The following is a 51,397-nucleotide window of genomic DNA, read 5'->3' as shown; positions in this document are numbered from 1 at the left end:
CATGTGTGCGGTTTTTTGTATGCCTTAACGCGTAATTACACGTAAACGTTATTGCGTAAAGGTTACAGAAAAAGTAACAGGCACCGTAGTGGTGATGCTTTTAAGGCCTGCTATTTCTTGAAGAGCTGCAACACCATCTGCAAGGCCAAATGACTCTGCTTTAATAAGTGTAGGAGATGTTGTTGAAACAGTTAGTGTGTCTTCACTTACTTTACTTGCCTTCACTGCGAAAGTGGTAGGAACCGCTTTACCGTGCAAGGTCAATGTACCTTCCACACTTCCCGTTACCATATCGCCCACGGCAAGGTTTGTCATACTCTCGTCGAGCTTTGCTTCAAAGGTTGCTTCGGCAAACTGACTCACATTGAAAAGCATTTTTTTCATTCGCTCGTTGCGAATATCAATGGCCGTATTTACTGATGCAAGGGAAACCGTTACAGCCAATTTTCCGTCGTCTGACAAACTTCCGCCAAAACTGTCAAACTGATGAACTTCGGTAACTTGTGCATTCTTGGTAGTCAGAAAATGCAGCTCACTTGTATCGTTGTCCATCGTCCATTGTGCAGCCGCTGGAAATGCTAGACCGCCTGCGAGCAACGCTGCAGACAAGCTTCGAATACGTTTTGCCATCATAGGTTTACTCCTTTTAGCGTTTGGGTTCCATCTTTGGTGATGTTGATATTTCATAAGCGCAACTAACAGTGGGAAATATTTTTTCCCACATTTACTTATTCATTACGCGTCAATCGAGATGAGGGTTTACAAAATCATCATACTGGATAACGTCTTGCCAAGGCACGCGTTGATCGCCCATTACCACAAAATCTGGGTTCTCTAACGAATGACGCTGGTTATATGTCAAAGGTTCGAAGTTAGCAGCAGCAATACTGCCTCCTGCTTCTGAAACAATACACTGTGATGCACCTGTATCCCATTCTCCGGTTATGCCTATACGCATAAATACGTCAGCTTTGCCCTCGGCAATAAAACACGCTTTCAAAGAACAGCTACCCAACGGAAGAGTTTGGTAAACCCTTCTCGCACACATGCGACTTAGCACTTTTTCTCTAGATTGACGACGACTAATGGCAATCATGACAACGCTTTTTTTCGGGTCGTCTAGTTTGCGCACTTTGATGGGGTGATCGCCATCTGGCGATGATTTAAATGCACCTTTACCCTTTTGAGCGTAATACAGACTTTGTCCCGGTGGCCAGAAGATCACCCCGATTGCGGGTTGATTATTCTCGATAAGTGCAATATTGACGGCAAAATCACCACTTCGCGCAATAAATTCTTGGGTACCATCGATAGGATCAATTAACCAATAACGGGGCCAGTGTTTTCGCTCTGCTAAACTTGCGTGTTTGTTTTCTTCAGAAAGAATGGGTATGTCTGGAGTGGCTTCTTTTAAGCGCTTATTGATAATGTCATTTGCCAAGTAGTCAGCGCTGGTGACAGGAGACTCATCGTCTTTTTGGTAAGCGTCAAACTCACCTTTGTCATACACTTCTAGTACAGCTTCGCCAGCTTCAACGGCAATTTTTTTTGCAAGTTCTAATAGATCGGGGTGGGCGTCATCGGGCATTGTTTATTGTTCCTTAAACCACTTTTGAGCCAAAAACAGTGCTGCAATACAGCGGGCTTCAATAAAGTCTTCTCGTGCAAGTAAAGCATCAGCTTCGTCTAAAGGCCAGTGAATGACCTCAAGAGGTTCAGGCTCATCACCTTCTAAATGCTTCGGGTATAAGTCTCGAGCGAGTACAATGGTCATATTGGCGTTAAAGAATGTGGGGGCCATACTTACTTTGTGCAGTTCGATTAACTCGTTTGCAGCAAACCCTGCCTCTTCTTGAAGCTCGCGGTTCGCGGCTTCTATGGCAGTTTCGCCAGGGTCGATAAGCCCTTTGGGAAAACCGAGTTGATATGAGTGTGTACCTGCAGCATATTCGCGAATCAGCACCATAGTGTTTTCATCAAGCATAGGTACAATCATAACAGCACCGCGATTCCCACCTGCCATACGCTCGAATTCACGTGTGGCGCCATTAGAAAACTCAAGATCGAGGCGCTCTACCCTGAATAGTTTGCTTTGCGCAACAATTTCACGAGAATGAATTTGTGGTAACGGTTTGTTCGGGTCAATTTTTGGCATGTGTCTCGCTACAACTTTGTTATCATACTTGTATACAGGTTATCGTTAATTCTAGCTTACTTCATTATAAGGAAAATCGCTTGCCCTTTCTGCCCTGGAATGAAATAGACACTGTCCTTCTTGATATGGACGGCACGCTTTTGGACTTACACTATGACAATCAGTTTTGGTTGCATCACTTGCCTAAGCGATTAGCTGAACTACGCGGTATTTCAGAGGCACAAAGCCAAGCTGAAATGACAGCGCGATACAACGCGGTATTTGGTCAGATTCAATGGTATTGCTTAGACTATTGGGCCGAGTCTTTAGAAATGGATTTAGAAAATGAGTTTATGCCACTAAAACGTGAGCTTGCGCATTTACTTGAGCTTAGAGATGACACCATTCCATTTTTAAAGGCGTTACATGAGTCAGGTCGAGAAGTCGTGCTTGTTACCAATGCTCATCCTAACAGCTTGGCATTAAAGTTAGAGCATACTCAGCTTGACGACCATATCGACAATCTTATTTCTACCCATGAATTCGGCGTAACTAAAGAATCTCAGCTATTGTGGGAGCGTTTGCAAGCAAGGGTAAAATTTGATGTGAACCGCACGCTCTTTGTCGATGATTCACTCCCTATTCTGGAAGCTGCGCGTACGTATGGCATCAAGCATTTACTTGCTGTTGATAATCCAGACAGCCAATTGCCTAACCGGAATATTACCGAGTTTGCTGCAGTGCGAGACTATCGATTGATGATAGATGACATAATGGCTAACCCTGTTTCGCATACCTAGAAAGGACGCTCAGCAATGATCTCAGATACAATTTATGTGGGTTCTAAAAACCCAGTAAAAATAAACGCAGCACTAAATACCCTTTCAGACGCCCTTGAACACGACTTTGACGCGCAAGGTTTGTCAGTGCCAAGTGGTGTGCCTGATCAGCCTATGAACGAAGATGAAACTCGATTAGGAGCAATTAATCGTATAAAAGCCATGTTAGCCCACCACCAAGGCGGTTTAACTGACGCTTGGTATGTAGCTATAGAAGGCGGCGTAGATGTTTTTGAAGATGGCCCTGCAACCTTTGCCTATGTTGCTATTTATCACGAAGGGCATTGGTCGGTAACACGCAGTGCGAGTTTGCCACTACCTGTAAGTGTGTATCAGGCATTGCAACGCGGTGAAGAATTAGGCCCGGTGATGGATAAGTTATTTGATACCGTTAATGTAAAACAAAAAGGTGGTGCGATTGGGCTACTGACATTAAACCACGCTACTCGACAAAGTGTGTATGAAGTCGCGTTAACACTGGCAATGGCGAAATTTCACTTTCCCGACCTTTATACAGACTAAAGCTTTACTACAAGGGGCTGAATGTTATAGCGACAGCCCCAGGTTTCGGAGAAGTTAAAGTTTGATTGGAATATACCCATCGGCATCAGGCGTACCAAAGAAACGAGACGCTTGATGCACTTCATTAGGCAAGCTATCGTCGGGCTTAAACTTACCGTTTACCTTCACATTTTTCATGTTTGTGGCAATGACTGCGTCCATCGATAACCCCAATAAGTTAGGCTCACTTACGGTAACGCCAATGTCATCACCTTCACAGCGTAATTTCGCAGAATAAGTGCCGAAATCAATAGGGCCTTGTGTTCCTGCTACGGTGGCATTAAGCCAATCTCCTGTGCCTGAAAGTGCTCTGCATGTCGGGCCAAAATCCAGTTCGTTTAAGTTTACTTTGAAGCGACCGCCTGCATTTACCGGTAACGGTAGTCGGACCTTGGCGAGCACTCTATCTACAGGTAAGTAGACAGTGAAGTTTTTTGTTTTAACGCGCTCTTGACTGAATAGCCCTGTGGTTATTGGACCTTCAAAAGCAATGTCATTTTTGTCGCGCACATTGCCTGCTTTTACGTCTAAATGGATTTTACCTAAAAAGATATACAATGGGTTAAGCTGCCATTTAACGTTGTTGATTGGCAGTCCATTGGCAACAACAGTTTGTGCTTTACCATTAAACAAAGTGCCACTGATGCCACTGAGTGAAACGTTACTGGGAAGGTTGACTCTTCCTATAACCTGCACAGCGGGCATATTTGCTATGGCGAATAGTAAAAAGGCAACGATCCCGCCTAATATCCAACTTACTTTTGACTTCATGCTTTACCTAATTGTAATCGGCGAATTTTGATGTGACCTTTCACATCGGCTTCTGCAATGTCGGCTTGAAGGATCACTACGCCCATACTTTCCATTGCTTTTAACCATGCCAATACGTTGTTAAACGGGGCTTGATCAACCCACACTTGTAACTCTTCACCTTGAGGTTGCATACGTGAAATAGCAATATCGTGTTGGCTGGTTGTGCGGTTGACCGCTTGTGGCAAAGAGCCAGAAAAAGTTTGCTTTCCGCCTGTGCTACGGCGAAGCTGTTGGGCTCTAGCTGCACTGTCTTTCACCCACACAAGAAGTGATTGTTGGTTGTCGAGTAGCTTGTGCTCTCTGTCTAATGCCGCGTTAAGCGGAGCCCAAATAATGAAGTAAAATAGCGCAACCAACACCATTATTGCGGATGCAATAACGAGTTTTTGCTCACGCTCTGTTAGCGCTTTGTATTTCTCTAAAAGTGCCTTCATGACGTGCTCCTGATTGACACGGTTCCCACCACGCCATTATCGCGATTGTTAATTGCACCTTGCTCAACAATGAAACCTGCGTTTTCAGCGCTGCGTTTAAATTGTTCCAGTGCCTCAAAGTTTTTGCCCTGCGCCTGAATTCTGAGTTCTGTACGCGACGCGTCAAAACGCAAGGTTTGTGGCTTAACCTCTGTGGCTGCGAAAGCGGGGGTTAACTGATCTAGCATAACCAGAATGGAGGCACTCCCTCCACCTTGTTCAAGCTTGGCGAGTTCACTTTCAAGCTTAAGGCGCACATTGCGATAGGTGCCAATATTCGGAAAGCCTGCTTTTACTGAATCATTGATTTCTTTACTTAAGGTCTCGTTTTGAGACTTTAGCTGATACAAAGTTGCTGTTTTATCGATAAGGCTAGTGGAAAGTGCTAATACAGCCAATACTGCGGCTACGCGCCACTGGGAAAGCACACCTCTACTTTTTCTTTTTACCTTATAGTCCCCTTGGCACAAGTTAAAGCTGCTGCTCATGGCTTCTTTAGCAAGTACTTGCATGGGTAACTCAAGAGGCGCTTGGGCTTCTTCTATGTTGGGTAATGCGCTTAAGTCGATACCTGCATAATTTGTAATGTTAACAGTACCTTCGTGCTGCGCAGTGAAATGAGCAAGGGTTGGAAGCAGCCAGGTTTGTTCGCCTTGAACACCTTTAAACACATCTTGACGTACGAGAAGTTGCTCTCCGATAGTTAGTACAGACCAACCATTAGGCGTAGCGGGTACAGCCAACACATCAGGAATGATAGTACTGCAAAACAGGTTTGCATCGGCCAACCATTGCTGCCACTGCTGCATCTTTTCGTGGCTAACTACAGCAACTGCTTGTTGATCGCCCTGTTTTGGCCCAATCGCAAAAAATTGTTTGCTGATGTCTGTTGCCAATTCATCTTCAAGCATAAACGGAATTGCCGCTAAGACTTTTCTACTTGCTCTTGGCGGCAGTGTTACCCACTTAAGTAAAATCTCACTGCTTGGGGCAAGTGCGACAATTGACCGTTGTCCCGCTCGTTCAGAAAGCGTAGACAATGCGTCTGCATTTGGCAGTTCACCAGAGGCGATAATTTCGTTCTCTGTTTGCGAGTACACTAACCAGTTGATTGGATCGCTCTGGTTAGCGCCTAATCGCACTAAAAGTTGTTCCATTAATAGGTTCCCCCAAACTCGCGATTCACAACACTTACGCCATTGTCGGCGGTGGCGTGAAACACGGTGGAAAGCTTAAACGTTGCTTTGTTATATTGTGTTTTTGTGTGCAGCTTAAAATATTCAGTCTTTACCACAAACCACGCTTGTCGCGAACTCGATAAATTGAGTGCGGTAATAGCTGGGTCGTTCAAAAAGTCATCCTTGTTATCCCAGCCGTCTTTAGGACGACTCCCTATCAGACTTTGTGCTTGGCGAAGATCAAGGCCAGTTAACCCAGCAAGTAACGGCGCATCATCGTCTTCTAACGTGTTTACATTCACATTTAACTCATTGTTGCCAGGTATAACACACACCAATTTAAATAAATCCGGTAACCATTGAGGTGATACCCCATTTATAATACGCAATTCGCTTTTCGATGCCAGTGGTCCATTCGCCGCAAGATAGGGAAACTCACGGGACTCGTATTCGCTGTCTTCAGCACCATAGCTACGGGGAAAGTCATCGTCATCCACCCAATCAGCAAGACTATCTCTTAATGTATTGGCTGTGTAGCTATCGAGCTCATCTATACTCATCGCTATCAACATAGCGTGAAAAGCGTCCATGGCTTCAGTGGTATTGGCGGAACTGTTACTCGTATCTGTGCTTGCGCTACCAGAGGTTATTGCATTCAAATTAAAGCAGGCTTGTAAGTCTTCCAAATGTGCCGTTAAGCCGCCATTTTCTAGCGGGTAATTAAATTCTTGAGCCCAAGGCTGATCTAAGGAAATAACATCGGGGCTTTCGGTAACCAGGGTTAAAATAGATTTACGAGCAAAGGCTTCAGCACCCATGGCATACCAGTATGCTTGGTTACTGTCTTTTAAGTTCATGGTGCGCTGAACCTGTAGCTGCAACCGCGTTCCCATTTCTGTAGCAAGCACAGCAACAAATGCAACTATCATTAGTACAATCATCAGCGCCACACCTTTTTGCTTACTGGGCGGTTTGGATTGCATTGGCTTGCGAGATGGACGATAACGTTTCATGTTCATTGCACACTCGTCGTTAAAGTAAATTCACGGCGAATTGTGCCAAAGTCGCGGCTGACAAACTCAACGGCAACGGCGAGGGGTAATACGGAGCCCTGATAGCTTTCATTCCATTTGGCTTCTGCTTCGTTTTTACTGCCCTGACTAGTTTTAAATTCGACTTTAAAGCCGTCAATATCCTCTAAAAGCACTCTTATCTTGGGCTCATAGCCAATTACATTGTCGACATAGGTGCTGTATAAACGTTCGAGTTTATTGTCACGCAGGCGATAGGCTACATACTGCAATGTACTGCGTGGAAGCATTTGTTGTGGGTTATGCCATCCCCCTCGAACAAAGCCAATGCCATCATCATCACTGCCATCAACTTTTCCGCCAGCCATAACTGCTTCGCGTTTTTCTCCATCAACACGAATGGAACGTGCAACCGCTTGCTGTAAGTCACGCTCTATTGTGGTCACAGCACGTTGCAGCGCTTGAAGCTTGTGAAATCGTTCTTCAGAAATATCATTACTGTCGATGACTGTAGTGAGTAACCCAGTAGAAGCAAGGCCAATTAACGTGAAAATCGCCATGGCAATAAGTATTTCGATAAGTGTGAAGCCGCGTTGCATACCAGTCCTTTAATTCTTCGACGTTGGTTTTGCAACAAACGTGGTGACTGATGTAACAGAGCTGGCGTACTCTTTATCTTCGCCAACATAGATGGTGACAGCGCGTAAGTCATCGTCATTGGTTTTGGTAACACTTTGTCGCCAGTACCAAGTGCGATCAGCCATTTCCATATTGCCTTTGACGTTGTTTTTGGGTGGCCATGTTGTGTCTAACTGTAATTGGCTTAATCGGTTGCTGGCGACCCAATTGGCAAAGGTAACCGCTTCAACTTGTCCAACACTTGATAGATGGTCACCCGCCGCTTTCAATATGGCGGTGCCTGTCATTGCGAAAATAAGTAACGCAACCATGACTTCTAATAGTGTCATGCCTCGTTGTGTTTTTGGTGTTGATAAAGGTGCGTTCACAGAGGGCGCTCCAATGGCCCTTCTAACGCTAAGGGGGGCAAATCTTGATTTTGTAAACTGAAGTAAACGGGCATTTCTCCCCGCTCACCTTCGTAGTTAAAGGACAAAGTAAAAGGCGTAATTTCACCGCTGGACATGATCAAAATTTGAGGTGGTGGTAATTGCTCTTCTTCCTCGTTACCAATTTCAACCCCGTCTTCTGACACACTCAGGTTCTCGTCAAACAGCTCTCTATCAAACAGCCTGTCTTCCACATCCCATGGCAAGTCGTCTAAATTCAAAGACATGCTGAACTGTTCCGGTAACGTATGGGTTGCATAGATATTTTCGTCTTCTACACGTTGCCATTTGTCATTTTCATCAAGGTAAACGAAGTAATACGCGTTGTCGTTTTCCTCGATGCGAACACCTAACTGTTGCTGATTGAGCACAGCATAATCACTGGCCATATCAACGATGACCTGCATGCGTTGCGCTTGATCTTTTAATAGGTCTGACTGGCTAGCGCCAAATGCATTGAACATAACATAGCCTGCCGACAGACCAATGAGCAGCAGTACAAGCATGACTTCTAATAGTGTAAAGCCTGCTGATGAATGTTGTGTACAGCTGCGCCCGTGCATAGCTTAGTTTAAGTATTCGTTAATGTTCCAGTTACCAATGTCATCATCAGTACCTGGCTCACCATCTGGACCGTTAGAAAAGATATCGACTACACCGAGTTCCCCTGGGCTAATTAGTGCGTAAGGGTTACCCCACGGATCTTCAGGCAAGCGCTTGATAAAGCCGCCTTCAGGATAATTGCGTGGAATAGGGTCGATAGTTGGTGCGGTAACCAATGCATCCAAACCCTGTTCAGTGGTAGGAAAACGGTTGTTGCGAAGCTTGTACATCTCAAGGGCACTTTCCATTTGCTGAATATCAACAGCTGCCTTTTTCAACTGCGCTTCTTCTTGGTTGCCTAAAATTTGAGGGGCTACCATAGACGCCATAATGCCAATGATAAGAAGTACTACCATGACTTCGATTAAACTGAAACCAGTACTGCGATTTAACGTTTTCATTAAATATTCACCATGTTGTTCAATGCTAAAATTGGCTGCAATATTGCCATTACGATAAACAGAACTATGCCTGCCATCGATACAATGAGTAAGGGTTCAAACACCTTAAGTGAGACACCAACAAGCGCTTCAAATTCCCTGTCTTGATTGTCTGCCGCGCGCGCTAGCATTTGTTGCAGCTCGCCCGACTTTTCACCCGACGCAATCATGTGCATCATCATGGGTGGAAACATTTTTGTATTTTCCAGTGCTGCACGAAGGCTGCTTCCTTCTTTTACGTTCACAGCGGCATCGGCAACTTGATTCTTAATATGTTGATTTTCAAGTACGTCGCCTGAAATTCGCATAGCTTCAAGTAGAGGGACTGCACTGGCGCTTAGTATACTTAAGGTACGTGCGAAGCGCGCTGTGTTAAGCCCGCGTGATACTTTGCCAAGAAGTGGCAACGTTAGTAATACTTTGTGGTAGCGCAATTTCATGTGCTTTTGACGAAGCACTCGCTGAATAATGACAATCAACACGCCAATAACAACTAGCATATACAGACCGTAATCTTGTAGCCAAGTGCTCAACGAAATTAAAAATTGCGTAATAGCCGGTAAATCTTGACCCATATGATCAAATTGCCCGACGATTTTTGGGACTACCACGGTAAGTAAAAGTAAAACGATACCCATCGCGAAGAACAACATCAAAAACGGGTAAACCATGGCTTGGGTAATTTGACTACGAGTTTGTTGTCTACGCTCGGTATAGTCGGCTAGTCGATTTAATACGGTGTCTAAATGCCCAGATTTTTCACCGGCGGCAACCATTGCACGGTAAAGTTCGTCGAATACGCTAGGAAACTCAGCCAATGCATCAGCTAAACCATGGCCTTCCACCACTTTACTGCGCACGGCCATCATCATATTTTTCTGACGTGCTTTTTCACACTGTTCCGCAACGGCAAGTAACGCCTCTTCCACAGGTAGCGCCGATTCGACCAAGGTGGCCAATTGTCGTGTAATAAGTGCTAAATCTGAAGCTGATATGCGCGGTCTAAAGAGCGAAAAAGAAAATCCTTTACTGTCGCTTTGTTTGCGCTCAGCAACTTGTTCCACTTCTAAAGGTATAAGCCCTTTTTCGCGCAGTTGCTGGCGTACTTGTCTTGCATTATCTCCTTCAAGAACCCCTTGTGTGTTCTTGCCGCGGGCATTAACCGCTTTATAAGCGAACGCCGCCATTTAGTCTTCCCTCGTTACTCGAAGTACTTCTTCAAGTGAAGTTGCACCAGAAAGCACTTTTCGGCAACCATCTTCGCGAATGCTCGGTGTAGTCTTTCTGATATAGCGCTCAATAGCTTGTTCACCGACACCTTCGTGCATCATTTCTCGCACTTTTTCGTCTACTAGCAGCAACTCATGAATGCCGGTACGACCGCGGTATCCTGTTTGATTACAGGCTGCGCAACCATGAGGAGAATAAATTACCGTGTCGCTGGTGGCCGATGAACCTAAAATTTCAAGTTGAGATGCATCTGGCGTGTGGGGTTTCTTGCAATCTGGGCACAAGGTTCGCACTAAGCGCTGAGACAAAACAGCCAATAAACTTGAAGATAGAAGGAAGGGTTCTATGCCCATGTCTTCTAAACGGGTTATGGCACCCGCGGCGGTGTTGGTGTGAAGTGTCGATAACACCAAGTGGCCCGTTAAACTGGCTTGAACGGCAATCTGCGCTGTTTCGATATCACGAATTTCACCCACCATCACCACGTCTGGATCTTGACGAAGAATAGCCCGTAGACCACGGGCGAAGGTCATATCTACACGAGGATTAACCTGTGTTTGCCCAATGCCAGGTAAATCAAATTCTATTGGATCTTCAACCGTCAGAATGTTTCTGTCACGGGAATTTATTTCGGTAAGGCCTGCATACAAGGTGGTACTTTTACCTGAACCTGTCGGACCAGTGACCAAAATAATACCGTGAGGCTTTCTGATAAGCGTAGAAAAGTGATTGCGGTTTTGCTGAGTCATACCTAAATCTTCAAGATTCAGGCGAGCGTTGTTTTTGTCAAGTAAACGCAATACTACGCGCTCACCATGACTAGAAGGCATGGTTGATACACGTACGTCAACCGCTCGTCCGGCAATACGCAAGGTAATACGTCCGTCTTGAGGTACGCGCTTTTCCGCAATATCCAGTTTCGCCATAACCTTAATACGCGACACCAGCATAGAAGAGAGTTTTCGGTTTGGCCTTAAGATTTCCCGCAGTACGCCGTCTACACGAAAACGCACAACCAACTGGTTCTCGAAAGTTTCGATATGAATATCAGAGGCGCCTTCTTTGATTGCCTCACCCAACATCGCGTTAATTAACTTGATAATGGGAGCATCGTCTTCGCTGTCGAGCAAGTCCTCTGTGTCAGGCAAGTCTTCAGCCAGAGCAAATAAATCGCTCTCGTTACCTAAGTCTTCCATCAATTGCTTTGCCGCCGAGCTATCCCTTTGGAACGCGCTAGTTAGCAAGCTTTCAAATTCATCGGCTGGAATGGTCTTCGGTACGAAGGGTTCGCCATAAAAGCGGCGTACTTCTGCAAACACGTCAAATGGCGTATTTTCTGTGAAATACAAAATAGCAGGGGTTTCATTGGTTTCTAATAGCACTTGATTGCGCTTGGCAAAACTAAATGATAGCTGCTTAGGGCCTGCTTCCTCTTCTGGCAAACCCTCTTCTTCACCCATTGCTTCTAGCGCCTCTTCTTGGGCTTCTAGTGCTTGAGTAAGTTGTTCGTCCTGCCCTGACATACTAGTCGTTACCTTCTTTCTGTTTGTCTTTTTCAGATAAATATTCTTCAAATGAAGGAGGCAGTGACAAAGCGTCATCCCATTGCGGCATACTTGGCGTTTCAGCACTTGGCATTAGTGAAACACCATCTTGCTGTCGCTTAAGCTGTAAGGCGCGAATGTAGTTGTATTTGCGATGACTTATTGCATTCATTGTAGCGCCATCACGCACAATAGTGGGCTTCAAGAACACCATAAGGTTACGTTTGCGCTTACTGGTAGACGTGGTTTTGAACAAATGCCCAAGAATTGGAATATCGCCGAGCAGTGGCACTTTAGACACACTTTCTTGTACGTCTTCATCAATTAATCCGCCAAGTACAATTGTGCCGCCGTCATCTACAATAACCGTAGTCTTGATTTCACGCTTGTTAATTGAAATATCAACAGACGTTGCACCACTCACACTTGACACTTCTTGTTCAATAAGTAGTTGTACTGCGCTGCCTTCATTGATTTGCGGCGTGACTTTTAACTTAATACCCACTTCTTGACGGTCAACGGTCTGGAAGGGGTTCGAATTGTTCGCACCGGTTGTTGTACCTGTGATAATAGGCACTTCTTGACCAACAATAAAGAAGGCCTCTTCGTTATCCATTGTGGTTAAGTGCGGCGTCGCAAGAATATTCGAATTGGTGTCAGTGCTTACCGCTTGTACTACAGCGCCCCAACCATCTTCAATAATGCCTGCGATCATACCGTTGGCACTACCTAACAAGCTTGCCAATGCGGTAAAGTCACCTTCAATAGTCTCTTTGGTTTCTACCGGTACACCGTTAGCTGATGTGGTAGAGCGGGTTACTTCTCTGTCTTCTGCTTGACGCAATGCCACAGCGAGAGAACCTACTGGAATAACACCGTTATTAAACTGCGTACCACCGCCTTCTTCAGATACCCACTGCACACCAAGTGTTGCGCCATCGCCTTCAAAGACTTCAACAATAATAGCTTCAACTTGTACTTGTGCCCGTCGAACATCAAGTTGTCTTACTACTTCTTCTAGTGAGCGCATCATGTCTGGCTCAGCAGTAATAACAATGGCGTTAGAGTCTTCATGAGCATCAATGCTCACTTCACGGCTTGAACTGCCGCGGCCTGGGCTATTGGCGCTGCCGTTTTGACCTTCGGCCTGAATACTGGCCGACACACCTTGTAGCACTTGTACTAAATCTTCTGCTTTTGCGTAGTTCAAGAACAACACGCGGGTATTACCGTTTGTTTCTAGTTCTTGGTCCATACGTTGGATAAGGTTAATTAAACGCTGACGTGCTTTTATATCACCACTAACAATAACTGAGTTGGTTCTGTCGTCAGCCACCACGCGTGGATCTGATTTTGCCCCTGTGTTTGCCTTACCTTGTGATTTATTGATGCTTTCAATAATACGCACCATTTCTGATGCAGAGGCATAGCGCAGTTTAACGATTTCAACTTCTTCGTCACCGGCGCGGTCTACCCTTTCGATAATTTCGACTAAACGGTTCACCACTGCTGCGCGACCTGTAAGCATCATTACGTTTGATGGGTCGTGACTTACCACGTTACCACCGCCCGCTTGGTCGTTAAGCTGACGTAATATAGGCGCAAGCTCTCTTACGGGTACGTTGTAAACAGGTACCACACGAGTGATCATTTCATCACCGTCGCGGTTTGCACCTTCAACTACGGGAATATTAGATGTTTTAGCATCTTTTGAACGCACGACTTTCAATATACCGCTAGGCATTTCAACCACAGCAAAATCATACACTTGCAGTACGTTTAAGAAGAACTGATAGTACTGGTCTTCATTGAGCATGTCGTAGCTGCGTACGCTGATCTTTCCCCTAACGTTGGGGTCGACGATAATCGTGCGCTCTAAGTTCTTACCTACGATATTGATGAATTCGTTGATGTCAGTATCTTTGAAGTTAGGCATGTACTCTGCTGCGGTTACCGAAAAACACAGAAGTGCTGTACACATTGCAGTGCCTAAGCGAGATAATAGTGGTTGGCCAGTACGCCTTTTCATTCTAACTTCCTTCATTTCATAATCTGTCGATGGTGCAATGTTTGTTTATTACTCTGCGCTTGAGTGTTTCAAGGCGCTTTTTGTTATTTTACGACTCAGGCAAATCTAAATAGAGCGTCGTCAAACTACCATCTCTAATAATCGTCAATTCTAGTGTTTGCGCATTGCGAAGCTCGTTTAGGGCTTCTTTCGACTGCTGCATATCGGTCAAATCAAGACCATTGATTTGAGAAATAACATCGCCGGCTTGTAAACCAGCAGATTTAAACAATTCTGGCTCTTTACCAGGGCTCACTTGATAACCAATTAGTTGGCCGTCTTCCACCTTGGGTGAAATGGAAATAAAGTCGGTAAAATTGGCAGGGCGTTCGCGCAGTTCAGCGGTGGCTTCTAGTGCTTCGTCGCTCAGTGCTCGTGGAGACATCCTATCTCTTTGGTCAACTTGAGGTCGCTGGAGCGCTTGTTGTTCGCGACGGCGATTCGCTTCTTCGTAATCGATGCCATCTAGCATGAGCGTTTCGTCGCGACTGCCATTGCGGATAATTACCCTGTCGTTGAACACTTTTTGCAGTGTTGCATTCGTGCCTTCAATTTTTTCACCTAAACCGTAAACCGCTTGGCTACCGCGATTTTCAATAATCGCTGTACCTGCTTCCTTTTCTGAACTCGCAACCACTCCGGTTAAGGTGAGATTCAAACGTGTTTCTGGAGCATCGGTGACAGTAGCAACTGGTGCGACTACGGGCGCAGCTGCGATATCACCAAACAAGTTTAGTTGTTGTATTTTTTGTATATCGACCCCACTTTGATTCGACGATGAAGACAAAGTAGGACGTTGCGCTACAGTAGGTGTCGAAGATAACTGAGGTTCAGGTATAATTCGCCACATAAGTTTTGCTGCGAACGCAATTAAATACAGACTAAGCAGAACCACCGCAAGGGTATGTAGCTGTTTTTGGTGCTGGTTCACATAAACAACCAGAGAATGTGGGTTGGGTTTGTTGAATGTCATGCTGCCACTGATGGTACTGCTTTTTATAATTAAGTGAATTTTTGGTTAACCGCGCTTTAGCGAACCCATGATAGCCTAGTAAAGGTGGGGGTCACAACTCTAAAGCTACACCATTACGAAATTATTACATGAGCCAAACGGATAGCAACAATACAACACAAAATGTCAGGCTGGACAAGTGGCTATGGGCCGCAAGGTTTTTCAAAACCCGAGCTATTGCGCGCGATATGGTGCAGTCGGGCAAGGTCCAATACAACGGACAACGTGCCAAACCTGGTAAGCACGTAGAGTTGGGTGCAAGCATAAAAGTTCCGTCTGGATGGGATTTAAAGGAAATAATCGTTCTCGGCATTAGCGACAAGCGATTGAGCGCACCCTTGGCACAAGCCCTTTTTGAAGAGACGGCTGAAAGTGTAACAAAACGTGAAGAGAACCAAGTGGCGCGAAAGATGAACGCGTTTCACAGTCCGAAGCCCGAGCATCGTCCAGACAAGAAACAACGAAGACAGATCATTAAATTTAAGCAGCAATAGAGAGCTGCGCGACAGGATAACCTATGAGTGATTTCGACAAATTACACCGCTTTATGTTCAACCAAGCCAACGTGCGCGGTGAACTTGTACGTTTAGATGAAAGTTTAAATCAAATTGTGCATAGCTACGAATACCCAGTGCAAATTCAGACGCTATTGGGCGAGATGGCTGCCGCTACTTCATTACTTACTGCAACATTGAAATTCAAAGGTGAAATTTCATTACAAATTCAAAGCAAAGGCCCGGTAAGCTACGCGGTGTTAAATGCAACGCACGAGCAAACGTTGCGCGGTGTAGCGCGTTGGGACGAAACGTTGAGCGAGTTGCCAGAAAGCTTTTCTGACTTACTTTCACAAGCAGTGCTTGTGATCACTATCACACCAGATGAAGGTGAACGTTATCAAGGTGTTGTGGCACTCGATAAGCCAAGCCTTGCCCAATGTATTGAAGAGTATTTCGGTCAATCGGAACAGCTTGCTACGCGCGTTCATTTGATGACTGATTTGGATGATCCGAAAAACGCTAAGGCGTCGGGCATATTACTACAAGTATTACCCACTGATTCTAGTGCCACGGATGTGTCACAAGCCAATGAGTTCGCACATATCTCAACGTTAACTGAAACATTGACCAAAGAAGAAATGTTCACATTGTCGGTGGAAGAAATTCTTCACCGCTTGTATCACCAAGAAGAAGTTGAACTGTTCCCGGCTAAAGCGGTGTCGTTTGCATGCACATGTTCAAAAGAACGCAGTGCCGAAGCGCTACGTCATGTCGATAAGTCTGAGTTGCTTGCCATTATTGAAGAAGAAGGAGCAATCAAGATGAATTGTCAGTATTGTCATACAGAGTATCGCTTTGACAGTATTGATGTAGAAGCCATTCACAATGGTAATGTAAGCGCCCCATCATCTAATCAGTAGTTTGCTACCACTTTAGAACGCACTCTCATCTTAGCGTGGAGCGAGTGCGTTCTAGGTATTCATAAGCCAAACATACTCTTCATTATTGTTCTAAACCTCCGTTAACTGCTGGTCAAAAATTGCTCATTGGTTATGGTTGGTCATGCGGATAGTGCAATGCCAACAATACTAGTAATCTAATTTCTATAATTTTCATTTTTGTTGTGATTTTTTTATTTAAGAAAACAATCGATCATTCTTGTCATATCTAAAGTGAATTTTGCCAATTATTGAAGGTAAAACCCTTACCCTGTAATTAAATTACAATATTTGTGAAAGTTAATGGTGCTGAATGATGACTATGGGTAGAATAAATGCTTGTTGTCGCTTGTTTACTTTACACTCACAGCAGTGATACTTTTTTGAAAGTGCTTTTGAAAAATTACATATAGGGTAACAGCCATGACCGCAGCAGCCTCACTTCAAACGGATTTGAAAGTAACTCCACTTACCGACCTGCCAAATGCAGAATTAATTGAGCGCGCCGTAAAGCGCGGCGAAGGTGTACTAGATAAAAATGGTGCACTTGTTGTTGAAACGGGTAAGCGTACGGGCCGTTCACCGAACGATCGCTTCATAGTAAAAGAAGCATCCACAGAGAATGATATCGATTGGGGTAAGGTCAACAAGCCTTTCGATGCTGACAAGTTCGACGCGTTGTGGGATCGAGTAGAGGCTTATCTGTCGACCCAAGAACACTTTCTTTCTCACCTACAAGTTGGTTCGGATCCAGAGCATGCGTTGTCACTAGAAGTAAGAACGCAAACCGCATGGCAGCATGTATTTGCACGTAACTTATTCATTATTCCAGAAACGTGGAATGAAAAAGGTGATCAACCTTGGCAAATTATGAATGTACCGGGCTTTACTTGTGAACCTGAGCGCGACGGTACGAATAGCGATGGCACAGTAATTATCAACTTCGCTAAAAAGCGCGTACTAATTGCTGGAATGCGTTATGCCGGTGAAATGAAAAAAGCCATGTTTTCGGTTCAAAACTTCCTGTTACCTGCGAAAGATGTATTGCCAATGCACTGTTCAGCGAATGTTGGCGAAGACGGCGATGTTACTTTGTTCTTTGGTCTTTCAGGCACAGGTAAAACAACCCTTTCTGCTGATCCTAAGCGCTTCTTAATTGGTGATGATGAGCACGGTTGGGCGCCAGGTAGCGTGTTTAATATTGAAGGTGGGTGTTACGCTAAATGTATCGACCTATCAGAAAAAAACGAGCCTGTAATTTGGAACGCAATTAAGTTCGGTACCATTTTGGAAAATGTTGTACTTGATGAAACGCGTACGCCTGATTACACAGACACAAGTCTTACTCAGAACTCACGTGCAGCTTACCCGTTAAGCCATATTGAAAAACGTGTGGCAGAGAATCGCGGTGGTGAGCCACGCTCAGTGGTATTCTTAACTTGTGATGTAAGCGGTGTATTACCTCCAGTTTCAGTGCTAAGCGAAGAAGCTGCGGCATACCACTTCTTAAGCGGTTACACAGCGAAAGTAGGTTCAACAGAAATTGGTTCTACCAGTGACATTGAATCAACATTCTCTACTTGTTTTGGCGCACCTTTCTTCCCGCGTCCAGCCGGTGTTTATGCTGAGCTATTAATTAAACGAGTTAAGGCGTTTGGCGCAAAAGTTTACTTGGTAAATACAGGTTGGACTGGCGGCCCATACGGTACTGGAAGTCGTTTCGATATTCCAACGACACGCGCGATCATCGATGCCATTGTTTCAGGTGAATTAGCAGGTGTTGAAACACAGCACATTGATGCGCTAAACCTTGATGTACCTGTTGCTATTCCTGGTGTTGATAGCAATTTGTTGGTACCACAGAACACATGGGCTGATAAAGCTAAGTACGATGAGTTTGCCGCCAACTTGGTTAATGACTTTAAGCAGAACTTTGAAAAATACAATGTGAGTGACGCTATTGTTAAGGCTGGCCCAGGCAACTAACAGCCAACCTATTAACATTAGGAGTTACTATAGTTTACCCCTTCCCAACGTTCATCACACTCAACGTGATTGATGTTTTGCCCGCACCGTGTTGCGGGCTTTTTTTACCCAAACGTTAACAAAATTAACATAATGAATACGTATGTTTATTTAAGTTGGCTCCCCCACTGGTTATTATTCAACAACTACTCGTGAAGGTTCAGTAAGCGCTTAGGTTGTCGCTGTGCTGAAGCAATTAAAAGGTTTTAGCATGATTAAATGGCAAAAGCACACCGCGTTAACATCGACCAGTCTCATACCTAAGTGGCCTCTACTTAAATCGTGCGCATATCTATCGTCCTTAGCAATTACTAGCGTATTTGTCTCTTCTGTTGCTTTGGCGGAGGTAGAGCAATTTAGCTTGAGCGACAATACCCTTTCAGTAAAAACCACCACGAATGATTTCACGGTAACAGTATTAGGTCATAACAGCTTTCAGGTCACTTACACAACAGATGACAACGGCGCTGTTTATAATAACTTGCCCTCCATGGCGCTACCTACCGAACAATTAAATAGCCATGTAATCACGCCTAAAGTACATGAGTTAAACGATTCAATTGTTATAAGTTCGGGAAGTATTGAAGCTGCCATAAACAAGCAAACTCATGTGATCACCTATAAGGTAAATGGCAATGTGGTTGCTAAGGAAAAAAATGGCCTTGGTATCACCAATGAAGGCGTTACGCTGTCTATGACACTAGACGAGAATGAAAAGCTCTATGGTGGTGGTCAGCGAATTTTGGGCATGGATCGTCGTGGTCATCGTATGCCTTTATACAATAAGGCCCACTACGGCTATACCACATCGTCAAACCAAATGTACTATGGGTTGTCTGCTGTGATGTCTTCAAAACACTACAGTGTGTTGTTTGATAACACTGCATCGGGCGAATTGGATATAGGTAGTAGCAACGCCAAAGAGTTGTTATTCAGCGCCAAAGGTGGTCGCGCAAGCTACATAGTTGTATTGGGAGATAATTTAGAAAACACCATTGAGTCTACGGTAGCGGTAACGGGGAAACAGCCGTTACCTCCTCGCTGGCTATTTGGCAATTTTGCCTCTCGCTTTGGCTATAAATCGCAGCAAGATGTGGAAAATGTCGTAACGGCGTTCAACAATCAAGACATCCCTGTTGATGCCGTGGTACTGGATTTGTACTGGTTTGGTAAAGACGTAAAAGGGCATATGGGGAATTTGCAGTGGGATGCTAACGCATTTCCTGAACCCGAAAGCATGATCACAAAGCTGCGGCAGCAAGATGTTAAAACAGTACTGATTACTGAGCCTTTTATTCTGACTACTTCAAAGCAATGGGAAAGTGCTGTAAGTGGTGATGCACTAGCGACAACCGAAAACGGTAGCCCCTACACATTCGATTTTTACTTTGGCAATACAGGCTTAGTTGATGTGTTTAGTGAGGCTGGTCAGCAATGGTTTTGGCAATTTTACCAAAAATTGGCTGCCCAAGGTGTTGCAGGTTGGTGGGGTGATTTAGGTGAGCCTGAAGTACACCCTGATGACATTCAGCACTTATGGCATTCCAGCAAAGTTAGTGGTGCAGATGTTCACAATGGTTATGGCCATCAGTGGGCAAAAATGGTGTATACCAACCTGCGCGAATTGCAGCCTAATACGCGCCCTTTCATTCTCATGCGTTCAGGTTTTTTGGGGAGTCAGCGTTACGGTATGGTGCCGTGGACAGGCGATGTTAGCCGTAGTTGGGACGGATTAAAACCTCAAGTGGAACTTGCCTTGCAAATGAGCGCATTCGGTTTGGCCTATACCCACTCAGACTTAGGTGGTTTTGCTGGTGGGGAGGATTTCGACCCTGAGCTTTATACGCGTTGGCTTCAGTTTGGTACTTTTACACCGGTATTTCGACCTCATGCGCAAGATAATATCGCCCCAGAGCCGGTTTTCCATGATAACCCTGTAAAATCCATTGCGCGAGACTTTATCAAGTTGCGCTACGCCATGCTGCCTTATAATTACTCGTTGGCGTTTGAAAACGCCATAAATGGCACGCCGCTTATGCGCCCATTGGCAATGTCATTTGACCAAAGCCAATGGTTTGAAGAAACCAACAGTTACCTGTGGGGCGATAGCTTCTTGGTGTCTCCTGTGACCGAGCCCAACCAAGACAAATGGCAAGTTGCTTTACCTGAAGGCGTTTGGTTCGACTTTTTCTCTGATACTCGCTATGTAGGCAGCCAAAGCGTAGACTATCCCCTTACACAAGAAACTCTACCTGTATGGGTGAAGGCCGGTAGTTTTGTTCCTATGTCGGAAGCTATTTCACGTACAGAACATTACGACCCAAGCGCGTTAACCATTCACTATTGGCACGACAAAGCAGTATCTAAAGCAAGCTATACCATGTTTGAAGACGATGGTCACAACCCGAACGCTATTGATAAAGAGCTTTATACGAAGCTCGTAATGTCGGCATCAACAGTGGCGAAAGACGGGCTTACGCTAAACCTAACCAGCCAAGGCAGCTATGTTGGTATGCCTCAACAACGAAATATTACTTGGGTTATACATGGTCTGGCTGAGTCACCAAATGCCGTTTTAGTTGATGGAAAGCGTGTTTCGAGCCAATGGAATGAAAAAGGGAAAACGCTTTCACTTGCAATTTCCTGCGACTACCAGCAATCTGTAGAGATTAAAATTCTGTAAGCTTATCTTCTGTCATGAAACGAAAGAGGGCGCATTTTAAGCGCCCTCTTTCGTTTTATATGTTTGTTTAGATAAAAACTCTTTTCGGAGCCTCAATGAGCCGCGTACCTGCCACTATAGTTATTTTTGCTGGTTTCTTTCTAATTGGTAAGTTGTTTATCTTGTGGGGTATTTTGCTTCCCGACATTGCCGACGATCTTGCCATGTCTGAGGTGATTAGTGGTGCGCTGTTTTCACTTTTCTCGGTGGGCATGATGTTAGGTGCCGTTATTGGAGGGAAATATGCGAGCAGATACGAATATATGCCTTTGCTTGCGAGTCTTTTCGCAATGAATACGGTGCTGCTATTTCTTGTATCGCTATTGTCTTCCTGGCAATGGTTCTTGGTACTCGCGGTACTTATTGGTGTGGTCAGCTCTACTATTTTCACCATTGGACATACATTGATTGCGCGCATGTATGCCGAGAAGCGTTTCATGATGATGGGGCTTATGGATTTTATGTTTAGCCTAGGTACATTTGCGGCGTCATTTTTTGTAACCCTGCTTTACTTGATTGAAGAAAGCTGGCGTATTCCTATTCAAGTACTTGCAGGTGTGATGATAGTACTGTCTTGCTATGCTTTTATTGCCGCAAGATCACAAGCAAAAATTACCAAAGGCCAACCCAGCGAGCCGAAGAAAACACTTACATTTGGGGCTATTATTAAACAACCTATTTTTATATTTTTAGGGCTGTTGACCTTTGGTTATGGTGCAGTTGAATTTGGTAACGCCAACTGGTTTGTCAGCTATGCTCAAAATGGCTTAGGGTTTAGTGGTGAGCAATCTAGAAACCTCTTAGCTTGCTTTACACTAGGCATGGTAATCAGTCGCTTAACGTTTCCGTTTTTGTTGCGTTTTGTTTCAGTGCATCGCCTTATGGTAATAATGGCAACGGCGTCACTTGTGGGTGTGTTTGCCCTTAAATTGATGCCAACACTTTACGGTATTGGTGCAGGAAACTTCTTGTTGGGCTTGGGGTTAGGCGGGCTTTTCCCACTTGCGCTCTCGGCAGCCATGAATATTGATAGTGATAACGGTCCTGTACTATCGGGTATTTGTATTATTGGGAATTCTACTGGCGTTCAGGTAGCGTCTTTTTCTACCGGTTTATGGGCGAATTTTGTGCCGTTAACGACTGCGTTTTGGGTCATTCCACTGGGAGGCTGTATTTTGTGGCTAGCAACCGTTGGCTATAGCCGAAAAGTGAAGTATCACTGAACTTAATTTATACGAGCTAAAATTATACAAGCATAAAGTATACGTGCTTAAGTTGTAGGTGCATCACGAACCAATCGACTGACATTAAGTCTGCATTATTATCAGTGCTGTTTGTTAATAAGTGTTTAGTCTTTAAAGGTAGAATACGGCAGGTAAAACTCTGCCACTAAGCCTTGTTGAGGGTGGTTGCGAAGTGTAACTTCGCCATCATGTGCTTCAATAATACGCCTAATAATAGCAAGGCCTAAGCCAGAGCCCGATGAGTTTCTGGCTTTATCGCCTTGTGCAAAAGGCATAAATACATTTTCAATTTCGCCTTCGGGAATACCCGGCCCGAAGTCACGCACTTTGCAGTACACACGTTTCTCGTGACGGTTGTAATAGCTGCTGATAGCAATATCATCTGAGCCATACTTAAAGGCATTTTCAATCAAATTATCAATGACTCGTTTCATGGCAATACGGCGCAATGATAACGGCGGAATGGCATTTAATTTCAGTTCGATGTGATGCTTTTCATCAAAATGGCGAGCTTGCACAAGTTCTGCAATAACTGCATTTAGGTCGGTTTCTTGGGTAACTTCCTCTGTATCATAACGGGCATAGTCTATGAACTGATCGATAATGGCATTCATATCTTCTATATCGTTAACAATGCCCTCTTTTATCCAGTCTTGATCTTCAGGCAGCATTTCTGAAGCCAAGCGAATCCGCGTTAGCGGCGTACGTAAATCATGAGAAATGCCCGCTGTCATGACGTTTCGGTCGTTCTCAAGTTGCTTTATTCCTTGATTCATTCGATTAAACGCACGGGTTACCTGGATCATCTCTGTGCTGCCTTGCTCGCGAAGTGGTGCAGGATGCTCCCCTTTACCTACCGCAATTGCCGCTTTTTGCAAGGCGAGTAACGGCCGTGTCATGCGTCTGACAAATAGCCACCCGCCGGCAACACTCAATATACCAATTACCATTAGGTACATGGTTAACGGCGAGATATTGGCTTCGTTTAGGCCTGATATTGGAATTGAAATCCACGTGTCTGGGTAGCGAGTCAGGGAAATCCACACAATATAGGGGGCCTGGTTATCACTGGCCTGTGTGGTAGTACTAATGCGCACATCTGCCAATTGATTCAGCTGTTGGCTAACTTGTGATGACATAAAACCATAATAAACAGCGCTGGCAAGGCCGTTTTTACGTGCCACGCTTTCATCAAGTACCATCACCTGTGTTTTCTTGTAATAGTCGTCGCGGGTTTGTTGATTTGTGACCAAAAGGTCATTGGCCAACACCGCTTTCACTTGCGTGGCAAGTAAACTATTGATTTGCTGATAGCTTGGTTGAATAAAATAGTAAGTAACAGAAATATAAGAGACGATTTGGTTAATAAGCAATAATACGCCTATTAACATTACGGTTTGGCCAAACGCACTTTTAGGGATGAGGCGCATAACCAACCCTATATGGTAAATGGCTGTGCAACGGTGTGCACAGCGAACTGCAATGTACTATTTTCATTGTAAATGATGCTGCAAGACTACGCTTGCTCACCATCGGGTACGAAGACGTAACCTAAACCCCATACCGTTTGAATATAACGGGGATTGGCTGGGTCGGCTTCAAGCATTCTGCGCAAGCGAGACACTTGTACGTCGATACTGCGTTCTAGTGCGCTGTAATCACGCCCTCTTGCCAAGTTCATTAATTTATCGCGTGATAAAGGCTCACGAGGGTGCGTAACTAAAGATTTGAGTACGGCAAATTCACCGCTGGTTAATGTAAGGGGTTTGTCCCCTGCAGACATTTCACGGGTGGCTAGGTTGAGCTTGTAGTCACCAAATTCAATAATTTGTACGTCTTTAGAAGGTGCTCCCGGCGCTTCACTACTACGTCTACGTAACACGGCTTTCGCACGCGCTAAAAGTTCACGCGGGTTGAACGGCTTCGGCAAATAGTCATCTGCGCCCATTTCTAAGCCAATGATGCGGTCAACTTCATCGCCTTTCGCAGTAAGCATAATAATGGGCATGTCGTTCTTAGATTGGCGCAGGCGACGGCATATGGATAAACCGTCTTCGCCAGGTAACATCAAATCAAGCACCATTAGGTGGAAATTCTCACGCTCAAGCAGTCTGTCCATTTGTTCTGCATTGGCGGCACTTCGCACTTGATAACCTTGCTCTAGCAAATAGCGCTCAAGCAAGCTGCGAAGACGCATGTCATCATCAACAACGAGAATTTTGGAGGTTTCCTGACCCATACTGTTACCTTTAACCTACTTTTTTCTTCACTATAACCACAAGGCGCCAAATACAAAAGTAAGAAAACGTAAAAGCAGGGGTGTGTTTGTTACAAATAGTGTCTAACTACTCTAATAGCGTAGGTACAATACTCTCGATACCTTCAGCTTGTTCTGGTAGAAGGTACTTACTTGCTATCTTTGTAAAAACGCCTTTTACATAAAGTTGTCGTAAAGCATTGTTTAAACTTATCATGAAAGCTTGGTTTTCCTCGTTCTTATTGCACATTACGTGGCCAAACCTATATGGTTTTTCTCCTTTGAGATCTCGTTCGACAATGTCATGATCAACAGAATTCATGTATTCATGCATAACTTCTGGGTAGGTTACAATGAACTGGACTCGTTTGGACAAAAATAAATGGATAAAGTCTTCGAACGGATCTTTTGATTCAAAAACATAGAGTTGGCTTTCATCAACTTTTGAAATTTCTTCGTCTAAAACATCTCCATATGAATAATTCGCTATAATTGCGAAAATGTCATGCTTGAAACGACTTACAAAGTTATGCAGCGCAACAGGTTGTTCGGCGCTATCACTTAGTGTTTCTAAGTACAAATCATTCTTTTTATGCGCGTATAACTTTAAGCCCGAATAAACATCAATGGCATGACTAAACAGGTATTTGCTTTTTCGCTCTGTCGTTTTTAGTCTATTAGTAGTGCAAAACGCTTCATCGGAGTTAAGTAAGCGTTCAATGCGTTTGTGCGACAAAACTTGCATATTGCTGATTGAACTTTCTATTTGTGGATAAACTAAGCTTAGTAGCTCTTCACTCATTATTTTGGGGGAAGACTTTGACACCAGGACATCAACGGTTTGTTGAGAGTCTAAGAGTAACGTTGTCGCATTTACACGTGAAAATGCGACAAGTAGTAAAGATACGAAAATGAGTCTTATCATATTTGCTATAACAGTAAATATAGTCGCCCTATATAATCAGTAAACAACTTAAAACTCAATTTATTTTCAGTTAATTAAAACTCAATTTGTTTAAGGCTTTTGTGTCAGCTTTTCCTTCTAACGTAGCTAGATATGTTTCTATTATGGCATCTGTCCCACAACAATCATGCTGGTAAAATTTGCCGTCAATCTTTTGCGCAAACCTTTGCCATGCTTGAGCATACTTGGCCAAGAAAGCACTGTGCCCCCACTCAGATTGACGCAGTTTTACACGGGCGGGTGCAAAAAAGATCTCGGCATCTAATACTTTGGGGTTGGGTTTATGTTCTGCTTTCCAATCAGTTGCACCAATGAGGGTGACTTTACTTAACTTGTCGTGCAGTACGTCGGTGAGGTTATTAATTAACGTGCCGTTGGCCGCGAAATCGAGTAACCAATAATTCGACTCAGGACTTAACTGTGCTAGGTCATCGTAACCAACAACGCTGTCATAACAGCCGGTTGCTTTAACCATGTCTACATTTGAAGCAGACGTTAACCCAATAACGTTGTAGGTTGCATTGCGCGCTTGTTTTTGGTCTTTTAGTAGCTGTGCTGTGCCTAATGCGGTTTTACTGGAGGCGCTTGAAAGCAGCAACGATTCGCCTTTTGATAGTTCTGCCACATAATCATCTAATACAAACGACGTCATATAAAGTGGGCGAAAGCTCAATTGCCATGCTTCGCGTTGTGGGTTGTACCCCGGGTCAGTTGCACAGCGTAGGTATTGGTCGTAAACCGGGCTAATACTTTTGCGTTTTTCGTGAATATCGGAAAAGCCGTGTGGCGCTTCTCTGCCTGCTTTAATTACCCAATGGCTGGCCATCGGCAAATAACCAAATACTTTTTCACCCACTTGAATGTTGGGGTGGCTAGAGGCCTTTACTGTGGCAAACCCCCAAACAGGGACGATACCAAAACCTTCCTTTTCGGTAGGAAAAAAGCCCCAATACCCCATTTTAAAACCCAGTGCCGCGTAGGTAATATTATTGGCAGAAAAGCCGAAACTGTCGGTTTCAAGCAAGACTTCGTCAGTTTCTAAGTTTGAGGTATTAATATCACGATGGACTATTTGAGTTTCATTTAATGCGTTTTGATTAACCCAAATTTGTTGGCTAATAATTGTTGTCATAAGGTTTGCTATTTGTCAGTTTAGTTTTCCTAGACTGACTCAGGTTTTAGGCAATTGCGACTTTCAGTTGTAAATATATTGTTATAGAGACGGTGTATAGAAGGAGCGAGCGTGTTGATTAGTGACAGATGTAGACAAGGTTGATTGTCAGTATCTTGGTCAAAGTCTCCAGTAACATTTGCAGAGGTCGCTCTAAGGGCACTTTTAATATTAGCATTCAGGTCTGCTATGCAGCCCATGGCAACTTCTTGAGTTAATCTGCATAAAGGGCTATCTTCACCCCATCCTCTATCAAAGCGTTCAACCAGCAGTGCTTTTGGGTTCCCGAATGTGTGTATATCAGCTCTATCGCCAAGCACATTTTGCCAAATAAGATACTTTTGCGTGACACAAATGCGCCGTCTAACAAATGCAGGGCGTTAATTAGAATTCTTCTTTATTTAGTGGGCGGTCTATCATTTCGCTTACAAAAAACATGGAAAGTACTTTCCACTGGCCATTAATTTTGGCTAGCTGCACACTATCCAAACCCTTGCGCGGTGTTTTGGTTTTTTTGTATCGCTAATTTGATACACAATAAAGGCATGCGCCATATTGCCGTAAACCTTTATATCTGATGATACAACCTCCTCTAGAAAGTCGCGCTTCAGCAGAATTTCTGCATAGGCTTGGGCTTCTTCAACAGGGCTAGTACGGTCGACTCCGCCCGAACGGTTTTCAAACCACTGTACGCCATTTTTGTGATAATAAGAGGCAAGCTGGTCCCCCGTTGGTGCTACGCCCACAGGTCCACTTTGAGTCGCAAAATAATCGCTGATAGTGTTTAAAATGGCATTTGAGTCATCTTGCGAACTTTGCTCTACTGGATTGATGTTATCCGCTGCTAGCGCTAACTGGCAAATAGCAGATAGCGTAAGCCCTGTAGCAAGTGTCCATGTTTTGATTAGTGACAAAGCAAATCCCCTAGTACGTGTTTATTTAAAGTGAAAAATTTTTGAAGCAACCATCAGAGCGTGTTGACCTTTTCGGTACACTTTGCTGCAAAAACGTACCGCAAAGGTCAACATGTTCTAGCAAACTCAAAATCAATGTTTACAAAGACGTTATCTCCACGTTATTGAGCAACATAAATCCGCTTTTCGGCTATTTGGGTTCTTGGCTTGAGAGAGTTTTTATTGACAATGCTAGATTAAGATAAAGCAAATAAAGAAATAAAATTAAACGAACTATACAAATTGCTTATCGCATCGTATTTTTGTTGGGAGCAACGAAAGCGTCGTTGTGCATTTAAGGCGTGCGACTACAATAGCGCCTTTCGTGTTGATGCAATGTAATGCCCAATATTTTGGAGCCTACACATTCATGGTTAATCAGATTATTTTAAAAAAATATCCATTAATATTCGATATTTGGAATAGTATTAGTTTTAAATGAACTGTGCTTCGCTTAGAACTGGAGTTGACATTAGTTACTCGCAGGGTGTTATCTAGAGCGTCAGTGTGCTTTACTGCTCTGCGTTGAGCCAGTCCATTTGATGGCCTGCTCGGCGCTTTTTGTTGAGTATATCTTCAAGAAGTGGCGTTAAGATCAGCTCCATCGCCAAGCCCATTTTACCACCTGGTACTACCAAGGTGTTTATGCGTGACATAAATGCGCCGTCAATCATCTGAAGTAAATAAGGATAATCGACGGTTTTCATTTCGCGCCTGAAGCGCACTACTACAAAGCTTTCGTCTTGTGTGGGAATTTCGCGTGCACTAAATGGGTTTGACGTATCAACCGTGGGGACGCGCTGGAAGTTAACGTGGGTACGAGAAAACTGCGGCGTAATATAATGGAAGTAGTCATCAAGGCCGCGAACAATGCTGCTCATTACCGCTTCACGAGAGTGGCCGCGGTCGGTGGTGTCGCGTACTATTTTTTGGATCCACTCCAAGTTTACGATAGGCACCATGCCTACCAGCAAATCAACGTGTTTGGCTACATCGTTTTCTTCGGTTTTTACACCGCCATGTAGCCCTTCATAAAACAATAAATCGGTGTTTTGTGGTAAATCCTGCCATGGCGTGAAGGTACCTGGCATTTGGTTAAAAGGCACAGCTTCGTCAAATGTGTGTAGGTATTGTCTAAACTGCCCAGAACCTGAACTACCGTATTCCCTAAACAAAGTTTCAAGTAATTCGAAATCGTTGGCTTTGGGGCCAAAATAGCTAATATGTCTGCCTTGTTCCTGTGCTTTACGAATTTCAACTTCCATTTCTGGTCGGGTAAAACGGTGGAAACTGTCGCCCCCTACAATGGCCGCATTAACACTCAGGTTTCTAAAGATATGACGAATGGCATTGGTGGTGGTAGTGGTACCTGCACCAGAAGAACCTGTTATAGCGATAATAGGGTGTTTGACAGACATAGGGTTACTTTTAGGAAATGACGGGTATTAGTTATAAGCTGATGTGGAGCAAGAATCAAGGGGAAGCCCTCAGTCTAGTCGTCAATATTGGTATGGTGATGCTGCAATAAACGCATGATGAGTCGCGCTTCTTCTTCATCGAGATCCAGTAATTCCCGTACCTTGGACAAATGGTTTATGTCATGTTCACTCAATTTTCCATCGTCCAATACAATGCGAACAGAATCTTTAAATCTGTCACGTTTTAACTGCATTTGCGCCGTGTAACTAGATGACAAAATACCCGCAGGAAGGGCGTAAAAGCAAATTCCCATTACGGTGATGATGCCGCCAAATATTTTCCCCATTGGCGTAATAGGTACAGCATCGCCATAGCCGACGGTTGTCAAAGTTACCAATGCCCACCAAAGTGATGCAGGTATGCTGCTAAAGACATCTGGCTGTGCAGTGTGTTCAATGTAGTAAATGCATGTGGCTGCAATGACGGTAAATAATAGAAGCACGCTGAGTGCTGCCAGTAAACTGTGGGCTTCGTTTCTGATCACGGTCACAAGAGTTTGAATAGAACGAGAGTAGCGCCCGAGTTTTAATATACGCATAACGCGAAAAACACGCAGAATACGCAAATCGAAGGCGACAAACATGCTCAAATAAAACGGCAGAATCGCCATTAAATCAATAATGGCCATAGGGCTTTTGATGTAGTACCAGCGTTTTTGCCAAGTGGTAACTTGTACCTTGCTATGATTGTTTCTTTTAGGATCTGCTGCGCTGCAATAAACACGAAGTATGTATTCAATAGTGAAAAGGACAACCGAAACCCTTTCAATTAAATGTAATTCAAAAGACCAAACACTTGCCACTTCTGGTACCGTCTCTAACATCATTGCGACCACATTTACCACTACCAATGTAATGAGAAATAGGTCGAATACCTTGCTCTTTAATTTGTGTTCACGTGCTTCACTGGAAGCGGTAAGAATATTGAAGCAAGTGGTCTGAAGTGACATAAAAATTTGGCGTATCAAAGACGGTTTTATTACTCTACCAATAAACACAGAGCAAGCCAAAGCCGAAGCTTGAATTAAAGGAATTAAGATGAAAATGAAACTGGCACTAAGTGCTATTACGCTTTGTAGTAGCGTAGCAGCAACAGCTGATGAGGCCATGTATACAGAGCGTTCACCTGTAATAGATGGCATTGCCGACGATATTACATGGCGGCAAGGGCAATGGTATGACATGCATGCGCTTATGTTAGGCGAACAGCCTACACCTGAAGATTTTTCAGGCCGCTATACATTGCGTTGGGACCAGAATTTCCTGTATTTATTAGCTGAAATTCAAGATGATCATTTATCAGACACTTATGCCGACCCTTTAGAACGTTATTGGGACGACGACTGTTTAGAAATTTTCATTGATGCAGACAAATCGGGTGGCGATCACTTAAATAATTACAATGCGTTTGCTTATCATGTGGCGCTAGACAATCAAGTGGTCGATATTGGTCCATTAAGCAGTGACGAAAAGGGAAATGAAAACGGCGAATCTAAACCCAGACTGTTTAATGATCACGTTGTAAGTGCGTGGAGAAGACAAGCTGAACAACCTCACAAAATAATGTGGGAAACGGCAATAAAGGTTTATGGCGATGATTTCCAATACCAGGGTGACAATATGCCGATGGTATTGAAAGCGAATATGAAGTTAGGCTTTATGTTGGCGTATTGTGATGCAGATGGCGGTGACAGAGAGCACTTTGTGGGTTCTCATGAAATTACACCGGTTAATGGTGATAAAAATCGCGGCTATATTGATGCTTCGGTTTTTGGTGAGTTAACACTTATTGGTGAGCCTTCAAAGTAAAAGTACAAAAAACGCGGCTTTAAAAGCCGCGTTCTATTCTACGAGTATTCGTTTAAATACTCAGGAGTGTTTCCGTTAGCTTACTTCGCTTCTGCTTCGCGAGCGATTGCGCGGTAAGCAATATCATTGCGATAGTAAACGTCTTTGAATTGAATGGTTTTAAGTAGCTCATACGCTTTTTGCTGCGCTTCAGTCACATTGTTACCTAGCGCCGTTGCGCAAAGCACGCGGCCGCCCGCAGTGACAACTTTACCATCTTGCAATGCAGTACCCGCGTGAAAAACTTTACCATCAAGTTCTGCAGCTGCCTCAAACCCTGTGATCTCGTCACCTTTTGCATAACTGCCTGGGTAACCGCCCGCGGCAAGCACAACGCCAACTGCGGCGCGCTCATCAAACTCGATAGTTTCACCCGCAAGCTCGCCTTTACAAGCTGCTTGGCAAAGTGGAACGATATCTGATTTTAAGCGAAGCATAATAGGTTGTGTTTCTGGGTCGCCAAAACGGCAGTTATACTCGATAACTTTAGGCGTGCCATCTGCCATAATCATCAAACCTGCATATAAGAAGCCTACGTAGTCGTTGCCTTCTGCAGCCATGCCATTAACTGTTGGCATGATCACTTCGTCCATAATGCGATTGTGAATATCTTGTGTTACCACTGGTGCTGGTGAATAGGCACCCATACCACCGGTATTTGGGCCTTTGTCTCCGTCTGCCGCACGTTTGTGATCTTGGCTAGTAGCAAAAGGCAGTACGTTCTTGCCATCAACCATAACAATGAAAGACGCTTCTTCACCGTCTAAGAATTCTTCGATAACTACGCGACTACCTGCTTCACCAAAAGCATTGCCTGCTAGCATGTCGCGAATAGCGTCTTCTGCTTCTTGCAGTGTCATGGCAACAATAACGCCTTTACCGGCAGCTAAACCGTCAGCTTTAACTACGATAGGCGCGCCCTTTTCACGGACATAAGCAATAGCTGGGTCTATTTCAGTGAAGTTTTGATATTCCGCTGTAGGAATATTGTGGCGAGCTAAAAAGTCTTTTGTGAAGGCTTTTGAACCTTCAAGCTGCGCGGCAGCCTGAGTGGGTCCAAAAATCATTAGGCCTTCGTTTGTGAACGCATCAACAACACCTGCAACTAGCGGCGCTTCTGGACCTACAATCGTTAGTTCAACGTTATTGCCTTTGGCAAAAGAAACCAGTGCTGAAATATCGTTGACGTCAATAGCAACGTTTTCAAGCTTGGGCTCAATAGCCGTACCGGCATTACCCGGTGCAACATATACGGTTGAAACATCAGAAGACTGCGCTGCTTTAAACGCTAGCGCATGTTCGCGGCCACCGCCGCCAATTACAAGTACGTTCATTAACTGTTCCGTTCTCTATTATGAGTTTTACTAATTTGGTTTTTTGAATTTTAACGTCATGCGATTACTCTCGCCAATGGCAAGGTATTTATCGCGGTCTTGATCATCCAAGGCTAGGCGAGGCGGTAAGGTCCATACACCTTTAGGGTGATCGGCGCTATCCATCGGGTTTGCATTGATGTCACTACTGGCTTCTAGTGTAAAGCCTGCTTTCTCAGCGGCTGCAACAATGTAAGAGCGCTTCATGTAACCACTCTTTTTCATTGCTTCATCACTAGCACTTTCTGGTAGTTCATGTTCTACCACACCTAAAACACCACCTGGCTTAAGTGCTTTGAAGAATGCGCCAAACGCATTGTCGATACCTTCGTCACCATGACGCATATACCAGTTGTGTACGTTGCGGAATGTCAGCACCATATCAGCACTGCCCGCTTTCGCTACATCTAGCGCTTTTACTGGGTCAAAGGCAGTAAGTTCAGCACCTTCGTATTTCATGCCCGGCTTCATTTTTTCTTTGAAACCTTCCACCGACTTTTTGTAATAGTCGTTTGTGGATTCGTCTACAAAGAAATGTGCAGCTACGTATTTGCCTTCTTCTTTTACCACTGAATAAAGAATGTCAGCGTACCAACCGCCACCGGGAGAAATCTCAACTACTGTCATGTCTGGTTTAAGACCAAAGAAGCGCAGCGTTTGTTGAGGATTGCGGTATTCGTCGCGCACCTTCGCTTGTGCTGAGCGAATATCGCTCATGGCCGCATCAGAGATCGCATCAGCGCTTGCGTACGTAGCACTCATACCAAGGGTAGCGGCTAACACATATTGGGCTAACTTTTTCATTATTATTTCCTTATCTGTCGAGAGTAATAGCGATAAACCTACTATGTTCTATTAACATTGTTACTACAAGTTAGTAGTGGTTAGATCAAGCGTATCAGCTAACCCTTACTTGCACTTACGCTTTAGCAGATTAATTCGCAACTCTGTCGCTAAGGTTTTGTGTTGAGGGTCCGAGGTTAGGAACGCTTTCATACCTCAACCTCGGACGCTTTCACAATTAAATGATGAAAGGTATTAATGACGGAAGTGGCGCATTCCTGTGAACACCATGGCAATGCCGTGCTCATCAGCTGCGTCTATCACTTCTTGGTCTCGCATAGAGCCACCTGGCTGGATCACAGCTTTAATACCCGCTTCAGCTGCGGCGTCGATGCCATCGCGGAATGGGAAGAAAGCATCAGATGCCATTACTGAGCCTGCTACTTCTAGGTTCTCGTCAGCCGCTTTAATGCCGGCAATCTTCGCAGAATAAACACGGCTCATTTGGCCTGCACCAACACCAACAGTCATGCCGTCTTTGCAGTAAACAATGGCGTTAGACTTCACGTATTTCGCTACTTTCCAGCAGAACATAAGGTCACGCAGCTCGTCTTCACTTGGCTTGCGCTTAGTAACAACTTCTAGGTCTTCCATTTCAACCATGCCGAAGTCGCGCTCTTGTACTAACAAACCACCGTTAACGCGCTTGAAATCATACCCCTCTGTAAGCTGACCTGCCCAGTCGCCACATGCTAAAAGACGTACGTTCTTCTTCGCACTAACCACTTCTTTGGCTTCGTCACTCACTGTTGGTGCAATGATCACTTCAACAAACTGGCGGTCAACAATAGCTTGTGCTGTTTTGGCGTCTAGTTCGCGGTTAAATGCGATAATGCCGCCAAACGCAGACGTTGGGTCGGTTTTAAATGCACGGTCGTAGGCACTAAGAATATCTTCACCAATAGCAACACCACATGGGTTGGCGTGTTTGACAATAACACAAGCTGGTTGGTCAAATTCTTTCACGCATTCAAGCGCAGCATCGGTATCAGCAATGTTGTTAAACGAGAGCTCTTTACCCTGAAGCTGCGTTGCTGTGGCAACAGATGCTTCTTGAATGTTGTTTTCAACATAAAAAGCTGCTTCTTGGTGGCTGTTCTCACCGTAACGAAGATCTTGCTTCTTGGTAAGTTGCATATTGTACGTACGAGGGAATTCGCTGTGCTGGTGGTCGCAATCTGCTTCACAACCTGTGCTATCTAAACGCGCACCGAAATAGTTAGCGATCATGCCGTCGTATTCAGCTGTGTGTTCGAAAGCTTTTATAGCTAGGTCAAAGCGCGTGTTATACGTTAGTGAGCCAGCATTGTCGTTCATTTCTGCAAGTACACGACCATAATCTGCCGCATTAACCACAATGGTAACGTCTTTGTGGTTCTTCGCTGCTGCACGCACCATTGTTGGGCCACCGATATCGATATTTTCGATAGCATCTTCAAGTGTGCAATCTTCATTGGCAACGGTCGCAGCAAATGGATAAAGGTTAACGACGACCAAGTCGATGGCTGCAATATTGTTTTCTTCCATTACCGCTTCATCCACACCGCGACGAGCTAGAATACCGCCGTGAATTTTAGGGTGAAGGGTTTTAACACGGCCAGCCATAATTTCTGGGTGACCTGTATGATCTGACACTTCTTTTACCGGAAGACCAGCTTCTGCTAGAAGCTTTGCAGTACCACCCGTCGACAGAAGCTCAACTCCAGCGTTATGCAGCGCTTGAGCGAATTCGAGGATACCAGTTTTGTCAGAGACACTAAGAAGAGCACGTTTAATAGGTTTTGGAGTTTGCATAAATTATAAGTTTCTAAAGTTGTAGTGTTGAAACAAAAAGAGCACCTGTTGGTGCTCTTTAGAGGGCAAAGCCCTTGGAATCTTAGTTCATGCCGTATTGCTTAAGCTTCTTGCGAAGTGTGCCACGGTTGATGCCCATCATGATGGCCGCGCGGGTTTGGTTGCCGCGTGTGTAAGTCATGACTTCTTCTAGCAGCGGGGCTTCTACTTCAGCCAGTACCATTTCGTACAGGTTATCGATGTTTGCGTTGTCCAATTGCTTAAGGTACTTGTTAACCGCTTGCTTTACAGAGTCACGCAAAGGCTTTTGTGCTTGCGTTTGTGAAGGCGTAGTTACTGTAGTAGTAAAAGGTGAAGTCACGTTTTGATCGAACATAATACTGTGTTGCTCTTAAGTTAGTCATCACTATGCTGCGGGAGAAATCTGTCGGGTTTCTCGTGTCTGCAGCGCTTGAAAATATGCATTTAGTGCTTCGAGTTGCGCATTTGCATCATCGATAGCGTTAAACGTTTTACGAAACTGACGATCCGTATCATGCTCCGAGAGATACCAGCCCACGTGCTTTCGGGCGATCCTTACACCAGCGATGTCACCGTAAAAATCTTGTACATTCGTTACGTGCTCGTACAAAATTTCATACTGTTGTGACAATGGTGGTGGCGCTAGGTTCTCGCCAGTTTCAAGATAATGTTGAATTTGATTAAAAATCCAAGGCTTACCTTGTGCTCCGCGACCTACCATCACACCATCTGCACCGGTGTAATCCAGTACCTCTTGTGCTTTTTCTGGAGAAGTAATATCACCATTGGCAATCACAGGAATTGAAATTGCCGCCTTTATCTGGCGTATGGTGCTGTATTCAGCTTCCCCTTTGTACATACAAGCTCGCGTTCTACCGTGAACTGCCAGCGACTGTATGCCGTTTTGCTCTGCAATGCGGGCAATCTCTACCCCATTGCGATTTTCTGGGTTCCAGCCTGTGCGAATTTTCAGTGTAACGGGAACATCTACAGCATTAACTACTGCTTTGATGATCGATTCCACCGTATCTGGGTATTGAAGCAATGCAGAACCTGCAAGCTTCTTATTGACCTTTTTAGCTGGGCAACCCATGTTGATGTCGATGATTTGTGCACCATTTTCAACATTAAATTGCGCAGCTTGAGCCATAAGCTCAGGGTCTGCCCCAGCTATCTGTACAGAGCGAATGCCTTCTTCGCCTTCATGGTTCATACGCGCTTGCGATTTAGCGGTATTCCATACCTTCGGATTGCTTGAAAGCATTTCCGATACTACAAGCCCAGCGCCTAAACGCTTGCACAACTGACGAAACGGACGATCTGTCACGCCAGCCATGGGAGCTAACATCAAATTGTTATCTAACTCGTAAGGTCCAATTCGTATTGTTTGTCGCATGTATGTCGAATAGCTCGCCAACTAAAACTGCACAGAAAATATACACCCGGCTGAAACGGGGCGCTAAGTGTACGCGTTTTCGCAATACTTGAAAAGGCTAAAAATCACACAAAATTTCACTATGTGCTCTTGACAGTGAAAAAAAACTGTCACATTAATGAGCTATCGCACATTTGTTGTATGAAAATCGTACCAAAGTCTTACAGCCCTTGAATTTTAAGGGCTGTATTGTGAAAAAAATTAACAATTTTCTAGCGTTCGTTAGCCTTTTCTGTTTGTTTTTACAGCGGTCTGCATGACATCTAGACAAGACAGAAATTTGAATATCAACAGGCTTTAACGTTTTGAGCCTGATACGCGTGCCCATTCACCATCAATTGCGCTGGGCTCAAGAGCGAGTTCGCGAGAATATGCGTGCTCTATATTATTAACTTGTTCGGCCAAAATACCAGACAGCACGACAAGGCCGTCAGATTTACAGTAACCCGTAATAATGTCTTGAAGTTCAAGGAGGGGGCCAGAAAGAATATTAGCCATGACCACATCGGCTTCAAGAGCAGGTTGATTTTCAGGAAGGTATACTTGCAAGCGATCTTCCACACCGTTGCGGCGCGCATTTTCTTCGGTGGCTTGTAATGCTTGTGGGTCGATATCTATACCAATGACTTGCTTGGCGCCTAGTTTTAATGCTGCAAGTGCTAAAATGCCAGAGCCACAGCCAAAATCAACAACGGTTTTATCGGTCATATCGATACCGTCTAGCCAGCGCAAGCACAACGCTGTGGTTGGGTGTGTACCCGTACCAAAAGCAAGGCCGGGGTCAAGCATAACGTTAACCGCGTTAGGGTCAGGTACATCTCGCCAGCTGGGGCAAATCCACAGACGTTCGCCAAATTGCATTGGATGGAAATTGTCCATCCACTCTCTTTCCCAGTCTTTATCTTCAAGAGGCTCTAACTTGTACTTAAAGTCTGTGCCCAATATTTTCGCTTTGCCTAAGCGTTTGAGGATGCCATTCATGTCAGCGTCGGCTTCAAACAAGCCTACAACTTGTGTATCTGGCCACAGCATAACTTCGCCTGGTTTGGGTTCGTACATAGGCGTGTCTTTCGCATCGACATAAGTAACCGCTTGTGAACCATTTGCCGTTAGCATATTGCCAATAATTTCTGCGTTTTCAGATGTAGTATTAATTCGTAACTGTAGCCAAGCCATAGTATTCATTTACCGTCTAAATTTGTGCTGTATTGTACCTGTGCTTGGTGCTAAACAGAACGCCATTGCGCTAATTTGTATTTACTTCGAGCAAAGCTCCTAAAATTAATATTTCAAAAAGAGTCGCTATTCTCGATAGTGTGCTGTCACCAATAAGGTATAACTGCGATTTGCGCATAGCTATTATCTATATAATAGTATAGACATAGTCGGTCTCTGTTTAAAAAGAAGCCCAATCTTCATGCGTGCTATTGTAATTGTCTTGTACTCAATGTTGTTGACTGCCGCAACCAAAGCGGAAAGTCTCGATGTTGTCGTTGGGTGGGATAAGCCCCCTTATGTTATCGCAGCAGATCATTCAGGATTTGAGCTAGATTTAGTCCGAGCGATTCTAGCTGAGGCAGGCCATGATATGTCACCCATTTACGTTCCTTTCGGTAGAACAGCACGACTTCTTAAAGACGACGCGGTGGATATGGGACTTACCTTACTGCCAACCCATAATGTCGCTTCTGATATTTTGTCTGACCCTTATATTACCTATCAAAATGTGGCAGTCACCAGAGCTGACAGAAAGCTAAATATTGATTCGATTGCCGATTTAAAAGGAAAAAGTGTTATTGCATTTCAGACTGCACAAACCGTGTTAGGCAGTGATTTCGGAGAGGTCATGTCAGCGCAGCCCTCTTATATAGAAATGGCTATGCAGGAGCGTCAAGTCGATATGCTCATGCTCGGTAGTGTCGATGTTATTGTATTAGACAGGAACATCTTCAATTACTTTAAAGGACGCAAGGAAAAATATGCTGAAGATAAAACTGTCTTCCACGAATTGTTTCCATCAACGTCATATCGCGCAGCGATTCCAGACCCAAATTTGCGTATGGAATTTAACAAAGCATTGCGGGCATTCATTCAAGATGGTCGTTATCAAGTATTATTAGACAGTTACAATTTGGAAAATTTGCACTTTGCCACCTCACAGTGAATGGTTTCTATAATATCCTGTGAAAAAGCAAACCAACTCGAAAAACAAATGGATTAACACGACGTTACTCCCTTTAAGGATGAAAACGATGTTTAAGCAGTGGTGTCTACTTTTTTTAATTTCTTTGTGTTCAGCGTGCGGGTCAACCACAGCATCTAATACTACTACCGCTACTAATATTGAAATGAACCCTTGGCTCGATATACCAGCGCATATGCAAGTGAATGCAATCAAGTCAGGTGACGTTAGCTCTCAATCATTGGTAAAGGCATACCTTAACCGCATCCAATTACTCGACAAGCAAGTCAACAGCGTACTTGCGCTTAACCCGAGGGCAATAGAAGAAGCTGTTGCAATCGACAAGCGCATTGCGTCGGGCGATGACGTGGGGCCGCTAGCTGGAATTCCTATACTGCTAAAAGACAACATTGAGTCTAGTGAGTTACCTACAACAGCAGGCTCTATGGCATTGCTGAATAATTTTACTCAACGAGATGCTCCAATTGTTGCCAAATTAAAGCAAGCAGGTGCCATTATATTAGGAAAAACCCAATCTCTCTGAGTGGGCTAATTTTCGTTCAGAGTCGTCAATTAGCGGCTGGAGCGCGGTGGGGGGATTAACCCGAAATCCTCATATTCTTTCTCGTAGTGCGTGTGGTTCTTCTTCTGGTTCGGGGGCTGCAATGGCACTTCGCTTAGCGTCGCTGGCAGTGGGCACTGAAACTAACGGTTCTATTATATGCCCAGCGTCTATGAACGGAGTGGTGGGGTTCAAACCTACTGTTGGATTGCTATCGCGTACCCATATTGTACCCATATCATTCAGCCAAGATACCGCAGGCCCTATGACAACCAACGTACAGGATGCATGGTTAATGACATCGCTAATGGCAGGTCATGATGGTCTAGATTTAGTAACTCAAGAAGCCGATAGCTATATTCCGATATTGCCACGACAAGGCATGGCTGAGAAAGATTTAAAAGGTGTACGCATTGGCGTGGTGAGGTATCGACAAGGTGATAACCCTCAAGTGATCAGTAAGTACAATCAGGCCCTTAAACAGCTGAGCGAGTTGGGGGCTACACTTGTTGATATTCGTGAGTTTGAGCAACCAGAGCACTTTTGGTCTGATTCTTATTCTGTTTTACTTAGTGAATTCCATACTTCTATTAATCACTACCTTTCGACCACGCCAGCCAGTTTACCTGTGAATGATCTTGCTAGCCTCATCGCTTTTAATAGCAACAATCCGAGAGAAATGGCGTTGTTCAATCAAGATATTTTTCAAAAATCATTGCTTGCTGAGCCTATTGAAAGTGAAAGTTATCTTACCGCTAGGCAATTGGTGCAAAGTGCCGCGGGAAAAGAGGGTATTGATAAACTGATGGCACAACGCAATGTAGATATTCTTGTTGCGCCATCAAACAGTCCCGCTTTTCTCATAGACGGTGTATACGGCGATCACTCACCCGTCGGGTTTATTGGTATTGGTTACCTAGCGGCTGTTGCGGGTTACCCTCATCTTACTTTACCCATTGGCGCAATAAAGAATCTGCCCGTGGGTTTAAGTTTTATCGGTGGGAAATGGCAAGACGAAGACGTTTTGCGAATTGGGCAAATATTTGAAGCTAAACACGAGTTTACTATTAGGCCGAACTTACTGCCTACAGCGTTTGATGCCTCAGAATTAAAGGCTGTCCTGCAAGGCATTCAGTAAATGGGATGTAGAAAAGGTCTGTCTAGAGCGTGTTGACCTTTGCGGTACGTTTTTTTTGCAGCATAAATTTTGGTCTATATAAAAAAGCCCGAATGTTGTTACATACATTCAGGCTTTCAGGGTAGCTATTGCTCAAGCGCTTTCTCTAGCAAGGCAATAACCTTCGTTGTGGCTAACTTGGCTTAACCAGGTTTTTTCACCCATGCACTACACCAACCATCTGCGCTAACAAGCTTACCTGGGAAGATATTACAAGGACGGTGTTGCTCACCATCGGTACCTTGTACATACATGCAGTTCGCGCAATTTGCACCATCAACGGTTGAGTTAGGTGTATATTTAAGGGCTTTTGCTGTTGCGTCGTCTGCACTTAATTGCTCTTGCGCCTGCGCTTTTAACACAGTGCTTCCCAATGTTAAGCCAATAACGGTTGAGCCAGATAACTTCAAAAAGTCACGGCGATTAACAGATTTCATAACACTCTCCTTAAGAGATAAAAACGATAATGATTCTTTTTTATCCATCGCTTTAAACGCAAAAACCTGCCAAGAAGGCAGGTTTTTTTTCATAGATAGATACTATCGCTTTTTGAAAAAAGATCGAATAGAAAATGCCTAACTCGTTTGATCTGAATTAAATAAATGTCATGTGTGTAGGTTAACCGTTATTCAAACAGCGAGTTTCCACTACAAAACGACTTCTTTATATCATTTTATCGTTAGAGCAATGGTTCAGTGTTTAGTTCATTTTCTACGAGGCTTGAGGTTTGGCTTCGCGTATTCAAATTGCGCTAAACGCGTAGTTGAGTGATAACTATCGAGCCCTGAAATACATGCACTCATTGAGGCTTCTATATCCAGATAACCATCACTTGCTACGTGCTTTTGATCCACATGCAGCTCTAGAATCTCGCCAATAACCATTTCGGTATCATTAATTAGGGTGAAGTGCTGAGCAACCTTCATTCCTATTCTTATGTTACTTTCTTCTACAAAAGGAGCAGGGAAACTACTTGTTATGAGTGGTGTAAGACCAACAGCAACAAACTCACTCTCATCAGACGCATAGCGTGCAGATGTTTGATGCGCTTTGTCTATCCAATCGGTATGCACGTGATTAAGCGTGTAAAAACCGCTTTTCTTAATATTGCCCAGAGAGTCCCGTTGTACCGAGTGTGGTCGCATTATCATGCCCAATAACGGTGGATTTGCTCCGATATGCACTACAGAACTCACAATGGCAAGGTTATGTGTGTGGCCGTCAGTAGTACCAAGTAGCACAGCAGGTTTAAAGCCAGACAAACTATTGATGAGATTGGCGCGATAGCGCTGCTCCATATTATTGATATCATCTCGCGACAACGTACTAGTCATTTTCTCGTATCGCCTCTAGTTCGAGTTCATCGCTATGCTGATAGACTGTGAGTTCAATAGGCTGGCAACATACTTGACAATCAAGTACCTGCACTTGCCCGACATCGTTAATTTCATCAATTTCTACATCATTAGAAGCCATGCAATACGGGCATGAAAACCCCATGGCGCGCGTTAAGCTCATAGTTACCACCGTAATTTTAGAAGTTACTCTTATTTACGTAACCGAACGTAGCAGTGATCATATTGAGGCACATTTTAGTATCTTAATGACTCTATTTTTAGTGCTTTTAGATGCTTCTTGTGACAGAACGAGTGGGAACGTGCCCGTGTTGTCAGCGTGTGAAAATTTAACACAGACACGAGTGGTTGTTTATTTTGCTGTATAAATATACACTATTTGTGGTATTGAACCTGAATTGTTGACCATGCGAAAAGACTTACCGCCGCGTTATTATTTGGCACACTTTTACGAATTTTTGCACTTTTTCGAAGGCGCAAGCGCAGCGCTTTTAAGCGAAGAGGCCACGCGCTTTATCAGTCGCTTTAAAGCGCTGGACGAAAATAAGCAGTGTATTGTTGTGCGCGCGGCCAATCGTAAATATGCAGTAATAGACCGTAAGCAATTTAATTATGCGGAAATAGATACACCACAGTATCAAATTGATTGGCTTATTCAAGAAGGGTGGTTTGGTGATTTATCTAACGCGTCGATGAATGACATTGCCGGTGTACTCACCAAAGACGCATTACTCGCACTTCTAAATGAATATGGAAGTATCAGCGGTCTTTCATCGCTTTCTAAGCCCAAACTCGTAACGCTTTTACGGCATGAAGTTGAGTTAAAAGGTTGGCCGGCTAACTTCTCCACTAATGACTACCTTGTGTGTCTTTTCGATGACGCGCTTCGTTTTTTATTGTTTTTGTATTTCGGTAACACGAAAAGTCGTTTAAACCAGTTTTCGATGCGTGACTTAGGTGTTATGAGGACTCGTTCGGACTCAGTCAATGATGTGGCCCGATTTGAAACCAAAGTAGACACAGAAGCAGCGTGGTTCTATGCCGATCACATTACTCAATTGCCCTTCCTTGATGAAGCAGCCCTTTTATCACTGTCAAAGGAAGTGTTTCCATCAACTCATGGTGTGTCAGCCTGCTTTTATCGCGATCAGTTTCTTTATTTATTGGGGCTTAAATTACTTGATATAGAGCGCGAAGCGGGTTTGCACGTGTTGGGAATGGCCGATAGCGATAAAGCCAAAGAGAAGTGGCTGCGAGAAAGCTACAAAGACGGTGTGCTTGAAGAGGTAAAAGCTGCGCTTGAAGAGATTATTGATAACCCTGCCTCAGATACTTTACTAGCCTTTGCAGAAGATTTTTACGCAAGAAAATTTCATAAAAAGCGCACGAGTTCTGTTACAGACATGTTGCGCAGCGCAAGCCGTACATTAGCCATTGATGTCAGTCAAAATCAGCAAGTAGAAAGAGGTGTATTGGCTCACTATGCAAGGCATGGTATTCAAGGGTGGCGAACAGAAAATAGATTATGGCGTAGCTTATTTGGCCTCACATTTTGGAAGCAACTTTACGAAGAGGATGCTTTGGTTACAGAGTTTGATAGACGACCTTTGTCACTCAAGCAAAATAACTTTTACGCTAAATTCGAAGACAGCATTGAGTCGCTTCTAGCAAGGCTTGATAGCAAAGATAAGCTGCGATTTCACATTCAAAAAATGGCTACCCAGCACTACGGCAAAGTAAATAGCTTATTCATGTGGTCAAGCGGATTGTTAACGCCAATTGAGGCGTTGATTGATTATGGCAACCTAGAGGCTATACATACGATGCTGCGTATGATGAGCAAAGATTTTGAACATCTGCGCGACGGCTTTCCAGATATTATGGTATTTGATAAGACGTTAAGGTTTGAAGAAATAAAAGCTCCTGGTGACCAATTACGTCGCAATCAATTGGTATCCATTCAACGTTTGCAGCAGGCAGGGTTTGAAGTCGCTGTAACCACGGTTAACTGGGTTCGCGACCCGCAGCAACCGTATGTCGTTGTGGATATTGAAACAACGGGGGGAAATAACAGTTATCATCGAATTACTGAAATTGGTATGGTGAAGCTGGTGGCTGGAAACGAAGTAGACCGTTTTCAAACCCTCATAAATCCCCAGCGTCGTATTCCTTCAAACATCACCAAGCTTACGGGAATTTCTGACGAAATGGTTCAGCATGCGCCCGTTTTTGCACAAGTGGCCGATGCTATTGCAGCGTTTACCGAAGACGCCGTTTTTGTAGCGCATAACGTGAACTTTGACTATGGATTCATAAAGCAAGAGTTTGCGCGTTTAGAACGTGACTTCCGCCACCCCAAAATGTGTACGGTGCGAGAGATGCGACGTACCTACCCGGGTTTACCTTCCTATTCTTTAGCGAATTTAACTGCACATTTTGAAATTGAAATGGAGCAGCACCACCGTGCTTTAAGTGACGCAAAAGCCGCTGCAGAATTACTGAAACTGGTATTTGAAAAGGACGACGACAATAGATAAGGATAGCGCAATCAATTTACGAGTAAATACACTTTAAACACGTGAACAAATTCCGCCGTTTTGCGTATTAGAAATCAAATTAGTTCACTTGATGATGTAGCTATGCACTTAACTGAAGAACAGGCTTCTCGAATTATAGAAATGGCTTGGGAAGACAGAACGCCATTTGAGGCGATTGAGCAATTATACGGTTTACCTGAAAAAGAGGTGATTAAATTAATGCGCAGTAACCTTAAGCAGAAGACGTTTAAGAACTGGCGCGCCCGTGTAAGTGGTCGAAAAACCAAGCATGCAAGCTTAAGACCCGAAGGCGTAGAACGAGGTTATTGCCCTTCGCAATATAAGCTTAAAGGAGGAAATAAAAAATGAGTTTAAGCTGATAGGCGGTACGTAATTTCAGGTTTCACTATACTGTACTTGATACTACTTAAATAGGTCCTTCTCGATTTCATACAGAAGCAATTTTGCGCCCAACTCGGTTAGGTGATTGTCATCAAAGTACAAAAACTCCCGATTAATATTGTTTAAACAGACACGAATATCATTTGGAACGATAGGGCAAAAAATATTAGAGTCCCCTATTAGTGTAATTTTTTGATTCTCACTCAGTGAGGTAAAAAGTTCAAAAACTGCCCTATTACGTGCTTCAAAATTTTTATGTGGAATGGGGGGAGGAAATATAATTTCAAAATGACTTGATAGCATTATGGTTTCATCAATTGGGTTTTCATTCAGATTTGGAATTGGATTTATTACGAATACTTTTACGTCATTTTCTAAAAAGCGTTCGATTACTTCTTGGTATGCTACCAAAATTGGGTTTTGTGTTAGGGGGGCTGTCGTACTTTTACCTAATGACGAACTTTCTATGTAATAATTATGCTTCCCATCAAAATGCTCTGGATGAACATAAACCGACCATCGACCAAATAGGATAACGTTCTTTATGTCTCGTTCAATGATTTGATTGAATACCGAATCGCTATATTTCTTGCAGGTTGTATTGGTTGGATCCTCTGAGCTCATCATATTGAAAATGGGTGGGCAGTCAAATTTTGAATATTGCACAAATGATTTATTATTCCGTTTAAAAATAGCGGCAAGTTCACTTGCGATCGAAGCTGCATGAGAGTCTCCAAATAAAGCAAAACTAGGCTTTTGCGCTATATCCCCCTTTAAACATCCTTTCGTTTTGTAATGTTGCTCGTCGAGTAGACAATTACCTGATAGCATTCTTTCATGATTATCTGAGATAAGGTTTATCAAATGAAGCCACCTATGATTTGCGAGTCCATTGTTAACGTGTAACACAATACCGAATAGAACAATGAGTAAGGCAACAATAACTATTATTTTAGAGAATAAGGCATTATCGATTTTGCTTTTATTTCTGAAAGGAAGTTCTATGTATTTCCAGCTAAAATAAGCTGGAACAATAGACAGCATACATAGAAAAACTGACAAAAAACTGGAAAGTTCAGCTTTGTAAGCGTGTCGTGAGAAAGAGAGTATTGGATAATGCCATAGATAAACGCCGTACGATATTAAACCCATGTTTACAAGTGGTTTTATACTTAGTAACTTGTATAAAAATGTATCTGGTTTACAAAAAAGAATGATTAGTGCACTGCCAAAAACCGCCAACAATGTGTAATCAAAAGGTGCTAGGCTAAAAGGATCAAAAGCTAGTATGCAATAACCTATTAAACCTAACCCAAGTATACTCAATGCCTCATTTGCAAAATGTAGGTTTTGTCGTTTCTCGCGGTTTAAGACAAAGGCAACTAATACCCCTGTTAGGAGTTCCCAAATACGAAATGGAGCAAGAAAGAAAAGAGTTTTAGTCGACGCAAGGGATAAGATATTTGCAAGTAAACTGAAAAAAAACGATAAGTAATATAAATTTCACAAGCCATCGATAACCGATTCGCCAAAAAACGGAAAGTACATAATGGGTATAACAAATAGAATTGCTCTTCAACAGACAAACTCCATGTATGTAATAGGGGTTTCAATTCAGATAGTCTTTCGAAGTAGCCGTTTTCTTTCCAGAATAAGAAGTTTGAAAAGAAGCCTGTAGTAGATACGAGGCTTTGCCCAAAATCTTTTAAAAAAATTGGTGTTAATAGTAACCAAGCGATTGGTAAGCAGACTAACATAAGACAGAAAAGTGCGGGTAAAATACGCCTAGCGCGTCGTATGTAAAAATCGCTTAGATTAAACTTTCTACTCTTCAAATCACTAGTGATTTGTGCAGAAATTAGGTAGCCGCTAATTACAAAGAAGATATCAACACCAAGATATCCACCTTTAAAAAACTCAAAATTACAATGAAAAAGTATTACAGCTACAACTGCAATTGCTCTTAACCCGTCTATTTCAGCTCTATATTTCATTATGAAAGTTACAAATAAAATCACATGTTTGAAGTCATGACTTCACGTAGATATACCAAAAGGTAGCGCGCTTATTTATTTGTCAGCGTTCAATCAATATTAGTGAAATGGCTTGTATTTTGGCAAAAAAAACCTAGTTTTATCGACTTTATATAATATAAAAGACAGCGGCAAGTATCATTTTGCAATCAAAAAAAAGCATTACACTTTCTCTTATTATCTGTTCTAGAAATGACGATTATATGGGAGACCCCCTATGGAGATTGGGGACTTCTATTAATTATGTTTCCGAGCAAATTTTTAAGTTAAAAAAAGAGCACACCGTTGAGATAGTTGTTGCCGATTGGGGAAGTGAAGAACCTATTTCAAACGTAATTGGGCTCACAAACGATGCGCTCGCAATCACGCGTTTCATACATATTCCAAATCGATTGGCATCGACCTTGCAGCGTGATAGTGCGTTTGGAGAAGTTTATGCACTAAATGTTGCTGCAAGAAGAAGCTTTGGTGAGTACATAGGCAGGATTGATCAAGACACGTTGGTGACTGGTGATTTCTTAACAAAGTTCTTTAATGCGTATGAAGGAAACTCAGAAGAACGTTTTGACCTAAGAAATTCATATCTGTTTGCGGCGCGCAAACAGATACCTTATTCATTCGTATCTAAAAAACCAAACCTTAAAGACTTACATTACTATATTAGTTCCTACGGAAAACTGAACTATAGCGAAGAGTTAAGTTTCTGCTTTTGGGCATCTCCTGTTGGAATATTAATGATGCACAGAGACATTTGGGACGATATTGGTGGGTATGATGAGCGGTTAATTTATTATTGGTTTATGGACGTTGACTTAGCTACGCGCTTAATCAAAAAATACCCAGTTGTAAATATAGGTAAAGAATTTGGTTATCACTTTTTCCATTTAGAACATGTTAAGCCAAGTTTGAACTTTCGACACTCTCATCGAAAGCTCAACCCTCCTTGGTCTAAATCATTTGATAAACCTATATTGAACCCGAATGGCGCTTCTTGGGGGCTTAAAGAAATATCTCTAATGGAAAGTAACGCAAAATTATCGAAATCTATAATAGAGGTAAAGAGGTTAGATATTCTAGAAAATAAGTTGGCTCGAATATCGCCGTTAATTTCAACCTTATTAAATTCATGCAATAGGTGGGTTTATTATCAAGTTAAATATGTGTGGTATTTAACAAAGGTATTTCGTAATAAGCCATATCTTTAAGTAAGTAGAACATATGGAAAAGAAAATTTCGTACCAAGATAAAAGTTTTCGTTATCTCCATCCCCTTGTTTTATGGCGTGCGAGAACATTGCTCATCCATTTAATAAAAAGAGACTTACTTGTCTCGTACAAACAAACCTTTATAGGTATGACATGGGTTTTAATTAAGCCCTTCGCTATGTCGCTCACCATTGTTTTTGTTTTTGACCGAATTGGTCAATTCCCTGACTATGGATTTCCTTATCTACTAATTGCTTTATCTGCGATGACATTGTGGGAGTTCTTTTCGAATGCGGTAAGTCGCGGTTGTATATGCATAGTGGATGATCGCGATCTTATAGTAAGAGCAAATTTTCCTCGAGTATTATTAGCCATCAATTCAGCTTTACGAAATAGTATCGGCTTCTTTGCGAATTTGGTATTGGTCTTCGCAATAATGGCGTATTACCAGGTTCCAATATCAGTTAATATAATCTTTATCCCAATAATATTCATTTTTACACTACTGCTAAATCTATCGTTAAGCCTATGGTTTGGTACGTTAAACGTATTTTTTAGGGATGTTCAAACACTAATTCCCTTCTTAATTCGAATTGGTCTCTTTATTAGTCCGGTCGCATTTACATTGCAGAGTGTGCCCGAACAGTGGAAGTCTTTATTCAGTATAAACCCATTAGTTGGCCTAATTGAGTCATTGAGATATTGCTTGCTAGGTGAGAAATTTTGGCCGGGAACTGAAACGCTGCTAATTGGTGTTACTTCACTTACTGTACTTCTTTTGTCAGGTGTTTACGTCTTTGGCAAAAACGAAAGGAAGTTTGCAGACGTTATCTAATTAGTATTACTGTAACCATATGAAGCGTAATAAAAGATGACACAACCAATTATCGAAGCACTTAACTTAGGGAAGTGTTACTTCATACCACCCGTAAAGAGTGAATCAGATAATTTCTTAGATAAGATACTAGCGATAGCTCGGTTTTCATTCTCAAAAAAACAACGAGTTTGGGCTTTAAGAAACCTGAATATCGAAGTAGAAAGAGGCGATGTTGTCGCTATATTGGGAGACAATGGCTCTGGGAAGTCTACGTTGTTTAGGTTGATCAGCGAGATTACAGCACCATCGGAAGGTGAGTTGATAATTAGAGGTTCAGTTTCCAGTATGATAGAAGTTGGTGTTGGTTTTCACAGAGAACTTACAGGAAGAGAAAATCTCTTCCTGAATGGCGCTTTACTGGGAATGACGACAGGTCAGATAGAAAACACTTTTAACGAAATTGTGAGGTTTTCGGAAATAGGAAAATACTTAGATACGCCAATCAAAAAATACTCCAATGGTATGCATGCGCGACTAGCCTTCGCAGTAGCGTCTCATTTAAACAGTGACATATTGATAGTTGATGAGGTTTTGTCTGTGAGTGACCAGCAATATCGACTAAAAGCAATTGATCGCCTTCGCAAACTATCAGCCGAGGGCGTAACAATCCTAATTGTGAGTCATGATTTAGCTTTGCTTCATGAACTTTGCAACTCGGCGATTTATTTAAAGAACGGTAGAATAGAAGCACAAAGCACTTTCAATGCTTTATATGAAGAATTCTACAAAACAGAGCCTAAACTATGAGGTTTGCAATTCTTACCTACCAAGCAAGTACAAGCTCTCTATGTATTCTAAATAGCTCTGGAGGTGCTGGGGACTTAGAAATTTTAAAATCAATTCTTTTTGTTGCTAAATGAGTGACCAGTTCTAATGAAACCATGTATCGTTTACCTTGCACAAAACACGAAAAGAGATTCACAATATGGAAGAGACTCGAGGTCAATGTTAGAAATGAGTCTCGATTTACTTTACCTAAACTACAATGATCAATTCAAACATGACATTCTGATTTTTCACGAAGGTGATTTTGATTTAGAAAGTCAGAAAGAAGTAAGGAAAGGACGTGATGAAATAAAGTTTCAAGAGATACATTTTCAGATTCCGAGTTTCTTAAAATCAGAAGAAATACCTATATTATGGGACGGAAAATATGGGCTTGGACATAGGCACATGGCGAGGTTTTATTCAGTTACAATTTTCCATATTTTATCTGAGTTAGGTTATGACTGGTTTATGAGAATGGACGACGATTCATTCATTCACTCAAAAATTAACTATAACTTATTTGAGTTCATGGATAGAAACGGATATCAGTACGGCTACAGAGCAATATTAAAGGAGCCTCAACGACCTACATTGGGTTTTTCAGAGGCGGTTTTTGCATACATTAAAGCCGAGAGGCTAAAGCCGAAAACCTTTTTAGATAATTTTGATTTATCGACCAGTGTTAATTATGAATACTTTTCTTTTAAAGGAATGTTGAAAAAGCGACTTACTATATTTCTAGAAAAGTTATTGAACACACTGAATCATGATTTTCACAACTGGCCTTTACCAACCGAATGGAATAGGCTGACTTACTACAACAATTTTTTAATTACCAATATTAACTTTTGGATGCGTAGAGATGTTCAGGCATTTGTTGGACATTTTGATAGACTAGGTGGAACCTACAAATATCGTTGGACAGATCACATTCTACACACTGCAGCAGTACAAATTTACTTGTCAGAAGAAAAGGTATTTCAGTTTGATGACTGGACATATGAACATGCAACTATAAAAGATGGAAACTTAGAGTGGGGTGGAATTTTTGAAGGAAAAGATGATAAAAATAATCCTGTTGTTAAAGACTTTATTAAAAAATATGGTAAGGCGAGGCATGATTATTAATGTTTTCTTGATAGCAGGAATTTTGTTGTGAGAATTAAATATGAATATCATGATAAATTAAGCTGCTTATCACTTTTTTCATATTTTTTTATGGTTTCCATGCTTTTTTTTATATCAATATTTTATTTCTATAGAGTTAATTCCACCTGTTTTAGGTAGCTATTTACCAGTCGTTTCTATTTTTCTTTTAGTTCCGCTTTTTCTTTTTAATCTTAAAAAATTCAGTGGAACTAACTTTATAGGCGTAAATATCTTTTTACTAATTATTCTATATACATCTGTATGTGCGGTTTCATACTTTTTATTTAAAGTTCCGGCCTCAGATTACTGGGAGGTTTTTATTTGGACAAGCTCAGGAGTTGTATATAACGTCGTTTGTTTTTTGATTGCTGCGAATTTGAGGTTTGAAAGGAGTAAAAAATACACATTTTTCATTACTTATAGTTATGTCAGTTATAATTTTTTTAAATATTAGTGATGAGTGGTTGTTTTATATTGAAACCCCAGAAAATAATAAAGAATACATAGCTGGCTATCAAAGCTATGCTTTAGTACTTTTTACATCGTCTCTTATAGTTATTTCTTCTAATGTTAAAGATGGAATTAAGCTTTTTT

The 51,397-nt window shown here is 43.0% G+C and carries 52 protein-coding genes; 18 read left to right on the top strand and 34 right to left on the bottom strand.

Annotated elements, in window-relative coordinates; genetic code table 11:
- Positions 1–48: 48 nt before the first annotated feature.
- The 3 genes from EYR97_RS20465 to nudE all read right to left on the bottom strand — a co-directional run bounded on the left by EYR97_RS20465 (position 49) and on the right by nudE (position 2,155).
- Entirely contained in the window at positions 49–633 is a 585-nt protein-coding gene (locus tag EYR97_RS20465) for a YceI family protein (protein ID WP_131095612.1), read from the bottom strand.
- A 109-nt stretch (positions 634–742) separates the two neighbouring features.
- Positions 743–1,588 carry a 3'(2'),5'-bisphosphate nucleotidase CysQ gene (gene cysQ / locus EYR97_RS20460; RefSeq protein ID WP_131095611.1) on the bottom strand — a complete coding sequence of 282 codons (846 nt, stop codon included), beginning with the start codon at positions 1,586–1,588 and terminating at the stop codon, positions 743–745.
- A 3-nt stretch (positions 1,589–1,591) separates the two neighbouring features.
- Positions 1,592–2,155 (bottom strand): ADP compounds hydrolase NudE, encoded by a 564-nt coding sequence (nudE, locus tag EYR97_RS20455; RefSeq protein ID WP_131095610.1) that lies wholly within the window; start codon positions 2,153–2,155, stop codon positions 1,592–1,594.
- Positions 2,156–2,235: 80 nt separating this feature from the next.
- On the opposite strand from nudE, the gene yrfG reads away from it, so the two are divergent.
- Together yrfG and yjjX are read left to right on the top strand one after the other, a co-directional pair.
- Positions 2,236–2,934, top strand: coding sequence for a GMP/IMP nucleotidase (gene yrfG / locus EYR97_RS20450; RefSeq protein WP_131095609.1), 699 nt, complete (start codon positions 2,236–2,238; stop codon positions 2,932–2,934).
- A 15-nt stretch (positions 2,935–2,949) separates the two neighbouring features.
- Complete coding sequence (gene yjjX, locus EYR97_RS20445) at positions 2,950–3,495, top strand: inosine/xanthosine triphosphatase (protein WP_131095608.1); 546 nt, start codon at positions 2,950–2,952, stop codon at positions 3,493–3,495.
- Between the two features lie 54 nt (positions 3,496–3,549).
- On the opposite strand, the gene EYR97_RS20440 is transcribed toward yjjX, so the two are convergent.
- The 12 genes from EYR97_RS20440 to gspC form a co-directional block, all read right to left on the bottom strand.
- Positions 3,550–4,305, bottom strand: a complete 756-nt coding sequence (locus tag EYR97_RS20440) for a type II secretion system protein N (RefSeq protein ID WP_131095607.1) — start codon at positions 4,303–4,305, stop codon at positions 3,550–3,552.
- Positions 4,302–4,781, bottom strand: a complete 480-nt coding sequence (gene gspM / locus EYR97_RS20435; RefSeq protein ID WP_131095606.1) for a type II secretion system protein GspM — start codon at positions 4,779–4,781, stop codon at positions 4,302–4,304. The genes EYR97_RS20440 and gspM overlap by 4 nt, the downstream gene beginning before the upstream one ends.
- Entirely contained in the window at positions 4,778–5,977 is a 1,200-nt protein-coding gene (gspL, locus tag EYR97_RS20430) for a type II secretion system protein GspL (protein ID WP_131095605.1), read from the bottom strand. The genes gspM and gspL overlap by 4 nt, the downstream gene beginning before the upstream one ends.
- Entirely contained in the window at positions 5,977–7,017 is a 1,041-nt protein-coding gene (gene gspK, locus EYR97_RS20425) for a type II secretion system minor pseudopilin GspK (RefSeq protein WP_242635145.1), read from the bottom strand. Before gspK ends, gspL begins: the two co-directional genes overlap by 1 nt.
- A complete protein-coding gene (gene gspJ / locus EYR97_RS20420; protein ID WP_131095604.1) occupies positions 7,014–7,628 on the bottom strand; it encodes a type II secretion system minor pseudopilin GspJ in 615 nt (204 codons plus the stop codon). Before gspJ ends, gspK begins: the two co-directional genes overlap by 4 nt.
- A gap of 9 nt (positions 7,629–7,637) precedes the next feature.
- Positions 7,638–8,036, bottom strand: coding sequence for a type II secretion system minor pseudopilin GspI (gene gspI / locus EYR97_RS20415; protein WP_258313272.1), 399 nt, complete (start codon positions 8,034–8,036; stop codon positions 7,638–7,640).
- Complete coding sequence (gene gspH, locus EYR97_RS20410; RefSeq protein ID WP_131095603.1) at positions 8,033–8,659, bottom strand: type II secretion system minor pseudopilin GspH; 627 nt, start codon at positions 8,657–8,659, stop codon at positions 8,033–8,035. Before gspH ends, gspI begins: the two co-directional genes overlap by 4 nt.
- 3 nt (positions 8,660–8,662) lie before the next feature.
- Positions 8,663–9,100: a type II secretion system major pseudopilin GspG gene (gspG, locus tag EYR97_RS20405; protein ID WP_131095602.1), complete on the bottom strand. Its 438-nt coding sequence runs from the start codon at positions 9,098–9,100 to the stop codon at positions 8,663–8,665.
- Positions 9,100–10,326 carry a type II secretion system inner membrane protein GspF gene (gspF, locus tag EYR97_RS20400; RefSeq protein WP_131095601.1) on the bottom strand — a complete coding sequence of 409 codons (1,227 nt, stop codon included), beginning with the start codon at positions 10,324–10,326 and terminating at the stop codon, positions 9,100–9,102. The genes gspG and gspF overlap by 1 nt, the downstream gene beginning before the upstream one ends.
- Positions 10,327–11,892: a type II secretion system ATPase GspE gene (gspE, locus tag EYR97_RS20395; RefSeq protein WP_131095600.1), complete on the bottom strand. Its 1,566-nt coding sequence runs from the start codon at positions 11,890–11,892 to the stop codon at positions 10,327–10,329.
- A gap of 1 nt (position 11,893) precedes the next feature.
- The gene (gene gspD, locus EYR97_RS20390) at positions 11,894–13,942 is read right to left on the bottom strand and encodes a type II secretion system secretin GspD (protein ID WP_131095599.1); all 2,049 of its coding nucleotides are present in this window, start codon (positions 13,940–13,942) and stop codon (positions 11,894–11,896) included.
- Positions 13,943–14,030: 88 nt separating this feature from the next.
- Entirely contained in the window at positions 14,031–14,954 is a 924-nt protein-coding gene (gspC, locus tag EYR97_RS20385) for a type II secretion system protein GspC (protein WP_131095598.1), read from the bottom strand.
- 128 nt (positions 14,955–15,082) lie between these two features.
- On the opposite strand from gspC, the gene hslR reads away from it, so the two are divergent.
- The 5 genes from hslR to EYR97_RS20360 all read left to right on the top strand — a co-directional run bounded on the left by hslR (position 15,083) and on the right by EYR97_RS20360 (position 22,398).
- A complete protein-coding gene (hslR, locus tag EYR97_RS20380) occupies positions 15,083–15,487 on the top strand; it encodes a ribosome-associated heat shock protein Hsp15 (protein ID WP_131095597.1) in 405 nt (134 codons plus the stop codon).
- A gap of 23 nt (positions 15,488–15,510) precedes the next feature.
- Positions 15,511–16,410, top strand: a complete 900-nt coding sequence (hslO, locus tag EYR97_RS20375) for an Hsp33 family molecular chaperone HslO (RefSeq protein ID WP_131095596.1) — start codon at positions 15,511–15,513, stop codon at positions 16,408–16,410.
- Between the two features lie 441 nt (positions 16,411–16,851).
- Positions 16,852–18,414 (top strand): phosphoenolpyruvate carboxykinase, encoded by a 1,563-nt coding sequence (locus EYR97_RS20370; protein ID WP_131095595.1) that lies wholly within the window; start codon positions 16,852–16,854, stop codon positions 18,412–18,414.
- Between the two features lie 250 nt (positions 18,415–18,664).
- Positions 18,665–21,136, top strand: coding sequence for a TIM-barrel domain-containing protein (locus EYR97_RS20365; protein WP_131095594.1), 2,472 nt, complete (start codon positions 18,665–18,667; stop codon positions 21,134–21,136).
- 95 nt (positions 21,137–21,231) lie between these two features.
- The gene (locus tag EYR97_RS20360) at positions 21,232–22,398 is read left to right on the top strand and encodes a sugar MFS transporter (protein WP_131095593.1); all 1,167 of its coding nucleotides are present in this window, start codon (positions 21,232–21,234) and stop codon (positions 22,396–22,398) included.
- A 125-nt stretch (positions 22,399–22,523) separates the two neighbouring features.
- Here EYR97_RS20360 and envZ read toward each other — a convergent pair whose 3' ends face one another.
- The 8 genes from envZ to EYR97_RS20320 form a co-directional block, all read right to left on the bottom strand.
- On the bottom strand, positions 22,524–23,849 hold the full coding sequence (gene envZ, locus EYR97_RS20355) for a two-component system sensor histidine kinase EnvZ (RefSeq protein ID WP_131095592.1): 1,326 nt from the start codon (positions 23,847–23,849) through the stop codon (positions 22,524–22,526).
- An 86-nt stretch (positions 23,850–23,935) separates the two neighbouring features.
- A complete protein-coding gene (ompR, locus tag EYR97_RS20350) occupies positions 23,936–24,658 on the bottom strand; it encodes a two-component system response regulator OmpR (RefSeq protein WP_131095591.1) in 723 nt (240 codons plus the stop codon).
- 106 nt (positions 24,659–24,764) lie between these two features.
- On the bottom strand, positions 24,765–25,601 hold the full coding sequence (locus EYR97_RS20345) for a transporter substrate-binding domain-containing protein (RefSeq protein WP_131095590.1): 837 nt from the start codon (positions 25,599–25,601) through the stop codon (positions 24,765–24,767).
- Between the two features lie 70 nt (positions 25,602–25,671).
- The gene (locus EYR97_RS20340) at positions 25,672–26,772 is read right to left on the bottom strand and encodes a DUF2855 family protein (protein WP_131095589.1); all 1,101 of its coding nucleotides are present in this window, start codon (positions 26,770–26,772) and stop codon (positions 25,672–25,674) included.
- 29 nt (positions 26,773–26,801) lie between these two features.
- Complete coding sequence (locus tag EYR97_RS20335; RefSeq protein ID WP_131095588.1) at positions 26,802–27,131, bottom strand: hypothetical protein; 330 nt, start codon at positions 27,129–27,131, stop codon at positions 26,802–26,804.
- Positions 27,132–27,281: 150 nt separating this feature from the next.
- Positions 27,282–27,725, bottom strand: coding sequence for a hypothetical protein (locus EYR97_RS20330; protein ID WP_131095587.1), 444 nt, complete (start codon positions 27,723–27,725; stop codon positions 27,282–27,284).
- Positions 27,726–28,276: 551 nt separating this feature from the next.
- Positions 28,277–29,182: a phosphoribulokinase gene (locus tag EYR97_RS20325; RefSeq protein WP_131095586.1), complete on the bottom strand. Its 906-nt coding sequence runs from the start codon at positions 29,180–29,182 to the stop codon at positions 28,277–28,279.
- Positions 29,183–29,256: 74 nt separating this feature from the next.
- Entirely contained in the window at positions 29,257–30,192 is a 936-nt protein-coding gene (locus EYR97_RS20320) for an ion transporter (RefSeq protein WP_242635143.1), read from the bottom strand.
- A gap of 73 nt (positions 30,193–30,265) precedes the next feature.
- Between EYR97_RS20320 and EYR97_RS20315 the strand changes: the two genes are divergently transcribed.
- The gene (locus EYR97_RS20315; protein WP_404840979.1) at positions 30,266–31,051 is read left to right on the top strand and encodes a sugar-binding protein; all 786 of its coding nucleotides are present in this window, start codon (positions 30,266–30,268) and stop codon (positions 31,049–31,051) included.
- A gap of 80 nt (positions 31,052–31,131) precedes the next feature.
- Here the strand turns inward: EYR97_RS20315 and purD are convergent, their stop codons facing one another.
- The 6 genes from purD to prmA all read right to left on the bottom strand — a co-directional run bounded on the left by purD (position 31,132) and on the right by prmA (position 37,732).
- Positions 31,132–32,424: a phosphoribosylamine--glycine ligase gene (gene purD, locus EYR97_RS20310; protein ID WP_131095585.1), complete on the bottom strand. Its 1,293-nt coding sequence runs from the start codon at positions 32,422–32,424 to the stop codon at positions 31,132–31,134.
- A gap of 30 nt (positions 32,425–32,454) precedes the next feature.
- A complete protein-coding gene (locus tag EYR97_RS20305; protein ID WP_131095584.1) occupies positions 32,455–33,267 on the bottom strand; it encodes a class I SAM-dependent methyltransferase in 813 nt (270 codons plus the stop codon).
- Positions 33,268–33,501: 234 nt separating this feature from the next.
- Entirely contained in the window at positions 33,502–35,100 is a 1,599-nt protein-coding gene (gene purH / locus EYR97_RS20300) for a bifunctional phosphoribosylaminoimidazolecarboxamide formyltransferase/IMP cyclohydrolase (protein WP_131095583.1), read from the bottom strand.
- 82 nt (positions 35,101–35,182) lie between these two features.
- Positions 35,183–35,476 (bottom strand): DNA-binding transcriptional regulator Fis, encoded by a 294-nt coding sequence (gene fis, locus EYR97_RS20295; RefSeq protein ID WP_012520109.1) that lies wholly within the window; start codon positions 35,474–35,476, stop codon positions 35,183–35,185.
- 30 nt (positions 35,477–35,506) lie between these two features.
- Positions 35,507–36,505, bottom strand: coding sequence for a tRNA dihydrouridine synthase DusB (gene dusB, locus EYR97_RS20290; RefSeq protein ID WP_131095613.1), 999 nt, complete (start codon positions 36,503–36,505; stop codon positions 35,507–35,509).
- A gap of 348 nt (positions 36,506–36,853) precedes the next feature.
- Positions 36,854–37,732, bottom strand: a complete 879-nt coding sequence (gene prmA, locus EYR97_RS20285; protein WP_131095582.1) for a 50S ribosomal protein L11 methyltransferase — start codon at positions 37,730–37,732, stop codon at positions 36,854–36,856.
- A gap of 241 nt (positions 37,733–37,973) precedes the next feature.
- On the opposite strand from prmA, the gene EYR97_RS20280 reads away from it, so the two are divergent.
- The 3 genes from EYR97_RS20280 (at position 37,974) to EYR97_RS20275 (ending at position 40,438) form a co-directional block, all read left to right on the top strand.
- Entirely contained in the window at positions 37,974–38,720 is a 747-nt protein-coding gene (locus tag EYR97_RS20280; protein WP_131095581.1) for an ABC transporter substrate-binding protein, read from the top strand.
- Positions 38,721–38,808: 88 nt separating this feature from the next.
- On the top strand, positions 38,809–39,282 hold the full coding sequence (locus EYR97_RS22550; RefSeq protein WP_242635141.1) for an amidase family protein: 474 nt from the start codon (positions 38,809–38,811) through the stop codon (positions 39,280–39,282).
- A 46-nt stretch (positions 39,283–39,328) separates the two neighbouring features.
- Positions 39,329–40,438, top strand: a complete 1,110-nt coding sequence (locus EYR97_RS20275) for an amidase family protein (RefSeq protein WP_242635140.1) — start codon at positions 39,329–39,331, stop codon at positions 40,436–40,438.
- A 182-nt stretch (positions 40,439–40,620) separates the two neighbouring features.
- Here the strand turns inward: EYR97_RS20275 and EYR97_RS20270 are convergent, their stop codons facing one another.
- The 3 genes from EYR97_RS20270 to EYR97_RS20260 all read right to left on the bottom strand — a co-directional run bounded on the left by EYR97_RS20270 (position 40,621) and on the right by EYR97_RS20260 (position 41,995).
- On the bottom strand, positions 40,621–40,914 hold the full coding sequence (locus EYR97_RS20270) for a high-potential iron-sulfur protein (RefSeq protein WP_131095580.1): 294 nt from the start codon (positions 40,912–40,914) through the stop codon (positions 40,621–40,623).
- A gap of 267 nt (positions 40,915–41,181) precedes the next feature.
- A complete protein-coding gene (locus EYR97_RS20265; protein ID WP_131095579.1) occupies positions 41,182–41,811 on the bottom strand; it encodes a flavin reductase family protein in 630 nt (209 codons plus the stop codon).
- On the bottom strand, positions 41,804–41,995 hold the full coding sequence (locus tag EYR97_RS20260; RefSeq protein ID WP_131095578.1) for a CPXCG motif-containing cysteine-rich protein: 192 nt from the start codon (positions 41,993–41,995) through the stop codon (positions 41,804–41,806). The genes EYR97_RS20265 and EYR97_RS20260 overlap by 8 nt, the downstream gene beginning before the upstream one ends.
- Positions 41,996–42,239: 244 nt before the next feature.
- Here EYR97_RS20260 and EYR97_RS20255 point away from each other — a divergent pair, with 244 nt between their 5' ends.
- Positions 42,240–44,369, top strand: coding sequence for an exonuclease domain-containing protein (locus EYR97_RS20255; protein ID WP_131095577.1), 2,130 nt, complete (start codon positions 42,240–42,242; stop codon positions 44,367–44,369).
- Positions 44,370–44,471: 102 nt separating this feature from the next.
- Positions 44,472–44,738, top strand: coding sequence for a TIGR03643 family protein (locus tag EYR97_RS20250; RefSeq protein WP_131095576.1), 267 nt, complete (start codon positions 44,472–44,474; stop codon positions 44,736–44,738).
- Between the two features lie 54 nt (positions 44,739–44,792).
- On the opposite strand, the gene EYR97_RS20245 is transcribed toward EYR97_RS20250, so the two are convergent.
- On the bottom strand, positions 44,793–46,097 hold the full coding sequence (locus EYR97_RS20245) for an acyltransferase family protein (RefSeq protein ID WP_131095575.1): 1,305 nt from the start codon (positions 46,095–46,097) through the stop codon (positions 44,793–44,795).
- A gap of 68 nt (positions 46,098–46,165) precedes the next feature.
- Positions 46,166–46,765: an acyltransferase gene (locus EYR97_RS20240; protein ID WP_131095574.1), complete on the bottom strand. Its 600-nt coding sequence runs from the start codon at positions 46,763–46,765 to the stop codon at positions 46,166–46,168.
- 182 nt (positions 46,766–46,947) lie between these two features.
- Between EYR97_RS20240 and EYR97_RS20235 the strand changes: the two genes are divergently transcribed.
- The 5 genes from EYR97_RS20235 to EYR97_RS22060 form a co-directional block, all read left to right on the top strand.
- Complete coding sequence (locus EYR97_RS20235) at positions 46,948–48,009, top strand: glycosyltransferase family 2 protein (RefSeq protein ID WP_131095573.1); 1,062 nt, start codon at positions 46,948–46,950, stop codon at positions 48,007–48,009.
- 13 nt (positions 48,010–48,022) lie between these two features.
- Positions 48,023–48,844: an ABC transporter permease gene (locus EYR97_RS20230; protein WP_131095572.1), complete on the top strand. Its 822-nt coding sequence runs from the start codon at positions 48,023–48,025 to the stop codon at positions 48,842–48,844.
- Positions 48,845–48,880: 36 nt separating this feature from the next.
- Positions 48,881–49,633 carry an ABC transporter ATP-binding protein gene (locus tag EYR97_RS20225; RefSeq protein WP_131095571.1) on the top strand — a complete coding sequence of 251 codons (753 nt, stop codon included), beginning with the start codon at positions 48,881–48,883 and terminating at the stop codon, positions 49,631–49,633.
- 198 nt (positions 49,634–49,831) lie between these two features.
- Entirely contained in the window at positions 49,832–50,782 is a 951-nt protein-coding gene (locus tag EYR97_RS20220) for a hypothetical protein (protein WP_165478117.1), read from the top strand.
- Positions 50,783–51,186: 404 nt separating this feature from the next.
- The coding region (locus tag EYR97_RS22060; protein WP_207308079.1) for a hypothetical protein at positions 51,187–51,397 on the top strand (211 nt) is incomplete at its 3' end.

Origin of the sequence: Alteromonas sp. KUL42 (genome assembly GCF_006538325.1) — a bacterium.
Taxonomy (GTDB): Bacteria; Pseudomonadota; Gammaproteobacteria; order Enterobacterales; family Alteromonadaceae; genus Alteromonas.
The sequence above is the reverse complement of the archived record's forward strand: the minus strand, read 5'-3'. Positions and strand labels throughout refer to the sequence as shown.

Excerpts from the sequence above, each read along its gene's own strand:
- EYR97_RS20465 (WP_131095612.1), bottom strand. The coding sequence starts at position 633 with ATGATGGCAAAACGTATTCGAAGCTTGTCTGCAGCGTTGCTCGCAGGC.
- cysQ (WP_131095611.1), bottom strand. The coding sequence starts at position 1,588 with ATGCCCGATGACGCCCACCCCGATCTATTAGAACTTGCAAAAAAAATT.
- nudE (WP_131095610.1), bottom strand. The coding sequence starts at position 2,155 with ATGCCAAAAATTGACCCGAACAAACCGTTACCACAAATTCATTCTCGT.
- yjjX (WP_131095608.1), top strand. The coding sequence starts at position 2,950 with ATGATCTCAGATACAATTTATGTGGGTTCTAAAAACCCAGTAAAAATA.
- EYR97_RS20440 (WP_131095607.1), bottom strand. The coding sequence starts at position 4,305 with ATGAAGTCAAAAGTAAGTTGGATATTAGGCGGGATCGTTGCCTTTTTA.
- gspM (WP_131095606.1), bottom strand. The coding sequence starts at position 4,781 with ATGAAGGCACTTTTAGAGAAATACAAAGCGCTAACAGAGCGTGAGCAA.
- gspL (WP_131095605.1), bottom strand. The coding sequence starts at position 5,977 with ATGGAACAACTTTTAGTGCGATTAGGCGCTAACCAGAGCGATCCAATC.
- gspK (WP_242635145.1), bottom strand. The coding sequence starts at position 7,017 with ATGAACATGAAACGTTATCGTCCATCTCGCAAGCCAATGCAATCCAAA.
- gspJ (WP_131095604.1), bottom strand. The coding sequence starts at position 7,628 with ATGCAACGCGGCTTCACACTTATCGAAATACTTATTGCCATGGCGATT.
- gspH (WP_131095603.1), bottom strand. The coding sequence starts at position 8,659 with ATGCACGGGCGCAGCTGTACACAACATTCATCAGCAGGCTTTACACTA.
- gspG (WP_131095602.1), bottom strand. The coding sequence starts at position 9,100 with ATGAAAACGTTAAATCGCAGTACTGGTTTCAGTTTAATCGAAGTCATG.
- gspF (WP_131095601.1), bottom strand. The coding sequence starts at position 10,326 with ATGGCGGCGTTCGCTTATAAAGCGGTTAATGCCCGCGGCAAGAACACA.
- gspE (WP_131095600.1), bottom strand. The coding sequence starts at position 11,892 with ATGTCAGGGCAGGACGAACAACTTACTCAAGCACTAGAAGCCCAAGAA.
- gspD (WP_131095599.1), bottom strand. The coding sequence starts at position 13,942 with ATGAAAAGGCGTACTGGCCAACCACTATTATCTCGCTTAGGCACTGCA.
- gspC (WP_131095598.1), bottom strand. The coding sequence starts at position 14,954 with ATGACATTCAACAAACCCAACCCACATTCTCTGGTTGTTTATGTGAAC.
- hslR (WP_131095597.1), top strand. The coding sequence starts at position 15,083 with ATGAGCCAAACGGATAGCAACAATACAACACAAAATGTCAGGCTGGAC.
- hslO (WP_131095596.1), top strand. The coding sequence starts at position 15,511 with ATGAGTGATTTCGACAAATTACACCGCTTTATGTTCAACCAAGCCAAC.
- EYR97_RS20370 (WP_131095595.1), top strand. The coding sequence starts at position 16,852 with ATGACCGCAGCAGCCTCACTTCAAACGGATTTGAAAGTAACTCCACTT.
- EYR97_RS20365 (WP_131095594.1), top strand. The coding sequence starts at position 18,665 with ATGATTAAATGGCAAAAGCACACCGCGTTAACATCGACCAGTCTCATA.
- EYR97_RS20360 (WP_131095593.1), top strand. The coding sequence starts at position 21,232 with ATGAGCCGCGTACCTGCCACTATAGTTATTTTTGCTGGTTTCTTTCTA.
- envZ (WP_131095592.1), bottom strand. The coding sequence starts at position 23,849 with ATGCGCCTCATCCCTAAAAGTGCGTTTGGCCAAACCGTAATGTTAATA.
- ompR (WP_131095591.1), bottom strand. The coding sequence starts at position 24,658 with ATGGGTCAGGAAACCTCCAAAATTCTCGTTGTTGATGATGACATGCGT.
- EYR97_RS20345 (WP_131095590.1), bottom strand. The coding sequence starts at position 25,601 with ATGATAAGACTCATTTTCGTATCTTTACTACTTGTCGCATTTTCACGT.
- EYR97_RS20340 (WP_131095589.1), bottom strand. The coding sequence starts at position 26,772 with ATGACAACAATTATTAGCCAACAAATTTGGGTTAATCAAAACGCATTA.
- EYR97_RS20325 (WP_131095586.1), bottom strand. The coding sequence starts at position 29,182 with ATGTCTGTCAAACACCCTATTATCGCTATAACAGGTTCTTCTGGTGCA.
- EYR97_RS20320 (WP_242635143.1), bottom strand. The coding sequence starts at position 30,192 with ATGTCACTTCAGACCACTTGCTTCAATATTCTTACCGCTTCCAGTGAA.
- purD (WP_131095585.1), bottom strand. The coding sequence starts at position 32,424 with ATGAACGTACTTGTAATTGGCGGCGGTGGCCGCGAACATGCGCTAGCG.
- EYR97_RS20305 (WP_131095584.1), bottom strand. The coding sequence starts at position 33,267 with ATGAAAAAGTTAGCCCAATATGTGTTAGCCGCTACCCTTGGTATGAGT.
- purH (WP_131095583.1), bottom strand. The coding sequence starts at position 35,100 with ATGCAAACTCCAAAACCTATTAAACGTGCTCTTCTTAGTGTCTCTGAC.
- fis (WP_012520109.1), bottom strand. The coding sequence starts at position 35,476 with ATGTTCGATCAAAACGTGACTTCACCTTTTACTACTACAGTAACTACG.
- prmA (WP_131095582.1), bottom strand. The coding sequence starts at position 37,732 with ATGGCTTGGCTACAGTTACGAATTAATACTACATCTGAAAACGCAGAA.
- EYR97_RS20280 (WP_131095581.1), top strand. The coding sequence starts at position 37,974 with ATGCGTGCTATTGTAATTGTCTTGTACTCAATGTTGTTGACTGCCGCA.
- EYR97_RS22550 (WP_242635141.1), top strand. The coding sequence starts at position 38,809 with ATGTTTAAGCAGTGGTGTCTACTTTTTTTAATTTCTTTGTGTTCAGCG.
- EYR97_RS20270 (WP_131095580.1), bottom strand. The coding sequence starts at position 40,914 with ATGAAATCTGTTAATCGCCGTGACTTTTTGAAGTTATCTGGCTCAACC.
- EYR97_RS20265 (WP_131095579.1), bottom strand. The coding sequence starts at position 41,811 with ATGACTAGTACGTTGTCGCGAGATGATATCAATAATATGGAGCAGCGC.
- EYR97_RS20260 (WP_131095578.1), bottom strand. The coding sequence starts at position 41,995 with ATGAGCTTAACGCGCGCCATGGGGTTTTCATGCCCGTATTGCATGGCT.
- EYR97_RS20255 (WP_131095577.1), top strand. The coding sequence starts at position 42,240 with ATGCGAAAAGACTTACCGCCGCGTTATTATTTGGCACACTTTTACGAA.
- EYR97_RS20250 (WP_131095576.1), top strand. The coding sequence starts at position 44,472 with ATGCACTTAACTGAAGAACAGGCTTCTCGAATTATAGAAATGGCTTGG.
- EYR97_RS20240 (WP_131095574.1), bottom strand. The coding sequence starts at position 46,765 with ATGAAATATAGAGCTGAAATAGACGGGTTAAGAGCAATTGCAGTTGTA.
- EYR97_RS20230 (WP_131095572.1), top strand. The coding sequence starts at position 48,023 with ATGGAAAAGAAAATTTCGTACCAAGATAAAAGTTTTCGTTATCTCCAT.
- EYR97_RS20225 (WP_131095571.1), top strand. The coding sequence starts at position 48,881 with ATGACACAACCAATTATCGAAGCACTTAACTTAGGGAAGTGTTACTTC.
- EYR97_RS20220 (WP_165478117.1), top strand. The coding sequence starts at position 49,832 with ATGTTAGAAATGAGTCTCGATTTACTTTACCTAAACTACAATGATCAA.